52 protein-coding genes, 2 pseudogenes and 1 riboswitch (2 of these 55 running past the window's edge) are annotated in these 57671 nt (G+C 32.9%); of the genes and pseudogenes, 38 read left to right on the plus strand and 16 right to left on the minus strand.

Annotation, left to right across the window (positions count from 1 at the left end):
- The 3 genes and pseudogenes from P7F85_RS06800 to P7F85_RS06810 all read left to right on the plus strand — a co-directional run.
- Nucleotides 1-7752 carry the 3' portion of a DUF1542 domain-containing protein gene (locus P7F85_RS06800; protein WP_447158531.1) on the plus strand. It extends 1131 nt beyond the left edge of the window, so 7752 of the gene's 8883 nt are visible here — the last part of the coding sequence; its start codon lies off the left edge, out of view; its stop codon occupies nt 7750-7752.
- Nucleotides 7753-7929: 177 nt separating this feature from the next.
- A pseudogene (locus P7F85_RS06805) lies at nt 7930-8025 on the plus strand (DUF1542 domain-containing protein); the annotation flags it as partial.
- Nucleotides 8008-9729 carry a DUF1542 domain-containing protein gene (locus P7F85_RS06810; RefSeq protein WP_447158579.1) on the plus strand — a complete coding sequence of 574 codons (1722 nt, stop codon included), beginning with the start codon at nt 8008-8010 and terminating at the stop codon, nt 9727-9729. The pseudogene P7F85_RS06805 and the gene P7F85_RS06810, both read left to right, overlap by 18 nt.
- Before the next feature lie 59 nt (nt 9730-9788).
- On the opposite strand, the gene P7F85_RS06815 is transcribed toward P7F85_RS06810, so the two are convergent.
- Nucleotides 9789-10187 carry a ribonuclease HI family protein gene (locus P7F85_RS06815; RefSeq protein WP_002466613.1) on the minus strand — a complete coding sequence of 133 codons (399 nt, stop codon included), beginning with the start codon at nt 10185-10187 and terminating at the stop codon, nt 9789-9791.
- A 159-nt stretch (nt 10188-10346) separates the two neighbouring features.
- On the minus strand, nt 10347-11051 hold the full coding sequence (locus P7F85_RS06820; RefSeq protein WP_002466626.1) for a queuosine precursor transporter: 705 nt from the start codon (nt 11049-11051) through the stop codon (nt 10347-10349).
- A gap of 318 nt (nt 11052-11369) precedes the next feature.
- Between P7F85_RS06820 and P7F85_RS06825 the strand changes: the two genes are divergently transcribed.
- From P7F85_RS06825 to P7F85_RS06930, 22 genes and pseudogenes are all read left to right on the plus strand, one after another.
- The gene (locus P7F85_RS06825) at nt 11370-11564 is read left to right on the plus strand and encodes a zinc-finger domain-containing protein (protein ID WP_015364999.1); all 195 of its coding nucleotides are present in this window, start codon (nt 11370-11372) and stop codon (nt 11562-11564) included.
- Nucleotides 11565-11576: 12 nt separating this feature from the next.
- Nucleotides 11577-11831 (plus strand): NifU N-terminal domain-containing protein, encoded by a 255-nt coding sequence (locus P7F85_RS06830; protein ID WP_002466633.1) that lies wholly within the window; start codon nt 11577-11579, stop codon nt 11829-11831.
- 30 nt (nt 11832-11861) lie between these two features.
- Complete coding sequence (locus P7F85_RS06835; RefSeq protein ID WP_046464383.1) at nt 11862-12977, plus strand: conserved virulence factor C family protein; 1116 nt, start codon at nt 11862-11864, stop codon at nt 12975-12977.
- A 25-nt stretch (nt 12978-13002) separates the two neighbouring features.
- A complete protein-coding gene (gene brxA, locus P7F85_RS06840; protein WP_002466614.1) occupies nt 13003-13446 on the plus strand; it encodes a bacilliredoxin BrxA in 444 nt (147 codons plus the stop codon).
- Nucleotides 13447-13698: 252 nt separating this feature from the next.
- Nucleotides 13699-14655 (plus strand): thymidylate synthase, encoded by a 957-nt coding sequence (locus tag P7F85_RS06845; RefSeq protein ID WP_002466618.1) that lies wholly within the window; start codon nt 13699-13701, stop codon nt 14653-14655.
- A gap of 168 nt (nt 14656-14823) precedes the next feature.
- Nucleotides 14824-15306, plus strand: a complete 483-nt coding sequence (locus tag P7F85_RS06850; protein ID WP_015365001.1) for a dihydrofolate reductase — start codon at nt 14824-14826, stop codon at nt 15304-15306.
- A gap of 12 nt (nt 15307-15318) precedes the next feature.
- Nucleotides 15319-16161 (plus strand): DegV family protein, encoded by an 843-nt coding sequence (locus P7F85_RS06855; protein WP_002466630.1) that lies wholly within the window; start codon nt 15319-15321, stop codon nt 16159-16161.
- Nucleotides 16162-16258: 97 nt separating this feature from the next.
- Nucleotides 16259-16786 (plus strand): peptide-methionine (S)-S-oxide reductase MsrA, encoded by a 528-nt coding sequence (msrA, locus tag P7F85_RS06860; RefSeq protein WP_002466625.1) that lies wholly within the window; start codon nt 16259-16261, stop codon nt 16784-16786.
- On the plus strand, nt 16779-17207 hold the full coding sequence (gene msrB / locus P7F85_RS06865; protein ID WP_002466623.1) for a peptide-methionine (R)-S-oxide reductase MsrB: 429 nt from the start codon (nt 16779-16781) through the stop codon (nt 17205-17207). Before msrA ends, msrB begins: the two co-directional genes overlap by 8 nt.
- A 12-nt stretch (nt 17208-17219) precedes the next feature.
- On the plus strand, nt 17220-17720 hold the full coding sequence (locus tag P7F85_RS06870) for a PTS sugar transporter subunit IIA (protein ID WP_002451176.1): 501 nt from the start codon (nt 17220-17222) through the stop codon (nt 17718-17720).
- Nucleotides 17720-17941: a YozE family protein gene (locus P7F85_RS06875; RefSeq protein ID WP_002451177.1), complete on the plus strand. Its 222-nt coding sequence runs from the start codon at nt 17720-17722 to the stop codon at nt 17939-17941. Before P7F85_RS06870 ends, P7F85_RS06875 begins: the two co-directional genes overlap by 1 nt.
- A gap of 423 nt (nt 17942-18364) precedes the next feature.
- Nucleotides 18365-19822, plus strand: a complete 1458-nt coding sequence (locus P7F85_RS06880) for a S41 family peptidase (protein ID WP_026088912.1) — start codon at nt 18365-18367, stop codon at nt 19820-19822.
- 81 nt (nt 19823-19903) lie between these two features.
- Nucleotides 19904-20407, plus strand: a complete 504-nt coding sequence (locus tag P7F85_RS06885; RefSeq protein WP_002466563.1) for a GNAT family N-acetyltransferase — start codon at nt 19904-19906, stop codon at nt 20405-20407.
- Nucleotides 20408-20424: 17 nt separating this feature from the next.
- Nucleotides 20425-21498 carry an undecaprenyldiphospho-muramoylpentapeptide beta-N-acetylglucosaminyltransferase gene (locus tag P7F85_RS06890; protein ID WP_002466564.1) on the plus strand — a complete coding sequence of 358 codons (1074 nt, stop codon included), beginning with the start codon at nt 20425-20427 and terminating at the stop codon, nt 21496-21498.
- A gap of 12 nt (nt 21499-21510) precedes the next feature.
- On the plus strand, nt 21511-22125 hold the full coding sequence (locus tag P7F85_RS06895; protein ID WP_002466562.1) for a phosphatase PAP2 family protein: 615 nt from the start codon (nt 21511-21513) through the stop codon (nt 22123-22125).
- A gap of 222 nt (nt 22126-22347) precedes the next feature.
- Nucleotides 22348-22484: pseudogene (locus P7F85_RS06900) on the plus strand (hypothetical protein); the annotation flags it as partial.
- 328 nt (nt 22485-22812) lie between these two features.
- On the plus strand, nt 22813-23472 hold the full coding sequence (locus tag P7F85_RS06905; RefSeq protein ID WP_002451182.1) for a response regulator transcription factor: 660 nt from the start codon (nt 22813-22815) through the stop codon (nt 23470-23472).
- Nucleotides 23469-24827: a HAMP domain-containing sensor histidine kinase gene (locus P7F85_RS06910; RefSeq protein WP_031463981.1), complete on the plus strand. Its 1359-nt coding sequence runs from the start codon at nt 23469-23471 to the stop codon at nt 24825-24827. The genes P7F85_RS06905 and P7F85_RS06910 overlap by 4 nt, the downstream gene beginning before the upstream one ends.
- Nucleotides 24828-25057: 230 nt before the next feature.
- Nucleotides 25058-27862, plus strand: coding sequence for a 2-oxoglutarate dehydrogenase E1 component (locus P7F85_RS06915; RefSeq protein ID WP_046464381.1), 2805 nt, complete (start codon nt 25058-25060; stop codon nt 27860-27862).
- Between the two features lie 17 nt (nt 27863-27879).
- Entirely contained in the window at nt 27880-29166 is a 1287-nt protein-coding gene (sucB, locus tag P7F85_RS06920; protein WP_002466839.1) for a dihydrolipoyllysine-residue succinyltransferase, read from the plus strand.
- Nucleotides 29167-29332: 166 nt separating this feature from the next.
- Nucleotides 29333-30172: an ABC transporter ATP-binding protein gene (locus P7F85_RS06925; RefSeq protein WP_002466851.1), complete on the plus strand. Its 840-nt coding sequence runs from the start codon at nt 29333-29335 to the stop codon at nt 30170-30172.
- Nucleotides 30172-30876 carry a hypothetical protein gene (locus P7F85_RS06930; protein ID WP_447158532.1) on the plus strand — a complete coding sequence of 235 codons (705 nt, stop codon included), beginning with the start codon at nt 30172-30174 and terminating at the stop codon, nt 30874-30876. The genes P7F85_RS06925 and P7F85_RS06930 overlap by 1 nt, the downstream gene beginning before the upstream one ends.
- A gap of 101 nt (nt 30877-30977) precedes the next feature.
- Here the strand turns inward: P7F85_RS06930 and P7F85_RS06935 are convergent, their stop codons facing one another.
- Nucleotides 30978-31148: a hypothetical protein gene (locus P7F85_RS06935; protein ID WP_002466835.1), complete on the minus strand. Its 171-nt coding sequence runs from the start codon at nt 31146-31148 to the stop codon at nt 30978-30980.
- Nucleotides 31149-31375: 227 nt separating this feature from the next.
- Here P7F85_RS06935 and P7F85_RS06940 point away from each other — a divergent pair, with 227 nt between their 5' ends.
- The 5 genes from P7F85_RS06940 to brnQ3 all read left to right on the plus strand — a co-directional run bounded on the left by P7F85_RS06940 (nt 31376) and on the right by brnQ3 (nt 36719).
- Nucleotides 31376-32185, plus strand: coding sequence for a lactoylglutathione lyase (locus P7F85_RS06940; RefSeq protein WP_046464380.1), 810 nt, complete (start codon nt 31376-31378; stop codon nt 32183-32185).
- A gap of 35 nt (nt 32186-32220) precedes the next feature.
- Entirely contained in the window at nt 32221-32424 is a 204-nt protein-coding gene (locus tag P7F85_RS06945) for a DUF6501 family protein (RefSeq protein WP_002466853.1), read from the plus strand.
- Between the two features lie 130 nt (nt 32425-32554).
- Nucleotides 32555-33346 (plus strand): ATP-binding protein, encoded by a 792-nt coding sequence (locus P7F85_RS06950; protein ID WP_002466844.1) that lies wholly within the window; start codon nt 32555-32557, stop codon nt 33344-33346.
- Between the two features lie 13 nt (nt 33347-33359).
- Entirely contained in the window at nt 33360-35249 is a 1890-nt protein-coding gene (locus tag P7F85_RS06955) for a vWA domain-containing protein (protein WP_002466850.1), read from the plus strand.
- 126 nt (nt 35250-35375) lie between these two features.
- Nucleotides 35376-36719, plus strand: coding sequence for a branched-chain amino acid-like transporter carrier protein BrnQ3 (gene brnQ3, locus P7F85_RS06960; RefSeq protein ID WP_031463979.1), 1344 nt, complete (start codon nt 35376-35378; stop codon nt 36717-36719).
- 40 nt (nt 36720-36759) lie between these two features.
- Here the strand turns inward: brnQ3 and P7F85_RS06965 are convergent, their stop codons facing one another.
- Genes P7F85_RS06965 through P7F85_RS06975 form a run of 3 tightly spaced genes read right to left on the minus strand, consistent with a single transcriptional unit; the run spans nt 36760 to nt 38841 of the window.
- On the minus strand, nt 36760-37902 hold the full coding sequence (locus P7F85_RS06965) for a toxic anion resistance protein (protein ID WP_002466832.1): 1143 nt from the start codon (nt 37900-37902) through the stop codon (nt 36760-36762).
- Between the two features lie 15 nt (nt 37903-37917).
- Nucleotides 37918-38544, minus strand: a complete 627-nt coding sequence (locus P7F85_RS06970) for a 5-bromo-4-chloroindolyl phosphate hydrolysis family protein (RefSeq protein ID WP_015365008.1) — start codon at nt 38542-38544, stop codon at nt 37918-37920.
- Between the two features lie 27 nt (nt 38545-38571).
- Nucleotides 38572-38841 carry an acylphosphatase gene (locus P7F85_RS06975; protein WP_002466833.1) on the minus strand — a complete coding sequence of 90 codons (270 nt, stop codon included), beginning with the start codon at nt 38839-38841 and terminating at the stop codon, nt 38572-38574.
- A gap of 157 nt (nt 38842-38998) precedes the next feature.
- Between P7F85_RS06975 and msaA the strand changes: the two genes are divergently transcribed.
- Together msaA and cspA are read left to right on the plus strand one after the other, a co-directional pair.
- Nucleotides 38999-39307: a regulatory protein MsaA gene (gene msaA / locus P7F85_RS06980; protein ID WP_002466858.1), complete on the plus strand. Its 309-nt coding sequence runs from the start codon at nt 38999-39001 to the stop codon at nt 39305-39307.
- A 186-nt stretch (nt 39308-39493) separates the two neighbouring features.
- Entirely contained in the window at nt 39494-39694 is a 201-nt protein-coding gene (gene cspA, locus P7F85_RS06985) for a cold shock protein CspA (protein ID WP_002433901.1), read from the plus strand.
- A 285-nt stretch (nt 39695-39979) separates the two neighbouring features.
- Here cspA and lysA read toward each other — a convergent pair whose 3' ends face one another.
- From lysA to P7F85_RS07030, 9 genes are all read right to left on the minus strand, one after another.
- Nucleotides 39980-41245 (minus strand): diaminopimelate decarboxylase, encoded by a 1266-nt coding sequence (lysA, locus tag P7F85_RS06990; RefSeq protein WP_002466857.1) that lies wholly within the window; start codon nt 41243-41245, stop codon nt 39980-39982.
- A 2-nt stretch (nt 41246-41247) separates the two neighbouring features.
- Nucleotides 41248-42324, minus strand: coding sequence for an alanine racemase (locus P7F85_RS06995; RefSeq protein WP_002466840.1), 1077 nt, complete (start codon nt 42322-42324; stop codon nt 41248-41250).
- Nucleotides 42325-42327: 3 nt separating this feature from the next.
- Nucleotides 42328-43479, minus strand: a complete 1152-nt coding sequence (locus tag P7F85_RS07000) for an amidohydrolase (protein WP_019235903.1) — start codon at nt 43477-43479, stop codon at nt 42328-42330.
- Nucleotides 43480-43661: 182 nt separating this feature from the next.
- Nucleotides 43662-44381 (minus strand): 2,3,4,5-tetrahydropyridine-2,6-dicarboxylate N-acetyltransferase, encoded by a 720-nt coding sequence (dapD, locus tag P7F85_RS07005; RefSeq protein WP_002466841.1) that lies wholly within the window; start codon nt 44379-44381, stop codon nt 43662-43664.
- Between the two features lie 23 nt (nt 44382-44404).
- Complete coding sequence (gene dapB, locus P7F85_RS07010; RefSeq protein ID WP_019235902.1) at nt 44405-45127, minus strand: 4-hydroxy-tetrahydrodipicolinate reductase; 723 nt, start codon at nt 45125-45127, stop codon at nt 44405-44407.
- Nucleotides 45127-46011, minus strand: coding sequence for a 4-hydroxy-tetrahydrodipicolinate synthase (dapA, locus tag P7F85_RS07015; RefSeq protein WP_002466856.1), 885 nt, complete (start codon nt 46009-46011; stop codon nt 45127-45129). Before dapA ends, dapB begins: the two co-directional genes overlap by 1 nt.
- A 1-nt stretch (nt 46012) precedes the next feature.
- Complete coding sequence (locus P7F85_RS07020) at nt 46013-47002, minus strand: aspartate-semialdehyde dehydrogenase (protein WP_002466842.1); 990 nt, start codon at nt 47000-47002, stop codon at nt 46013-46015.
- Between the two features lie 58 nt (nt 47003-47060).
- Nucleotides 47061-48266, minus strand: coding sequence for an aspartate kinase (locus P7F85_RS07025; protein ID WP_026088910.1), 1206 nt, complete (start codon nt 48264-48266; stop codon nt 47061-47063).
- A gap of 81 nt (nt 48267-48347) precedes the next feature.
- Nucleotides 48348-48524: riboswitch (Lysine riboswitch) on the minus strand.
- 259 nt (nt 48525-48783) lie between these two features.
- On the minus strand, nt 48784-50385 hold the full coding sequence (locus P7F85_RS07030; RefSeq protein WP_002466855.1) for an ABC-F family ATP-binding cassette domain-containing protein: 1602 nt from the start codon (nt 50383-50385) through the stop codon (nt 48784-48786).
- Nucleotides 50386-50530: 145 nt separating this feature from the next.
- On the opposite strand from P7F85_RS07030, the gene cvfB reads away from it, so the two are divergent.
- The 6 genes from cvfB (at nt 50531) to phoU (ending at nt 56415) form a co-directional block, all read left to right on the plus strand.
- The gene (gene cvfB / locus P7F85_RS07035; protein ID WP_002466837.1) at nt 50531-51439 is read left to right on the plus strand and encodes an RNA-binding virulence regulatory protein CvfB; all 909 of its coding nucleotides are present in this window, start codon (nt 50531-50533) and stop codon (nt 51437-51439) included.
- 340 nt (nt 51440-51779) lie between these two features.
- The gene (locus P7F85_RS07040) at nt 51780-52760 is read left to right on the plus strand and encodes a PstS family phosphate ABC transporter substrate-binding protein (protein WP_002466849.1); all 981 of its coding nucleotides are present in this window, start codon (nt 51780-51782) and stop codon (nt 52758-52760) included.
- A gap of 186 nt (nt 52761-52946) precedes the next feature.
- Complete coding sequence (gene pstC, locus P7F85_RS07045; protein WP_002451350.1) at nt 52947-53873, plus strand: phosphate ABC transporter permease subunit PstC; 927 nt, start codon at nt 52947-52949, stop codon at nt 53871-53873.
- Between the two features lies 1 nt (nt 53874).
- Nucleotides 53875-54804 (plus strand): phosphate ABC transporter permease PstA, encoded by a 930-nt coding sequence (gene pstA, locus P7F85_RS07050; RefSeq protein WP_002466845.1) that lies wholly within the window; start codon nt 53875-53877, stop codon nt 54802-54804.
- A gap of 84 nt (nt 54805-54888) precedes the next feature.
- Nucleotides 54889-55764: a phosphate ABC transporter ATP-binding protein PstB gene (pstB, locus tag P7F85_RS07055; RefSeq protein WP_015365014.1), complete on the plus strand. Its 876-nt coding sequence runs from the start codon at nt 54889-54891 to the stop codon at nt 55762-55764.
- Between the two features lie 3 nt (nt 55765-55767).
- On the plus strand, nt 55768-56415 hold the full coding sequence (phoU, locus tag P7F85_RS07060) for a phosphate signaling complex protein PhoU (RefSeq protein WP_002451347.1): 648 nt from the start codon (nt 55768-55770) through the stop codon (nt 56413-56415).
- Nucleotides 56416-56533: 118 nt separating this feature from the next.
- Here the strand turns inward: phoU and pepF are convergent, their stop codons facing one another.
- On the minus strand, nt 56534-57671 hold the 3' portion of the coding sequence (pepF, locus tag P7F85_RS07065) for an oligoendopeptidase F (RefSeq protein WP_447158533.1). The gene runs 674 nt beyond the window's last position; 1138 of the gene's 1812 nt are visible here — the last part of the coding sequence; the start codon falls outside the window, past its right edge; it ends in the stop codon at nt 56534-56536.

Here is a 57671-nt window from a genome sequence, read left to right on the forward strand (position 1 = left end):
GCTATGAATGATTTGAATCAGGCAATTAAAGATAAAGATGATATTAAATCTAATGTTAACTACACAGATGCTGATCCAGCGAAACAAGAAGCTTATAATAATGCTATTAGCAATGCTGAACACATTTTATCTAAGACAAACGGTAATAATGCGACACAAACAGAAGTGGCAGAAGCAATTCAAGCAGTTAAAAGAGCTAAAGACACCTTAAACGGCAATGACAATGTTCAAAATGCTAAAATTCAAGCGACTGATACAATCAACAATTCAAATGATTTAAATCATGCTCAAAAAGATGCGTTAAAACAACAAGTTGCTGATGCAACAACTGTCGCTGACGTTAATGCAATTAAACAAAACGCTCTAGATTTAAATCAAGCAATGACAGCTTTAAAACAAGGTATCGCTAATAAAGATCAAATATTAGCAGACGGTAACTACACAAATGCAAGTCCTGATAAACAACATGCATACAATGATGCAGTTAACCACGCACAACAATTAATAGATGGTGTGCCAAACGTTATTGTGTCACCAAGTGACATACAAAATGCATTAAATCACGTGAACCAAGCTAACAATGACTTGAATGGTAATGCTAACCTTATTAATGCTAAACAACAGGTAACACAAGCGCTTGATCAATTACCAAATTTAAATCAAGCACAACGTGATGAATTTAATAAGCAAATCAATCAAGCATTACAAGTACCTGATGTTAACGCGATTCAACAAGCTGCAGAAAAACTTAACGATGCAATGACAGCCTTGAAACAAGGCATCGCAAATAAAGACGATATCAAAGGTAGCGAAAATTATCATGATGCAGATCCGGATAGACAAACAGCATTTGATGATGCTATCAATCATGCAGATACATTATTAAATGAGCAAAACAATCCAACTATGGATCCAGACACAATCAAACAAGCATTAGCTAATGTTAATGAAGCTAATCATAATTTAAACGGCGACCAAAAACTTGCCACTGCTCAACAAGATGCTAAAACAACACTAGGTACATTAGATCATTTAAACCAAGCACAAATTGATGCATTAACTCAACAAATTGATCAAGCGCCAGATATTGCCGCAACGAACAAAATTAAACAAAATGCTGAAAGTTTAAATAATGCCATGAATCAATTAGATCAAGCATTACAAACTAAAGCAGATACGTTAGGTAGTATCAATTATTCAGATGCAGATCAACCTAAGAAAGATGCTTATAACGATGCAGTAACACTTGCAGAAAGTATCGTAGATCATAATAGTCAAAACAATGCATCTCAAGATGATATCGCACAAGCGTTAAAACAACTTAACGATGCTAAAGATGCATTAAATGGTAATTCAAACGTTGAAAATGCGAAACAGGAAGCGATTGAGCAAATTAATAACGCACAAGATTTAAATCCTGCACAAAAAGAAGCATTAAAACAACAAGTGAATTTAGCAAATACTGTAAATGATGTAAATCAAGTTAAAGCTACAACAAGTAATTTAGATCAAGCAATGTCCGCATTGAAACAAGGTATTGCAGACAAAGATCAAACAATAGCAGACGGTAATTACACAAATGCTAACCCAGATAAACAACAAGCATATAGTGAAGCAATCAATCATGCCGAACAAATTATCAATGGTACTCCGAATGCAATCGTAGATCCACAAGCTATTACTAACGCTTTACATCAAGTGGATCAAACGAAAGGCGATTTGAATGGTAATGATAATCTACACGATGCACAACAAAACGCATCTACTCTGATTGATGGTTTACCAAACTTAAATCCTGCACAAAAAGCAGCTTTAAAAGAACAAGTGAATCAAACAAGTCTTGTTCCAAGTGTTGATCAAATCAAACAATCTGCAAATGATTTAAACACTGCAATGGGTAACTTGAATCAGACATTACAAGCCAATGCTCAAGTACCTCAAACCATCGATTACACACAAGCAAACAATGATAAACAAACAGCATATGATAATGCTGTAGCTCAAGCACAACAAGTTGTTAATGGCAATCAAGTGGTACAATTATCACCAGACGCTGTGAAACAAATGACTGATGCTATTAATCATGCGAAAGATGATTTAAATGGTGATGAAAACCTAGCTCAAGCTAAACAAGATGCTAAAGCAAATCTCAATACATTACCTGATTTAAATCAACCGCAACATGATGCACTTACAAACCAAATTGAGCAAGCACAGACAATTGAAGCGGTAAATCAAGTAAAACAACAGGCACAAAATGTCAATGATGCAATGCACAACTTAAAACAGGGCATTGCAAATAAAGACGATATTTTATGTAGTGAAAATTATCACGACGCTGATACTGATAAACAAACTGCATATCAAGATGCAATCAGACAAGCTGAATCCATCATAAATCAAACTGTTGATCCAACTTTAAATCCAGATGATATTACACAAGCACTAACTCAAGTAAATCTGGCTAAAGATGACCTCAATGGTGATACCAAATTGACAACAGAAAAGCAAAATGCTACTAACGATGTCAATGGCATGACACATCTAAATGACGCACAAAAGCAAGCACTCACATCTCAAATCGAACACGCGCCAAATATAGATGCTGTTAACACAGCTAAACAAACTGCTGAAAGTTTGAATAATGCAATGGATCAATTAGAACAAGCGATTCATAATAAAAATCAAATATTAGCTGATGGTAATTATTTAAATGCTGATCAAGCTATCCAAGATGCATACAATCAAGCAGTAGGAAATGCAGAAAATGTATTAAATCCTCAACTTGGTACTAATGAAGATCAAAGTACAATTGAAGCAATGACTAATAAGGTAAATCAAGCGATCCAAAATTTAAATGGTAATTCAAACTTAGCCCAAGCTAAACAAGATGCTAATCAAGCATTAACGCAATTACCTCACTTAAATGACGCGCAACGACATGATTTGGAAACACAAATTGCAAATGCACCATTAGTTACTGATGTCGATTCAATAAAACAAAATGCACAAACATTAGATCAAGCAATGGAACATTTAAGAGATAGTGTTAAAGATAATCAACAAACACTTAATTCTGAAGATTATCATGATGCAACTGCTGATCGTCAAAATGACTATAACAATGCAGTGAATGATGCTAATCAAATCATAAATGCAACAACACCAGTTATGAATCCAACTGACATTAATGCAGCTGCTAACCTTGTTAATGCTAATAAAGTAGCTTTAGATGGCGATGAAAACCTAACTCACGCTAAACAACAAGCTACACAAACCATCGATCACTTAGATCACCTAAATCAAGCACAAATACAACAAGCACAAGAGGGTATTGCTCAAGCTACTGATATTGATGCCGTAACTCAACATGTTCGAGATGCTCAAGCGCTAGATAATGCAATGAATCAATTACAAAATGCTATTGCTAATCAAAATGACGTAAAACAACAAAGTCAGTTTGTTAACGCTGACCCAGATAAGCAATCTGCATATACTGATGCTGTTGCCCATGCTCAATCTATCATTGATCATCAACATGGACCAAATGCAAGTCAACCAGAAGTTGAACAAGCATTAACTCAAGTTCAACAAGCATTACAAAACTTAAATGGCGAACAAAGATTACAAGATTCTAAATTACATGCTCAACAAGCCATTGATGGACTAGCAGATTTAAATGATCCACAAAAATCTGCTTTAAAAGAACAAGTTAATCACGCACCACTCATTACGGATGTGCAACAAATTGAACAACAAGCAGATTCGCTTAACCAAGCTATGCATGGATTACGTCAAAGTATTGATGATAATGCAGAAGTTAAAGCAAGTAGTGCATATATTAATGAGGATCCTACAGAACAACAAAATTATGATCAAGCAGTCCAAAATGCGCAAGATTTGATTAATGAACAACAAGCCACATTAGATACAAATGTAATTAATCAAACAACTGAAAGTGTAAATAATAGTAAACAAGCACTTCAAGGTGTAACTAAACTACAAAATGAAAAAGATCTAGCTAAGGAACGCATTAATCAATTACCTCATCTTAATGATGCTCAAAAACATATGGAAGATGCTTTAATTGATAATGAAACAACACGTACAGCTGTTAAAAATGATGTAACTGAGGCACAACAACTTGATCAATATATGGATGCGTTACAACAAAGTATTGCCGATAAACAAACAACATTAGATAGCAGTCAATACATCAACGCAGATCCTAATAAAAAGCAAGATTATGACAACGCAATTCAAAATGCTGAAAGTATCATTGCTGGAATAACTAATCCAACAATCAATAAAGATAATGTAAATCAAGCTACTGAATCAGTGAATGCTACTAAACAAGCGTTAAATGGTGTTGAAAAACTAGCTGAAGATAAACAACATGCCGGTGAAACAATGAATCAATTTAATCAATTAACACCAGCACAACAACAAGCGCTTAATGATGCAATTACTGATGCTCAAACTAGAGATGAAGTTGCTCAAAAAGTAGCGCAAGCAGAAGCACTTAACAATGCAATGCAAGCATTAAAAGATAGCATTAAGGATCACCAACAAGTTGAAAATAGTAGTCAATTCACAAACGAAGATCCAAAACAAAAAGATGATTATTCTCAAGCGGTTCAACATGCATTAGATATTATCAATCAAGCTACAAATCCAACATTAGATCAAACACAAATTGAACAAGCAACACAAGCTGTTATCAATGCCAAAGATCAATTACATGGAGATCAAAAATTAGCTCAAGATAAACAACTAGCAAACGAAACGATCAATCATCTACAAAATCTAAATGCTGCACAACGTCAAGCACTACAAGAACAAATCAACCAAGTACCTACTCGTGACGAAGTTGCTCAAAAAGTAGCGCAAGCAGAAGCTTTAGATCAGTCAATGAAAGCATTGAGAGACGCGATTCAAGATCATCAACAAGTTGAAAATAGTAGTCCATTTATTAATGAAGATTCACCTGAACAAAATGCTTATACAAATGCAGTACAACAAGCGGAAGCATTAATTAATCAAGTAGATCATCCAACATTGGATAGAACACAAGTTCAACAACTTACAGAAGCTGTTACAAATGCGAAAGATCACTTACACGGTGCTGAAAAACTTCAAAATGATAAACAACACGCGATTACAGATTTAAATCAACTTAATGGCTTAAATGACGCTCAACGTAACACATTCGAAACTCAAATTAATCAAGCACCAACTCGTAATGAGGTCGCTGAAATTGTCGCTCGAGCAAATGCATTAAATCAAGCGATGAATACATTGAGAAATGTCATTCAAGACCAGCCACAAATTGAATCAAGTAGTCCATTTATTAATGAAGATTCACCTGAGCAAGAAGCATATAAACAAGCCGTTTCAAATGCCAAATCAATTGTCGATAAAACTACAGATCCTATCATGGATAAAGATCATGTAGACCAAGCAATACAAGAAGTAAATGACGCTATCGCAAATCTACACGGAAATCAAAAACTTGCTCAAGCACAACAACAAGCATTGACTGATTTAGATGGACTTAGCAATTTAAATCATGATCAGCTTGAATTTGCGAAAGATGCAGTTAACCAAGCAACAACAAGAAATGAAGTTGCTCAAATCGTCCAATCCGCAAATCAACTTGATCAAACAATGGGTAGACTTAAAGATGTAATGAATCAAGCAAATAGAGACAAATCAGATCCTAATTACACAGAGGCATCTACTGAAAAACAAGATGCATTCAATCAATCTTTAACAAATGCAACACATATTACAGATATACAAACAGGACCTAATGCAACTCAAATAGATGTTGAAAATGCAATCACATCTTTACAACAAGCAATAAATAATCTAGATGGAAATGCACGTGTAACTAATGCAAAGGTACAAACTATTCAAGATATTGAACAACAACCACATCTTAATGATGAGCAAAAATCAGCGATGAAAGATCAAGTTAAACAAGCAACTACATTAAAATCAATCGCTCAAATTGAAGATCAATCACATCAATTAGATCATTCGACTGATCAATTACAACAAGCGATTGATGAACACAATCATGTAACAAATACAGTTGATTTCACGCAAGCTGATCCTGACAAACAAGCTGCATATAATCAAGCAATAGCACAAGCACAACAACTTCTAACTCAAAATGCGACACAACAAGAAGTTGAACAAGCTATTACAGCGATTGAAAATGCTAAACATGATTTGAATGGTGATGAAAAAGTTGCAGAAGCGAAAGCAAATGCAACTCAGAATATTGATCAATTAACTGCTTTAAATGAAGCGCAACATCAAGCGATAAACAATCGCATTAACAATGCCAACGATTTAAATGATATTCAAAGCATCGTTAATGAGGCTAATAAGTTAAATCATGCAATGACTGAACTTCAACAAGCAGTTAACGATAATAATGAACCAACGAAACAAACAGGTAATTATTTAAATGCCGATACTCAACTTAAACATGATTTTGATGAAGCTATCACACAAGCACAACAAGCATTAGATCATCCAACTGGTTCTAATTTAACAACTGATCAAATTAATCAACTTAAAGATGCAATCACACATACAAAAGATGCATTAAATGGTAACCAAAGATTAAATGATTCCAAATCTGATGCATTAAACAAATTAGATCAATTAACACATCTGAATAATGCTCAAAAACAAATGGCAGAACAACAAATTAATTCTGCTAATACCTTAGGCGATGTGGCTAAAGCAGCTCAAAAAGCAACAACATTAGATAAATCTATGGATGCTTTAAATCAATATGTTCAACGAACAGAAGCGCCAGTCAAAGCAAGTTCGAATTATATCGATGCAGATGATGAGTTAAAAGCGAATTATAACGCTACTTTAGATCGTGCACATAATGTGTTGAACAAAGCTCAAGGTAATGCATTAACAAATGATGAAGTAGAATCTTTACAACAAGAGATAATCAATGCTGAAAATGCCCTTAATGGTGATCAAAACGTTTCTAAAGCTAAAGGTAAAGCTGATCAATTTATCGATAGTTTAGAAAACTTAAATCCAAATCAAAGAAACTTAGCACATCAATTAGTTGCTCAAGCTGATGATTTAGATACTCTTAATGACATCATCAATAATCAAATTGATTTAAATGATGCAATGAAAGTATTAAAAGATATTGTAAATAATGATGTGCCAAGTAGCGAAAATAGTATTAAATATCAAAATGCAGATGATAATGCTAAAGCGAACTTTACTCAAGCTAAAGATGATGCCATTAAATTATTAAAAGGTACTGATAATGAAGTTGGCGATACAAACGATATCCAAGGTGCAATCCAAACACTTAAAGAAGTAATCAACCATTTAAATGGCGATTCTAGATTACAAGATGCTAAAAACAAAGCAATCCAAATGATTAATAAAGCATTAGCAGATAAAATCAATGATATTGAAGCTACAAATGCGACTGATCAAGATAAGATAGATGCTAAAAATAAAGCCGAAGCGCTTGCGAATCAAACAATCAATAATATTAATAAAGCAACAACTAATCAAGCAGTCGATAATGTTGAAAATAACGGCAGTCAAGCAATTGCTCAAATTCATGCTAACGAAATACCAAAAGCTCAAAACGATGCTAAACAAGATATTAATCAACATAGTCAAGCATTAATAGATGCAATTGATCATAATTCAAATCTATCTGATGCAGAAAAAGACGCTTTAAAAGCGTAAATTCGTCAATTACAACAACAAGCAAACACTGATATTTCGAATGCTACAACTAAAGAGCAAATTCAAAATGCCAAAGATCAATTCAACAATGCTTTAGACAAACTAAAAGATTTAATTCAGTCTAAAGTTGATGCAAAACAAGCGATTAAAGATATTGCTAATGCAAAACGTGATGACATTAACAACAACCCAAATCTTACAGATGCGCAAAAAGCAAAAGCATTAAAAGAAATCGATGATTTTGAAAATCAAGCATTGAACAATATCGAAAATGCTAAAACAAAAGACGAAATTTCAAATGCATTAACTAATGGAATTAATCAAATTCAAAATGCGCCTATTTGGGAAGTAGACCAACAACCAGTCACAAACGAATTACCTAAAGCCTCAGCTCAACAGGTACTCGTTAATGGAGAAATTGTTGTCCAACGTGACGAAGTCATAACTGACGAAGACGTGCTTCAACATATCAACTTAAGTGAACAAATAAAAGCAAAAGTATTAGAAATACCAAATACATCAAGCGTATCTAATAATTTAGAAGCACGTGTTGAAATAACTTTAACTGATGGATCAAAAGTGATTGTTCACGTACCAGTTAAAGTGATTGAACAAACATTAACAGTAGCCAAACAACAAGCAATAAAAGATATTGAAGATGCAACCCGAAATAAAATTGACGATATTAATAACAACACTACTTTAACGCAAGAACAAAAAGATGCTGCGATTACTGAGGTAGATAAATTAAAACAACAAGCAATTGACAATATCAATAAATCTACTAAACAAGATGACGTTGATCAGGCTAAACAAAAGGGACAAGATCAAATTAATCAATTTGACCCTAATGCATTTACTATTGATCAAGCAAAAGATAATGCACAAAAAGCGATAGAAGACGCAATCAATCAAAAAATAGATGAAATTAACGCTAGAAAAGATCTATCAGATAAAGAAAAACAAGTTGCAGTCGAACAACTTAATAAGTTAAAAGACAATGCGATCAAGGCGATAAACGACGCAACAACTTTAACTGAAATTAATAAGCAAAAAGCTCAATATCAAGCAACAATTAATCAATTCAAACCTGTTGCTAACGACTTAGCGAAGCATAAAAACAATGCCATTTCATCTATTAAACAAATTGCTAACCAAAAATCTAAAAGTATCCTAAATAGTCCGTTTGGAACACGTAGTCAAAAACAAGATGCATTAAATAGAATCTATGGCATTTTAAACGATACAATTAGAAATATTTACAATGCTCAATCACAACAAGTTGTTAATCAAGTATTAAATGATGGCATCGCACGTATTCTTTCTGTAGAAATAACAGGATGGAATTCAAACATTCCGCCTCAATCAACATTGACTCATCCATCCGTGTACGATTTATCTAGAGCGCTTAATACTAACCAATTTAAAACATTTAATAGTTCTAGCGAAAATGCAATGGAAAGTCTAAAAGATCTTATAACTAATGAACATGCGAAGAAAGATAGCGAGGAACCAAATGACAACTTTAAACACCATAAAAATTCAAATGGTTTTGTAGATTTATTAAAAAATACACTTGGATTTGTAGGTATTTCAGGTTTATTAGCAGGATTCTGGTTCATTTTAGCGAAACGTCGTAAAAAAGATGAGGAAGATGAAACAGAAGATTATTCTTCACATCAACATAAGAAGAACAAACACTTAATCGATGATGTCGACCACACACCATTGTTAGTTGCTAAAAAGAAAAAGAACAATGACGAAGAAAACAATAAGAAAGCAACTGAATTATCTCAAAAGAAACAATCATTAAAAGATGATGATTCACACGTTGCACCACTGATTGCTAAAAAGAAAAAAGAAAGCAAAGATACAACACCAAAACCAAAAGGAACAGCGACAACCAAAAATAAAAAAGTCGTCGCTTCTAAAAGAAAGAAAAAGAAATCTAAAAAGTCTTCTAAACGTAAAAAGTAATCGTTCCTCAAAATAAAGGAGCACCGATTGAAATCACTTCAATCGGTGCTCCTTTTATATTACTCGGCTTTTAATATTTTATATAATGCTTGTTGTGCATGTTGATTAGCTTCTTTATTTTGTTCTCTAGGTACCCATTTTACAAACAACAAATCAAAGTCTTGCTCTAAAATTTCTAGTTGTTCAAAGTAAGGTTTGAATTTAGCATTTTTTACATATCCTGCTTCTACACTATCTGCAATTAACTTTGAATCCGTGTATAGAAGGGCATTATTTACTTTTAATTCTCTTGCATGTTCTAACGCATGAATACAAGCTGCCCATTCAGCACTATGGTTATCCATTTCTCCTAAATCGTGGGTAAACACATGATGTTGATCTTCTTCTTTAATTACAACAGCACATGTACTCCTACCTGGATTCCCTTTAGTTGCAGCATCAAAATTAATCTTCGCCATGTTTACACCTACTTCATTTATATGTTTTGAACTAATCTAATCATTATTAATTTAATCATAATCATAGGTACAAATTCATCAAATTTTAATTATCATTAATAAAAAATCGCTTTACCTAATTAGTACATTAAGCAAAGCGAAGCGTATTTAATAATTGATTTAAAAGCCTTCATCTAATTTAGTAATTTTACCTTTACGGTAGAACGATTTGGCAATGTATCCAAATGGCACATTGAAAATCGTAGACACAAGTTTTAAAACATATGTCGTGATAAAGATTTCAAAAACTGCCATGCCAGGTAAACTACCTATAAATGCAATAGATACAAATAATGCTGTATCAATGATAGAGCTAATAATGGTACTTCCATAAGCTCTAATGATAAATGTTTTATCTGAACTAAATAGCTTTTTAATTAATGAAAATATAAATACATCCACGTGTTGGCCTATGATATAAGCAACTATTGAACCTAATGCAATTCTAGGCACAACATCAAAAATGGCATGAAAAGCATTTTGCGCAGTATCTTCAGGGGCCGGAATAAAATGTAATGACATTTGCATTATAATAATCATAACTAAAGTTGAAGAGAAACCTAACCAAACTGCACGTTTCGCTACTTTTCTTCCATAAATATCATTTAAAATATCCGTAGCTAAATAAATAGAAGCAAACATCACATTACCTAAAGTAGCTGAAATACCGAATATTTCTACCGTTTTGATCACTTGAATATTTGCGATAATCGTTCCAATCGCTACCCATGCTAGTAATCCTTGTTTACCAAACATACGATACATCGCTACCATTAATATAAACGTCACTAAAAAGGTAGCAACGCCAAACAATTCATTATACATATCATTTTCCTCCTAAATTTTGTTAATGCGGGTGTTTAGAAACCGCTAAAATAACTTAACCATTTTACTCTAAAATAGTATTTTATGCAATGCGATATCCATTTCCACGAAATGTTATATTCATTAAAAAGTGAAATATAAGAAAGACAAATTGATTGTTGTTCAATCATGGTTAATAAATGCTATAATATCGACATGTGAATTAATGAGTCAAAGACAGTAGATTAGATGAACTTGACATATAAGACATGTCATATACGCTACGTTAATGTCCCGAACTCTTTATTTGCGACATAAAAAATTCTATAGCTAAAGGGAGTGGAGAGTATCCTTACTTATTCCGAACAACAAGCTATAAATCAAATTGATCAATTATTGACTACGTATTGTCATCAATGTCCATTAAAGTCGCATATAAGAAAGACTGAGAACAAGACACAGGCACATCATTTTTGTATCAATGAATGTTCAATTGGTAAACAAATTAAGCAAATAGGAAATGAACTTCAATAGGAGGTAATTGTTATGGAAATTGTTTCAATCTCAGAAACACCAAATCACAATACTATGAAAATCACTTTAAGTGAATCACGAGAAGATATGAAATCTAATACTTATACATCAGCAGAAGAAGGGCAACCTGAATTCATTAACGCATTATTTGATATCGAAGGTGTAAAATCAATATTTTATGTTATGGATTTCATCTCAGTTGATAAAGAGGATCAGGCAGATTGGCAAACGCTAATCCCTCAAATCGAAGATAAGTTCAATCAATAAGTAAATCTGATTGCATGGAGGACAGAGACTATGGAAATTTTACGTGTAGAACCTACACCGAGTCCTAATACGATGAAAATCGTCTTAACAGAAAAAAGACAAGATAATCAATCGAATACTTATACAACAATTAATGATCAGCAACCACAATTTATTAATGATTTATTAGAACTTGATGGCGTGAAGTCCATTTTCTATGTTATGGATTTCTTAGCAATCGATAAACAACCTAAAGCCGATTGGGAAGAAGTCTTACCTTTAATTACATCTACCTTAAATAAGGAAGATCAAACACAACAAGAATCACAACCAGATGAACACTTTGGAGAAGTTAAAGCTGAGGTATTAATGTTTAAGGGGATACCTTATCAAATCAAACTATCCACCGGACATGATGAAAAACGTAAACAATTACCAGAATTTTATGTAGATAGTATGCTTAAAGCTCAAAAAGATAGCGATAACATAGTATTATTAAGAAAATGGGAAGACTTTGGCATTCGATATGGGGATATTGAAGACGTTATGAATGACGTATATGAAGAAACATTAGCACTATATCCCGAAGAACGAATTCAACAACTAATTAAAGAAGCATTAGAAACAGATATTGTTATTCCAGAAAGTCACTACCAACATGTATCGCTTGAAACTTATCAGCAAGCTTCAGACTGGAAAGAAAAATTAAGAATGTTGAAATCATTCCCAACACCGACATTTGATGATATTCCTTTATTAGACGCTGCATTAAATGAAGAAAAAGTGCCACTACGTCGTGAAGCAATTGTGTTATTAGGCATGATTGAAGATCGTCAAATCCTACCCTATATTTATAAGGGATTACATGATAAAAGTCCTGCAGTACGACGTACAGCAGGCGATTGTCTAAGCGATTTAGGATTTAAAGAGGCACTACCCGAAATGGAAAAAGCACTTGATGATCCACAGAAAATCGTTCGCTGGAGAGCAGCAATGTTTATATTTGATGAAGGAAACGAACAACAATTAGATAGTCTAAAAGCGCATGCCGATGATTCAGCATATGAAGTTAAATTACAAATTGAAATGGCTATTTCTAGAATAGAGAAGGGCGATGAAGCCCTCGGCTCTGTTTGGAAACAAATTGCGAATAGAAATAAATCCTAATCAATGAATAAAGGAGTATATCAATATGAATGCATATGAACAATATATGAAAGAACTCGCTCAACAAATGCGTTCTGAACTTACAGATCACCAATTTGAAAGTTTAGAAACAAGTGAAGCAGTAGAATCCTACATGAAACAAGTCAGTGACAATGACACAACTTTCGTCGTTATCAATTCTACTTGTGGTTGTGCTGCCGGATTAGCAAGACCAGCTGCTGTTGCTGTTGCAGAACAAAACGAAGCGAAACCAACAAATAAAGTTACAGTATTTGCTGGCCAAGATAAAGAAGCAACTGCAACAATGCGTGAATATATTCAACAAGTACCATCTAGTCCATCATTCGCTTTATTTAAAGGGCAAAATCTAGTCCATTTTATGCCAAGAGAGCATATCGAAGGTAGAGACATCAATGACATTGCGATGGACTTAAAAGACGCTTTTGATGATCATTGTGAAGTCAAATAATCAATGAGTATCACATATTATTGAAAACATTAGGGTAGTAAGAGTAGTACAGTTTTCTCAAGACACTTAGAGATGCGAGACTGTGCCACTCTTTTTGTATGTTTTTTTGACTAAATAAATTAAATTTTACATATATCTGGCTTACTACTTTTTTCAACGATTAATTCTCAGTATAATAAAATTAATGTTAATTGTTGGTAAATATGCCAAAGATACATCAATACAGACTATTAAGAAAGGATGTCATCAATTATGCTCAATTCATTTGATGCAGCTTACCACGGCCTCTGTGAAGAAATTCTAAATATAGGAAACCAAAGAGATGATCGCACTCATACAGGAACCATTTCTAAATTCGGACATCAACTTAGATTTGATTTATCTAAGGGATTTCCATTATTAACTACTAAAAAAGTATCTTTTAAACTCGTAGCAACAGAATTACTTTGGTTTATTAAAGGGGATACAAATATTAAATATCTTCTTCAATATAATAATAATATTTGGAATGAATGGGCTTTTGAAAATTATATCAACTCAGAAGACTATCATGGACCAGATATGACCAATTTCGGTCATCGTTCACTTCAAGATAGTGAATTTAATGAATTATATAAAGCTGAAATGAAAAAATTCAAAGAAAATATTTTAAATGATGATGCATTTGCGCAAAAATACGGTGATTTAGGAAATGTATATGGTAAACAATGGAGAGATTGGGAAGATAAAGACGGCAATCATTTTGACCAACTTAAAACTGTCATTGAGCAAATCAAGCAACATCCTAATTCTAGACGTCATATTGTATCGGCTTGGAATCCTACTGAGATAGATACTATGGCATTGCCACCATGTCATACGATGTTCCAGTTCTACGTACAAGATGGTAAATTAAGTTGCCAATTATATCAACGTAGTGCTGATATCTTTTTAGGCGTACCATTTAATATTGCCAGTTATGCATTACTTACTCATCTCATTGCTAAAGAATGCGGACTTGAAGTTGGTGAGTTTGTTCATACTTTTGGAGATGCACATATTTACTCTAATCACATGGATGCAGTTGAAACACAATTATCCCGAGATAGTTTCAATCCACCACAAATTAAGATTAACACTGACAAATCCATATTCGATATTGAATACGAAGATATTGAACTCATTAATTACGAATCACATCCAGCTATTAAAGCACCTATCGCTGTATAGTATATAAGAAATTTTTTGTAGCTTAGTATAATTATGAGAAATTTTTCAATTTTTATCATAAAATTTTCAATATGAACTAGGTTATTGTAACGAATTGTATTCAATTTATGTTACATTAAATTTATGAAACTGATATATTAACGCCCACATACCAAGGAGGAGAACGAAATGACATTATCTATTTTAGTCGCACATGATCAACAAAGAGTTATAGGTTACCAAAATCAATTACCATGGCATTTACCTAACGACCTTAAACATGTTAAAGAATTAACAACAGGTCATACGTTAGTAATGGGACGAAAAACTTACGAATCCATTGGTAAACCATTACCAAATAGACGAAATGTGGTTTTGACTAAAAATATGTCTTTTCATCCTGATGGTGTGGATGTCATTCATTCTTTCGAAGAGATTCAACAATTAGAAGGCCACGTATTTATTTTTGGTGGTCAAACATTATTTGAAGAAATGATAGATAAAGTAGACGATATGTTTATTACTGTGGTAGATGGAAAATTTCAAGGTGATACATTCTTTCCTCCTTACACTTTTGAAGAATGGGAAGTTGAGTCATCAGTTGAAGGCAAACTAGATGAAAAAAGTACAATTCCACATACATTTTTACATTTAAAAAGGAAAAAGTCATAGGAGGAGTTATTTATGGTTAAGCAAGTTATCGTTACGGATTCTACATCAGATTTACCTCAAAGCTATTTAAAGGAAAATTCAATCAATGTTATACCTTTGAACGTTACAATTGACGGTAAATCATATATTGACCAAATTGAGATTACTTCTGAAGAATATATTGAATATATGGAACAAGATGCTGATGTTAAGACAAGTCAACCTGCTACTGGTGAATTTATTAACCTATACGAAGAACTTGCAGGTGATGATGTGGAAATTATCAGTATTCATATGTCATCTGGCTTAAGTGGTACATATAACACGGCATATCAAGCAAGTGAAATGGTAGATGCGAATGTGACAGTCATAGATTCTAAATCAATTTCCAACGGTTTGGCATATCAAATTAAACATATCGTTGAATTGATAGAACAAGGTACATCTACAACTGACATCGTAAAAAGCGTTAAAGAATTGCAAGAAAACACGAAACTATTTGTTGTCATTGGACAATTAAACCAACTTATTAAAGGTGGCCGTGTAAGTAAGACTAAAGGACTTATTGGTAATATCATGAAAATCAAACCAATAGGTACATTAAATGATGGCAAATTAGAGTTAGTACATAACGCTAGGACTCAAAATACTAGTATCAATTATCTAAAAAAAGAAATTTCAGAATTCATAGAAAATCATAAAATTAAATCAGTAGGTATTACTCATGCAAGTGCATTAGATTTTGTTGATAAAATTAAAAATACCTTTACTGAGGCATTCAATTGTCAAGATTATGATATTAACATCACAACACCTGTTGTCACTACGCATACTGGAAAAGGTGCAATTGGATTGGTTGTCGTTCGAGAAAAATAATAATCGCTTTCAATGTCTTCTAGCCTTTGAGCGTTTATCTTTATTTCTATCTAATAATATCGTAAATTATTAACAAGAATAGGAAGGAGGCAATCAAATGGCTTATGCAACATTAGCTGGCGGTTGTTTTTGGTGTATGGTTAAACCATTCACATCATATCCTGGCATTGAATCAGTAGTCTCTGGATATAGTGGTGGTCATGTAGAAAACCCTACTTACGAACAAGTATGTACTAATCAAACTGGACATGTAGAAGCTGTCCAAATTACTTATAATCCAGAAATAACTTCATTTGAAAATATATTAGATGTTTATTTCAAGACATTTGATCCAACAGATGATGGCGGTCAATTTTTCGATCGAGGTGAAAGTTATCAACCTGTCATCTTTTACCATGACGAAGAACAGCGTAAAGCTGCCATCTTAAAGAAACAACAAATTGATGAACAAGGTATTTTTAAGAAACCGGTTATTACACCAATCAAACCATATAAAAATTTCTATCCTGCAGAAGATTATCATCAAGATTACTATAAAAAGAATCCTATGCATTATGAACAATACCAACGTGGTTCAGGCAGAAAAGCATTTATAGAAACACATTGGGGGACTCAACATGATTAAAAAGAATAAAGACGAACTTAATGATATGGAATATCTAGTTACCCAAGAAAATGGTACCGAGCCACCATTTCAAAATGAATATTGGAATCATTTTGAAAAAGGTATTTATGTAGACAAACTTTCAGGTAAACCATTATTTACGTCTGAAGAAAAATTTGAATCTGATTGTGGATGGCCAAGTTTTTCAAAAGCTATTGATAATGACGAAATCATTGAATTAGTAGATAAAACGTTTGGTATGATTAGAACAGAAGTACGTTCTGAAGATGCCAACAGTCATTTAGGCCATGTGTTTAATGATGGTCCGAAAGATAAGGGTGGATTAAGATATTGCATCAACTCAGCAGCAATTCAATTTATTCCTTATGATAAATTAGAAGAATTAGGTTACGGTGACTTAATACAACACTTTGAGAAATAGGAGTGAAACACTATGTTTAAAAAATTATTTGGTAAAGGTAAAGAAGTAGATAAGAATATTCAAATTTATGCGCCACTATCTGGAGAATATGTAAAAATCGAGGATATCCCAGATCCAGTTTTCGCTCAAAAAATGATGGGAGAAGGTTTTGGTATTAATCCAACTGAAGGTACTGTAGTATCTCCAATTGAAGGTAATGTAGATAATGTATTCCCTACAAAACATGCAATTGGATTAAAAGCAGAGAATGGTCTTGAATTATTAGTGCATATCGGTTTAGATACTGTTCAACTTGATGGAGAAGGCTTTGAAGTACTTGTAGACAGTGGAGACACAGTTAAAGTTGGAGACCCAATCATCAAATTTGATGTTGAATATATTAGAAACAATGCAAAATCAGTTATTTCTCCAGTTATTATTACAAACTCTGATCAAACAGCATCTATTCACTTTGAAGACGTTAACGCAGTTGTTAAAGGTGAAACAAAAGTTATTGATGTGACAATGAACTAATGAAGAATTATTCATTTTATCAATTTGCTATGACAGTTAGAGGTAGAAAAGATGATAAAGGGCGCTTAGCTGAACAAATTTTTGAAGATTTAGCCTTTCCGCGTCATGAGAATGATTTTAATACTCTTTCTGACTATATTGAAACACATGGAGATTTCACATTATCTATGTCCGTTTTTGATGATTTATACGAAGAATATACTGAATGGTTAAAATTTTAGCATTTACATTTAAAGAGGTCGGGACGTAAGCGTTTAAGATTTGAATTGCTTAAAACGATAAAATAATGATAGTACAATACTTATTAAATCGTGAGCGCAATTCTTTCAATACTGCTTTTTAGATACCGTTACATTGGTATCAAAAGCATTAAACCTTAATGTCTCAACCTCTTTTCTTTTATTCTGCTATATTGCAGCTAATATACAAATATAGCCTGTGCTATAACCGTTGATATTTCAGTTGATTTTCCAAATTAATCCATACATACTATAAGTATCTTTTTTTAAATCAAATCGCTAGTTAAATAAAAAGCAACATACTAAAATAATAATGTATTATCAATGTTTCAATTGAATACATCAATTTGAATGGTCACCAAAGATTAAGGGAGTGATTATGTGACGAATGATAAAGACGAACAAATCGAACAAGATCAACAAGATGTAAAACAGCAGAAAAAGAAAGATAAAGCTAAAAAGAAAATTCATCTTAAATTATGGCATTTGATTACACTCATTATTGCTATTATTTTAATTACTGCCGCTATTACTGTAGCAGCTACATTGTTAATTAGTCACCAAATGAGTGGATTGAATAAAGAACAACGTGCTAATTTACATAAAATTGAATATGTATATAAAACATTAAATAAAGATTACTATAAAAGTGAAAAATCCGATAAACTTTCTCAAGCAGCAATAGATGGGATGGTCAAAGAATTAAAAGATCCTTATTCAGAGTACATGACAAAAGAACAAACCCAATCATTCAATGAAGGTGTGTCTGGTGATTTTGTAGGTATCGGAGCAGAAATGCAAAAGAAAAATGATCAAATCAGTATTACAAGTCCAATGAAAGGTTCTCCTGCAGAAAAAGCAGGCATCAAACCAAAAGACGTGGTTACTGAAGTTAATCATAAATCAATCAAAAATAAACCACTTGATGAAGTTGTAAAAATGGTACGTGGTAAAAAAGGTACCAAAGTGACATTAACGATTAAACGTGGCTCAGTTGAAAAAGATATTGCCATTAAACGTGATACAATCCATGTTAAAAGCGTTGAATACGAGAAGAAAGACAATGTTGGTGTCATTACAATCAACAAATTCCAAAACAACACATCAGGTGAATTGAAAAATGCGATTAAGAAAGCTCATAAACAAGGTATTCGTAACGTCGTATTAGATTTACGAAATAACCCTGGAGGATTATTAGACGAAGCAGTTAAAATGGCTAATATATTCATTGATAAAGACAAAACAGTTGTCCAACTTCAAAAAGGTGACGACAAACAACAGCTTAAAACTGAAAACGATCCTCTAAAAGAAGCAAAAGATATGAAAGTGTCGATCTTAATCAATGAAGGTTCAGCAAGTGCATCAGAAGTATTTACTGGCGCCCTCAAAGATTATCATAAAGCAAAAGTATACGGTTCTAAGTCATTTGGTAAAGGAATTGTACAAACAACTCGTGAATTCAATGACGGTTCATTATTAAAATATACTGAAATGAAATGGTTAACGCCTGATGGTCATTATATTCACGGTAAAGGTATTAAACCTGATGTTGAAATTGCTACACCTAAGTATCAATCATTAAGCGTTATTCCTAATGATAAAACGTATAAGTTAGGAGATAACAATAAACATGTCAAAACAATGAAAATTGGTTTAACAGCGCTTGGTTTCAAAGTAGATAATGAATCTAAATCATTTGATACAAGTTTAGAGTCAGCAATTAAAGCATTCCAAAAAGACAATGATTTAACTATTAATGGTGAATTTGATAAGGAAACAAATGATAAGTTTACTCAAAAATTAGTAGAAAAATCTAATAAAAATGATACCGTTTTAGATCAACTACTTAAGAAGTTAAAATAAGTTTAAAATGATTTAAAAGCGTGAATTTAAAGATAAGAGCATTTAACTAACAAACATAAATACAAAGAGGTGTTTTAGATTATGATTAGATTAGCAACGAAAAAAGATCTTTCTAATATTGAAAAATTAGTAGAAGAAGCAAAAGAAATAATGGAGAAATTCAACAATAATCAGTGGGATGATAAATACCCTGTAACTGAACATTTTGAAGAAGATATCGAATCTGAAACACTTTATGTATTAGATGTAGATAATGAAATTTATGGCTTTATTGTCATCGACCAAAATCAGTCAGAATGGTATGATGAACTAGAATGGCCAATCGATCGTAAAGGTGCATACGTAATCCACCGCTTAGCTGGTTCACAATCTTATAAAGGTGCAGCAACCGAGTTATTCCAATTTGCTGTTGATTTGACAGAAGATCATGGTGTACATGTTATTTTGACAGACACGTTTGCGCTTAATAAACCAGCACAAGGATTATTTGAAAAGTTTGGATTTACAAAAGTAGGCGAAGCTGAAATTGATTACCATCCATTCGATCGTGGTGCACCATTTTACGCATATTATAAAAACATATAAGAATAGAGGTTATATTTATGACTAAAATTGCATTTACCGGAGGCGGAACGGTTGGACACGTTTCAGTCAATTTAAGTCTAATCCCTACTGCAATAGACAAAGGGCATGAAGCGTTTTATATTGGTTCTAAAAATGGTATCGAAAGAGAAATGATAGAATCACAATTACCTAATATTGCATACTATCCTATTTCAAGCGGTAAATTACGTCGCTATCTATCATTAGAAAATGCGAAAGATGTATTTAAAGTTTTAAAAGGTGTGCTAGATGCACGTAAAATCTTGAAAAAACAAAAGCCAGATTTACTATTCTCAAAGGGTGGGTTTGTATCTGTACCTGTTGTTATTGCTGCACGTTCTTTAAAAATTCCTACCATCATTCACGAATCTGATTTAACACCTGGCTTAGCAAATAAAATTGCATTAAAATTCGCTAAGAAAATCTATACAACATTTGAAGACACATTAAACTATTTACCAAAAGATAAAGCAGACTTTGTAGGTGCGACAGTACGTGAAGATTTAAAACAGGGAGATCAACAACGTGGCTATCAATTAACTGAATTTAAACCAGATAAAAAGGTCTTACTTGTTATGGGTGGTAGCTTAGGCAGTAAAAAATTAAATGATGCTATTCGTGAAAACCTAGAAGCATTATTACACCAATACCAAGTCATACATTTAACAGGTAAAGGTTTAGTAGATGATTCAATTAAAAAAGAGGGTTACGTTCAGTTTGAATTTGTTAAAGATGATTTAACAGATTTACTTGCGATTACTGATACAGTTGTGAGTCGTGCAGGTTCAAATGCTATTTATGAATTCCTGACGTTACGAATTCCAATGCTATTAATTCCACTTGGACTTGATCAATCTCGTGGAGATCAAATTGATAACGCAAAAAACTTTGAGTCTAAAGGTTATGGTAAAGCCATTCCTGAAGAAGAATTAACGCAAGTAAGATTATTAGAAGAGTTGAATCACATTGAAACAAACCGTGATGATATCGTTAAACAAATGCAAACATATAAAGAAAGTTATACTAAAGAAGATTTATTCGATAAAATAATCAAAGATGCTTTAGATAATTAGGGGGACAATGTAATGAGTCGATTAAAACGAATTTCATTACTTATCATTTTTACTTTGATATTTGGAATCATAGCATTCTTCCATGAATCACGCTTAGGTAAATGGATAGATAATGAAGTTTACGAGTTCATTTATGCATCAGAAAGTTTTATTACAACTTCAATCATGCTTGGCGCTACCAAACTAGGTGAAGTATGGGCTATGGTTTGTTTATCATTAATGCTTATTGCATATTTAATGTTAAAACGACTTAGAATTGAAACATTATTTTTTGTTATTGTGATGAGCTTATCAAGCATATTAAACCCCGTTTTAAAAAATATCTTTGATAGAGAACGACCAACATTATTACGTTTAATTGATATTACTGGTTTCAGTTTCCCTAGCGGTCATGCAATGGGATCAACTTCTTATTTTGGTAGTATCATTTATATCTTGAACAGAACTGATTCTGGTCTATCTAAAGGCATTTTAATTGGGTTAGCAGCGTCACTCATTTTGATGGTATCAATATCCCGTGTATATTTAGGGGTACATTATCCAACTGATATTATTGCAGGTATCATTGGTGGTTCATTTAGTATTGTATTATCAACACTAATTTTAAATAATAAATTGGCAGAATAATATTAGATTATAAAGCACCACATTTCCATAATTTGAAATGTGGTGCTTTCATTTATCATCAATTGATTTTACTAATTTATAAAACTAGAGCCCTCTAATTCTTTTAAATTGTTTACTGAACTAAAAAAGCAGTAAACCTCAAGTGTCTAAAGGTCTACTGCTTTATTAAAACGTTTTTCAACGTTAGTCTTTTACGGGCATATAAAAGGGGATTATATGAAAATGACCAATCCTTAAGAACGAAATATATGTGGGGGGGGAAAGTTCTTTTTGGTATTGATAATCATTTTCAACTATTATTATACATGAATGAGAATCATTGTCAATTAGAAATAACGAAAAATGATGAACTATTTATAAATTATTAACCATCATCAATTTTTGACATTACGAATACTTGAAATAATAATAAAATACTTCTCAATACCTACCATTTAACGATTGAAAATATGATAAAATTTAGTTAAGAAGACAATTAATGGGTTATACACAAAGAGACAAACACATATGAATAAAGTCATCTAATTAATCATTGAGATTTAGATTCATAATTTTATGAAAGCAATGACTTGCTTTCAAAATCAGATGTCTACATTTACATCAATGAACATAAAAAGATATATAAATCATTCATATGTTAAATGTATTTATTTAACATTGTGTATAACCATATTAAGAGGTGCAAAGATGACAAACATTTTAATTGTAGAAGATGAAAAGAACTTAGCTCGATTTATTGAACTTGAACTAACTCACGAGAATTATCAAGTCGATATTGAAAATGATGGTGCTACTGGTCTAGATAAAGCACTGAATAAAACTTATGATCTCATTATTTTAGATCTAATGTTACCCAATATAAATGGATTAGAAATATGTCGTCAAATTCGTCAACAACAAACAACACCGATTATCATCATTACCGCTAAAAGTGATACTTATGATAAAGTTGCAGGTTTAGATTATGGTGCTGATGATTACATTGTTAAACCATTTGATATTGAAGAATTACTTGCTCGTATTAGAGCTATACTTCGTCGTCAACCTAAAAAAGATACGATTAATATTAATGGCATTATTATAGATAAAGAAGCTTTTGAGGTTACAGTAGATGGCACTCAATTAGATTTAACTAAAACTGAATATGACTTATTCTATGTGTTAGCAGAGAACAAAAATCATGTATTACAACGTGAACAAATATTGAACCATGTATGGGGATATAATACTGAGGTTGAAACGAATGTCGTAGATGTCTATATCCGATATTTAAGAAATAAACTCAAACCGTTTGGTAAGGATAAAGTAATTGAAACAGTACGTGGCGTAGGGTACGTGATTCGATGATGAAACAACGAAAACTCAAATATAAATGGATGTTAATCACAACATTTATAACTTTTATCACAATCGTTTTATTCTGTTTGGTTATCATCTTCTTTTTAAAAGATGCTTTGCATGATAGTGAGCTAGACGAAGCTGAACGTAGTTCTGACGATATTATCAATTTATTCCACGCCAAACCATTAGATGAAATATCGGCCTTGGATTTAAATGCTTCTTTAGAAAACTTTCAAGAAGTAACTATTTTTAATACTAAAGGAAAAAAATTACTACAAACAACAAATGAAAATTTACCTTCTGTACCTTCTAATATCGGCCTTTCACATCCTGAAAGAGTCAAAATTATCAAATACAAAGGCGTTGATTATCTAGCAATCACAGAACGTATCCATACTAAAAATTTTAATGGATATAGCGTATTAATACATTCATTAGAAAATTATGAACATCTTGTACAATCTTTATATATTGTAGCCATTGCATTCGGTTTAATCGCTACAATCATCACAGCTATAGTAAGTTATATTGTCTCGTCACAAATCACTAAACCCATCGTAACTATGTCTAACAAAATGAATCAAATTCGGCGAGATGGTTTCCAAAATAAGTTAGAGTTAACGACTAACTATGAAGAAACTGATAATCTCATCGCTACATTCAATGAGATGATGTTCCATATCGAAGAAACATTTAATCAACAACGGCAATTTGTCGAAGATGCATCCCATGAATTAAGAACACCATTACAAATTATTCAAGGTCATTTGAATTTAATTCAACGATGGGGTAAAAAAGATCCAGCCGTGTTAGAAGAATCACTTAATATTTCTTTAGAAGAAATGAATAGAATTACTAAATTAGTTGAAGAATTATTATTATTAACTAAAGACAATGTTAAAAGTGGCCAACTAGAAAAAGAACTCGTAGATATCAATTCTGAAATATTATCTAGAGTCAAATCACTCAAACAATTGCATCCGGATTATACGTTTGATGTTGAACTAGATGAAAAACCTTTAAAACTTAAAATGAACCGTCATCAGTTTGAACAACTCATTTTAATATTTATAGATAATGCAATGAAATATGATACTGAAAATAAATTAATTCAGATCAAGACTCAACTTAAAAACAAACAAATTAGTATAGAAATTACTGACCATGGTTTAGGTATTCCAAAGCAAGACTTGGAATTTATATTTGACCGTTTTTATCGTGTAGATAAATCTCGCGCTCGTAGCCAAGGTGGTAATGGTTTAGGTCTATCAATTGCTGATAAAATCGTTCAATTAAACGGGGGATTTATTCATGTAGAAAGTGAAGTTGATCAATATACAACATTTAAAATCATATTTTAATAACCCCAACCAGAATTAAATTTCTATCTCAATCACGCTATTTTGTATACCTAATTAAGCTTTTAGTTTACATCTTTAAAGTCAACATTTTAATATAATTAAATTAATGCAGAACCAAATTTTTCTTGGTTCTGTTTTTTTACAATAATAGGTAAATCCACTTTAACAAAATTTGAAATAATGCTATTATTGTCTTGTAAGCGTTTCAACATTTTTGTGGAGGGTGTAATATGACAAAGGACAAGAGAGAAGTTACAGAGGCACCTGTAAACTTCGGCGCAAATCTAGGGTTAATGCTAGATTTATACGATGATTACCTACAAGATCCATCATCTGTACCCGAAGATTTACAAGTCCTATTTAGTACAATTCAAACAGGGGAAGCTCATATCGAAGCTAAACCAGCCGCTAATGAGGGTGGTTCACAATCTGGTGACAGTACAATTAAACGTGTCATGAGATTAATCGATAACATTAGACAATACGGACATTTAAAAGCAAATATATATCCAGTCAATCCTCCAGAGCGTAAAAATATACCTAAATTAGAAATAGAAGATTTCGATTTAGATCAAGCTACTTTGGAAAATATCTCAGCTGGAATCGTATCAGAACATTTTACTGATATTTACGATAATGCATATGAAGCTATTGTTCGTATGGAAAAAAGATATAAAGGTCCTATTGCGTTCGAATATACGCATATTAATAACAATAAAGAACGTGTATGGTTAAAACGTCGTATCGAAACACCATATAAAGCAACATTAAATAATAAACAAAAAACTGAATTATTTAATAAATTGGCTCATGTCGAAGGTTTCGAGAAATATTTACACAAAAACTTCGTTGGTGCAAAACGATTCTCTATTGAGGGCGTCGATGCTTTAGTACCAATGCTACAACACACGATTACACTAGCTGGTGAAGCTGGTATTAAAAATATTCAAATTGGTATGGCACACCGTGGTCGTTTAAATGTACTGACTCACGTATTAGAGAAACCATATGAAATGATGATTTCAGAGTTCATGCATACTGATCCTATGAAGTTCTTGCCAGAAGATGGTAGCTTAGAATTAACTGCTGGTTGGACTGGTGATGTGAAGTATCACTTAGGTGGCGTGAAAACTACAGATTCATACGGTATTGAACAACGAATCGCTTTAGCAAACAACCCAAGTCACTTGGAAATTGTAGCGCCCGTTGTTGAAGGTCGTACTCGTGCTGCTCAAGATAATACGCAACAAGCAGGCGCACCACAAACTGACTTCCATAAAGCTATGCCAATCATTATTCATGGTGATGCTGCTTATCCTGGTCAAGGTATTAACTTTGAAACAATGAACTTAGGTGATTTAAAAGGCTACTCAACAGGTGGTTCTTTACACATCATCACAAACAACCGAATTGGTTTCACAACTGAACCAATAGATGGCCGTTCTACAACATACTCAACAGATGTGGCTAAAGGTTATGATGTTCCAATTTTACATGTTAATGCTGACGACGTTGAAGCAACAATTGAAGCTATTGATATCGCAATGGAATTCCGTAAAGAGTTCCATAAAGATGTTGTCATCGACTTAGTAGGTTATAGACGTTATGGTCATAACGAAATGGATGAACCGTCAATTACAAATCCATTACCATACCACAATATCCGTAAGCATGATTCAGTAGAACTTGTTTATGGTAAAAAATTAGTGGACGAAGGCATTATTAGTGAAGATGAAATGAATCAAGTCATTGATAGTGTTCAAAAAGAAATGCGTGCAGCACATGATAAAATTGACAAATCAGATAAAATGGACAATCCAGATATGGAAAAACCAGAATCCTTACAACAACCACTTAAGAGTGATGATAAAGAGTTCACATTTGATCACTTAAAAGAAATCAATGACGCGATGTTAACATATCCTGAAGGATTCAATGTGTTGAAAAAATTAAATAAAGTACTTGAAAAACGTAAAGAACCATTTGAAAAAGAAGATGGTTTAGTAGATTGGGCACAAGCGGAACAACTTGCTTTTGCAACGATTTTACAAGATGGTACTTCTATTCGTTTAACTGGTCAAGACAGTGAACGTGGTACATTCAGTCATCGTCATGCAGTACTACACGATGAAGAAAATGGTGATACATTCACACCATTACATCATGTACCTGATCAAAAAGCATCATTCGATATTCATAATTCACCATTATCAGAAGCAGCTGTTGTTGGTTTTGAATATGGTTACAATGTCGAAAATAAAGGTAGCTTCAACATTTGGGAAGCACAATATGGGGACTTCTCAAATATGGCTCAAATGATGTTTGATAACTTCTTATCAAGTGCGCGAGCAAAATGGGGCGAACGTTCAGGTTTAACATTATTCTTACCTCATTCATTTGAAGGTCAAGGTCCAGAACATTCATCAGCACGCCTTGAAAGATTCTTACAACTTGCAGCAGAAAACAATAGCACTGTAGTTAACTTATCAAGTGCAAGTAACTACTTCCACTTACTACGTGCGCAAGCAGCAAGCTTAGATTCTCAAGAAATGAGACCTTTAATTGTTATGTCACCGAAAAGTTTATTACGTAACAAAACAGTTGCTAAACCAATTAATGAGTTTACGACTGGTGGTTTCAAACCGATCATTGCTGAAGATTATGAAGCTAATAAAGTTAAAAAAGTAATATTAGCTTCAGGTAAAGTATTTATCGACTTAAAAGAATATTTAGCTAAAAATCCTGACGAATCTGTATTACTTGTAGCAGTTGAAAGATTATATCCATTCCCTGAAGAGGAAATCCAAGAAATTTTCGATCAACTACCAAATCTTGAATCAGTATCATGGGTACAAGAAGAACCTAAAAACCAAGGTGCATGGTTATTCGTTTATCCTTACCTAAGATCATTAGTTGGTGATAAATACGATTTAAGTTACCATGGAAGAATCCAAAGGGCAGCACCAGCTGAAGGTGATGGAGAAATCCATAAACTTGTTCAAAATAATATTATTGAAAGTAGCATTACTAAATAAATAGGGGGAAATTCAAAATGCCAGAGGTTAAAGTTCCAGAATTAGCAGAATCAATTACAGAAGGTACCATTGCAGAGTGGTTAAAAAATGTTGGGGATAGCGTAGATAAAGGTGAAGCTATTCTTGAATTAGAAACAGATAAAGTAAACGTAGAAGTTGTGTCAGAAGAAGCAGGTGTCTTATCAGAACAACTTGCTAACGAAGGCGATACAGTTGAAGTAGGTCAAGCTATCGCAGTTGTTGGTGAAGGTAGTGGTAATGCATCAAGTGGTTCATCAGATAATCAAACTCCACAAAGTAATGATGAAACTAATAAAGACGATCAACAATCTAAAGAGACTTCTCAACCATCAAACGATAATCAATCATCTGATCAATCACAAGATGATTCAGCTAATAACCAACGTGTGAAAGCAACACCTTCAGCACGCCGTCATGCTCGCGCTAACGGTGTTGACTTAAGTGAAGTTGCTGGAAAATCTAATGACGTTGTTAGAAAAGAAGATGTAAACAACAGTCAAAACCAAGCTCAACAATCATCTCAAAATGATAACAAACCTTCTGGTAATGAAGCTAAAAAATCTAGTGACAAACCATCTAAACCAGTTATTCGTGAAAAAATGTCACGCAGAAAGAAAACTGCTGCTAAAAAATTATTAGAAGTATCTAATAACACAGCAATGTTAACAACTTTCAATGAAGTTGATATGACAAATGTTATGGATTTACGTAAACGTAAAAAAGAACAATTCATCAAAGACCATGATGGTACTAAATTAGGTTTCATGTCATTCTTCACAAAAGCTGCAGTAGCTGCACTTAAAAAATATCCAGAAGTTAACGCTGAAATTGATGGCGAAGACATGATTACTAAACAATACTATGATATCGGTATCGCTGTATCTACTGATGACGGTTTATTAGTACCATTCGTAAGAGATTGCGATAAGAAAAACTTTGCTGAAATCGAACAAGAAATCGCTAATCTAGCTGTCAAAGCTCGCGACAAAAAATTAGGCTTAGATGACATGGTTAACGGTTCATTCACAATTACAAATGGTGGTATCTTCGGTTCAATGATGAGTACACCAATTATCAATGGTAGTCAAGCTGCTATCTTAGGTATGCACTCAATCATTACTCGTCCAATTGCAATTGACAAAGATACTATCGAAAACCGTCCAATGATGTACATCGCATTAAGCTATGATCACAGAATTATTGATGGTAAAGAAGCAGTAGGATTCTTAAAAACAATCAAAGACTTAATTGAAAATCCTGAAGATTTATTATTAGAATCTTAATTCAAAAGACTAAATTTGAATATAACTAAAGAACCAACGGTGAAATGAATCACCGTTGGTTCTTTATGTATTAATTAATACTTAGGTAGTATATGATTTTACGAAAATGAATGATACGCTTACTTTAAAGATTAAGCTAACAATCATTTTAAATGGGGGTGCATTGATGACAACTGAGGCAATTGTTGCAAATCACATATCAAAATCAATCAATCATAAAGAAATTATAAATGATCTATCGATAACCATTCCAAAGCATAGTATGACTCATATACAAGGGCATAATGGTTCAGGCAAAACAATCACATTACAATTACTTGCACAGCTTATCAGTCCTAGCAAAGGCAATATTAAAGTTAACGGCCGTATCAGTTATGCACCTGATTATCTTCCAAATGATTTAAATTTAACTGTAAGAGAATATCTATCATTTATTCGACATCTCAATCATTTACATATCAATGATCAATATTTAAATAATATGATTTCAAATATGCATCTTGAACCATTTCTCTCACATAGATTAAAAAATTGTTCAAAAGGAACACAACAAAAGGTAAATCTTATTCAATGTCTAGCATCAAAAGCAGATATATACTTATTAGATGAACCATTTAATGGACTTGATGAGTCATCTTTAGCTTATTTACTGTCACAACTTAAGTTATTAAAAAATAAAGCAACGATCATATTAACTGCTCATGATTCGCTTATTTATCATCACATCATCACTCATACATTTGATCTCGAAAGCCAAGAATTAAAAGAAATAACAACTACGATGTCAAAATACAAAATAATTAGTTTTAACATAGATAATATAGAAAATAAAGAAGATTTAATCTACCACTTCAAAATGAAACATGACACTACTATTTTAAAAAATACTAATAATACTAATTACATTAAATTAAAAGTACCTGCAAAAGAGACCAATGTCGTTTTAAAAAAGTTAATTCATAAGAACGTAACTATTGATTCCGTTATTAACGAGGAGGGTGATTAATGCGTTTTACAGCTTATCAATTCAAAAAATTAATAAGATCATACACATTTATACCTCCCTATATCGTTTATATGATTTGGATAGCTATGCTTTATGTTTATAGTGGGCAATCTATTTTATCAAGCTATGCATCATCAACTATTGTGTTATTAGCTGTATCAGCATGGTTAACGATTAATATATATCAATTAGAAAATAATAAAGAACGACAGTTATTATTTATACAATTTAACTCTAAACTCAAATATCTGACACATAAGTTATATTTTAGCATTATGACATTACTACCTTTAATCATTTTTTCAATACTTTATCCAATTCTATTCAATCGATTTTCAGAAAAAATGTCTATCATACATTTGACTCTGGCATTATATTTACATGTTATTGTTGTCATTTTTGGTGTGTTAATCGGTACCTTTATTTGTATTCAAAATGTCATGTCGAGAAAGTACAGTTGGCTATTATTGATTCTAATCATTCTATTATCTATAATGCGACACACCATCATTCTAAGCGTACCAGCTACAAAATATATATTATGGCTCATACCACCAGTAGGTGACTTCATTCAAATATACCAGTATTCTCTAAACCAACTGATCACATTCCATTTTTTATTCATTAGTTTATGGATTGCTATTTATATCTTCATTTTCACTTTAGGATTGTATTATTTATTTTTTAAAACAGAATATTTGTAAAATCTAGCATGAATAATCAGAAAAAAGCCAGTAAACGGGTCTTTAAAAACTCATTTACTGGCTTTATCCATGTTAAATATCTAAAACTATAAAATAATATTTTAGTATAAGACGATAATCTCTATAATTGCTAAAATAATACATACAATAAATGCAATTAAGAAATATTTAAAACTTGGCTTTTGCTTATTTTGCAAATTCGTAAAAACTTGTATGCCTGAATAGACAGCTATTAAAACAGTAATTGCAAATATAATCCACATCGTAGACATGTGTATGCCTCCTTATCTAATCTCTATACTTATATTTTAATACACTTTTGCAACAATACCAAAATGTATTTTAGCTTAATTTTGAAAAATGAATTACATTCAAACTAAAAACAATTTATAATTCTACTATTTTAAACAGCAAATCATCACAATAGTTCATCATATAAATCATCGTGAAAATACGTTATAATAATATTGTAACGATAAATGATTAGGGGTGTCAGTATATGAGCGGACTTAGAAGTGTCACGTTAGGTACAAGTGACCTATCTAAAACTAAAGATTTATTTGAAAATATATTAGGTTTTAATTCATCTGAAAAAGGTGAACATGCTTTAAGATTTGGTGATGCTAATTTAAGCCCAGGTACGCGCATACATTTTGTGGAAGTACCTAATAACAATTATCAAAACTTACATATCGATAGCGTTGGTTTAAAAACACCATCCGATTCTGGTCTAGATGAATATCAATCTATTTTCACAAATCATCAAATATCTTATAGCTCAATTACTGAACTCAATGGTAATAAGCATTTTAACTTCAAGGATCATAATCAACAATTATTTGATATCTATTCAAACGAACATAATACAGGCGTTCCATTAGGCATGCCATCATTTGAAAGTACTGTCAATCCGCTACATCAAATTCAAGGTTTAGGCCCTGTGATTCTTAAGGTAAATGAATTGCCAATCACAGCATCTATCCTTACAAATGTATTTGGATTAAATATATTTGCAGAATATCATCCCTCTGAAGAATCAACACAAGCTATCCAAGTATTTAAAATTGGAGAAGGTGGCCTTGGTGGTGAACTGCATCTATATGAAGCAGAGACAGAAATCAATAATGAAGATGTAGGTATGGTTGAACAAATAGAATTTTCCACTCAAAATAAGTCGGAATTTGAAAACGCTAAGCAAACATTAGATGATATAGGTATACCATATCAAACATTAGAACAAGATGATTCTGATTCACTGCGAATAACTGAAAACAGTGGTATTTCATTCATTTATACACTAGAAAAATAAAATTATTAAAATAATCATAGAGGTAGGGAAATAAAATGTTACACGAAACATGGAAAGAACGTACACCAATTAAAAAAGTAGAAGTGACAAATACAGATGCGAAGAAGTTCACTGTATCTGATATGCTTACTGTTGGTGAACAATATGATGTCATTAATGAAACTGAAGAATATTATCAAATCATCGATAATTCAGGTTTAGTTGGTGGCTATTACAAAACATACTTTAAAGAAGTTTAAAATCGTTTCAATCAGTTTAGACTGTCAAACAAGTATATAAAGACAATAGTCAACAAGACTAAGACAATTGGAAATCCAAACCCACATGTCTTAGTCTTTTTCATATAGATAAAAAAGGAGCATATGATTTATGGTACAAGCACAATATAAAAATGCTGACGTTTCAGTTTTTAATGATGCGAAAGCATTATTTGATTTAAATAAGAATATTTTATTAAAAGGACCAACAGGTTCTGGGAAAACTAAACTCGCAGAAACATTAAGTGAAGTTGTAAATACACCAATGTATCAAGTTAACTGTTCAGTTGATTTAGATGCAGAAAGTCTATTAGGATTTAAAACAATCAAAACGAATGAACAAGGGCATCAAGAAATCGTTTTTATTGATGGACCTGTTATTAAAGCCATGAAAGAAGGACATATCTTATATATTGATGAAATCAATATGGCTAAGCCGGAAACATTACCTATCTTAAATGGTGTGTTAGATTACCGTCGACGTATAACTAATCCCTTTACAGGTGAAGTTATTCAAGCAAAGCCTGGCTTTAACGTGATTGCCGCTATCAATGAAGGCTATGTAGGTACGCTACCTATGAACGAGGCACTTAAAAACCGATTTGTTGTGATACAAGTGGATTATATCGATGGAGATATTTTAAGTCACGTTATTAAAGAACAAAGTCGTTTACAAGATGATGCAACTATCCAAAAAATCATTAAATTCAACGAAGATTTACGTACAATGACCAAACAAGGTCAAATTTCTGAAGAAGCAGCAAGTATACGTGCACTGATTGATTTAAGTGACTTAGCAACTGTAATGCCTATCGAACGTGCGATTAAACGTACAATTATAGATAAACTTGAGGATGAACGAGAACAACAAGCCATCATAAATGCAATTGAACTTAACTTTTAGAGAGGGATAAATCATGAGCGACCGTTTCATTAAATTTAACGACGAACAGTTAGATGCTAAACAAGTGATGATGTTACAAGACTTAGCTCGTTTACTTTTAAAAAACGAGCAAACACAAGTTAAAATTCAAAAATTCCCTTTTTACAATCCATTTAGTAATACTCTTATTACAAGTTGGTTTTGGTCCCACCGTCCAAAAGAAGTTGAAGCTGCTGGCCTCAAAACAGATGTTATGTTAGCGGCCTATGGTTATCGAATGATGGATGTAGGTATCGTTAATGAGGTGTTACACAATAACGAGTTTAAACATCCTAAATTTTTCCAACAACTATTTAAATTATTAGAAGATATACGTATATTTAATGAAATTAAAATACAACGTCCAAGCACTACAAAGTATATAGATTTACGTTTAAATACCAGACTTACATTTACTGAATCACAAATTAATGTTTATAAAACGAAAACACTATACACAGATTTATTATTTTTATATTTAGAACATGCTTTTATTAATCAAAACTTCTATGATGTTCCATCCATACATCCAAAATTTGATGACGTCTTAGTCAATATGTATCAATATTTGCCTAACTTCTTTCAAAATCAAAATTCTGAAGACAATATGTTTTTAGCTGAACGTATATTATATCAAGTAGATGATTTATTAAAAGAAGATATGTTAAATGAATATTATTATATCCCCAAAAATCTATATAAAGACATTCAACAAGACCTGTTTGAAGACTTAAAGCGAACAGATGCTGCTAATACAGATGGTAAAGATCAGTCACAAGAGGAAAATGATGCTGTGACAGCCGAAGCAGAAACCAAAGCTGCTGATAGTTCTTCTGAAGGTGGCGCTTATCTCGAAATGGAACTACATGAGGGTGAAAACAGTGAAGTAATGGCTGACAATGATACAGCTAGAGAAGGGGACTCATCTGATGACATGACCGATATGATGACTAAAAAAGGTAAGGGGTCTCAAAACACGCTTGATCGCGAAGAAGGAGGCTTTATTGGTCAAAATAGTGCTTTCGCATTAGATGGCATTAATCAAAATGTTGATATTAAATGGAAAGTCCCTGACATTTTACCTGAATACATCCAGGCTTATGAAGATGTTAAAAATGATGTGCAATTTGAAATTAAAGATTTAATCCAAATTATTAAAAAGACAATCGAACGTGAACATCAAGATGAAAGACATAATCTAACTAAAGGCAGATTACAGAAAAATTTAATTAATTGGTTTATAGATGATCAATATAAATTGTTCTATAAAAAACAAGATTTAAGCCAATCATTTGATGCAACATTCACATTATTAATCGATGCTTCAGCTAGTATGCATGATAAAATGGACGAAACGATTAAAGGTGTCGTACTCTTCCACGAGACGTTAAAAGAATTAAACGTAAAACATGAAATATTGGCCTTTAACGAAGATGCCTTTGATTCAGATGATACGAAGCAACCTAATATTATAGATGAAATCATTCATTACGACTATTCAACATTGAAGAAAGATGGCCCTCGAATAATGGCCCTCGAACCACAAGACGATAACCGTGATGGGGTTGCCATTCGAATCGCGAGCGATAGATTAATTCGTCGCAGTCATCATCAACGATTTCTCATTGTCTTTTCTGATGGAGAGCCTTCTGCATATAATTATAGTCAAGATGGCATCATAGATACGTACGAAGCTGTTGAAAATGCGCGTAAATTTGGTATTGAAGTCTTCAATGTATTCTTGAGTCAGGATCCAATTACTGAAGATATAGAGCAGACGATTCATAATATTTATGGTCAATATTCAATATTTGTTGAAGGTGTTGAACATTTACCAAGTTTACTATCACCATTATTGAAAAAACTATTGCTTAAATCTTTTTAAAAATATGTCTATTTGATAAATTTAAATTAACTAAGTTTTTAAATTTTCTGAAATTATATAGACTTATGAATTATATCTATGCTAGAATGTTTAATGTTGCATATTTAAGGACAAAGGAGCAGCATTATGAACAAGAATACATGGATTGTAGGGTTCACACTTTTTGCTATGTTCTTTGGTGCAGGTAATTTAATCTTCCCAACGAACTTAGGTTTAGATAGTGGACACTTTTTCTGGCCTGCGATTCTCGCATTTGCACTAACTGGTATTGGACTGCCATTACTTGGTGTTGTCGTTGGTGCACTTGATAAACAAGGTTATATTGGTGCATTTAATAAAATATCACCAGTTTTTTCGATAATATTTTTAATAGTGATTTATTTAACTATTGGACCTTTATTTGCTATACCTCGTACAGCATCAACATCATTTGAAATGACTGTCACACCGATAGCGCATAACAATGGCAATCTGGCTTTATTTATATTTACACTTATATACTTTATTATCGTATTATATTTATGCATTAACCCAAATAAAATGGTCGATCGTATCGGCTCCTTACTTACGCCACTATTACTGATCACTATTTTAGCAATGATTGTTAAAGGGTTTATTGATTTTAGTGACCATTCATCAAGTCATGGTAATACAGAACTTTTCAACAGTAATATAGGTAGTTTTTCTCAAGGATTTACACAAGGTTACTTAACAATGGATGCGATTGCTGCGATTGCATTTTCAATGATTGTAGTGAATGCGATTAAAGCAACAGGTGTCAATCATGCTGATAAGATATTTAAGCAAACCTTAATGGCAGGTTTAATCGCAGCTGTCGCATTAATCTTTATCTATATTTCGTTAGGATTTATCGGAAATCATATTGATATTTCTGATGCAAAGTTAAAATCACTTGCTGCTAAAGACCAAAACGTAGGTACATTTTTATTAACGACAATGGCATCTACTGGTTTCGGAACTTTCGGTAAGTATTTATTAGGTATTATAGTAGCTTTAGCTTGTCTAACAACAGCATGTGGTTTAATAGTTGCTGTAAGTGAGTATTTCCATAGAATCATACCTAAAATTTCATATAAAGCATTTGTAATTTTCTTTACTATTATTAGTTTTATCATTGCAAATCAAGGTCTGAATGCTGTCATTACAATGTCGCAACCTGTGCTTAGCGTCATCTATCCTGTGGCAATCACAGTAGTGTTACTCATCTTGATAGCTAGATTCATTCCAACAAAACCTATTACACAGCAAATCACTGTTATTGTAGTTGCAATTGTATCTATCTTGAGTGTGATTCATACACAAGGATGGTTAAAATTGAGCTTTATGGACCATCTATGGCTTAAAGATTATTCATTAGAATGGTTCCCAATTGCTGTAATGACTACTATTATTGCATATATTATTAGTATTTTTATCAAACAACAACCTATCGTTTATCAAAAAGAATAGATATTAAAAAAGCTTCCCTAAAATTAAATAGGGAAGCTTTTTAAGGTTCTTTTCGCATTGATAATAAATGTTGTTTCAAATCATTTTCAAGACCTGACAATTCTTTTTCTGCAGCTTGTCGTTTTTGACGACCTTCATGTTGAATTTGTAATGTTTGTTCAATAGTATCAATAATATCACTTTGTGTTTGTTTCAATGTTTCAATATCGACAACACCGCGTTCGTTCTCAGTTGCCGTTTCAATCGCATTTTGTTTCAACATCGATGCGTTTTGAGTTAATAAATCATTCGTTGTATCAGTGACTGCACGTTGCGCTGAAACTGCATTCCGTTGACGCATCAATGTCAGTGCAATAGCCATTTGATTTTTCCATAATGGAATACTTGTTAGTATTGAGCTCTGAATTTTTTCAGCTAATGCCTGATTTACATTTTGAATCATTCGTATTTGTGGTGCAGTTTGAATGGCAATTTGTCTTGAAAGTTGTAAATCATAGATTCTTTTTTCTAAGCGATCCACAAATTGCTCCATATCTGCGACTGCTTGAATATCCATCTGATTGCCTGATGTTTCAGCTTTCTTTTGTAACTCTGGAATAGTATGTTGTTGAATATCTAGCTTTTTTCGTTGTGCTGCTGCAATATAAAGCGTCACATCATCAAAATATCGCTTATTTTGATCATACAAGCCATCTAATAAATCTATATCCTTCGTTAAGTTACCTTTATGCTTTTCCAATTGAATGGTGATTCGATCAATCTGTGAACTCACTGATTGCATTCTAGAGAAAATCTCATTAATTGAAGATTTCGTTCTTCTAAAAAGACGTTTTAGTCTAGATTGTTTACTAGGGTCTAAGTCATTAGGGTTCACAGATTTTAATTTACTCATCAATTGGTTTAATGAATCACCAACAGGACCCATATCTTTTGACTGTACATCGTCCAACATTTGATGTGAAAACTGCGACATATTTTGTTGTAAGTTTGTACCAAAAGATAATAGACCATCGTGATCAAGTGGCTTAATTTGTTCACTAATCTCATTAATCCTTTTTTGATCAGCTTCAGTAAATTGATGTTCAAAATCTTCTACAATCGTATTAGGTTGCTCAGATTGATGATTGATATATTGATCAAGAGGGTGTGATGGGGTACGTTCTTGTTCATTTGCCATGTCCATTTACGCTCCTTATCTTTATAATTTTTTTCGACGCTGTTGTTCTATTTTATTTAATTCCATTTCAACATCTAATCGTTCATAATCGTCTTCATTCAGTTGTTTTAAATCCGCTACTAATGTTCGTTTTACTTCATCTAATGTAATTCTTGTTTGTTCTAATTTCTGCTTTTCTTCGGGAGACTTTCTAGGCATTTTAGTTAATCTCGTATATGAATCTACTAAATTCAAGGCATTATCAATATGCGAATAAAAGAATCCTTCTACTTTAAAAAACATACCTGGACGTTGTCTCACACTCATATAAATCGAGCGAGAGATTCTATAGATATCGTTGACCTGTCTGAAATCTTTAATAGAACGAATATTGATAAATGATTTTAAAATCAAACGTATTTTGGATTGTGCTTGGTTTAATTGACTTCTAACATATCTATATTCTCTTCTAGTTAAACCTATTTCATTTAGATATTTACGCGAAGTCAAACGTTGAGTAGGGAAGTACGATAAGACAAATCCACCCAAACCAATGACCCCGTCAACGATAAATGACAGATCAAATCCAAAGATACTAACCATCCAAGCAATTATCGCTACCGGTATACCTACCATCGCCCCCAAAACTCTTGAAATATTATATCTCAACTGCCATCTTCCTTTTTTTGTATTTATTTAAATTGTTTTGAATTCAGTTAATGTTTCGTCTATATCTAAATCTTCTACTTGATAGTTAGTTACATGTGAGGCAGGAGAAGCACCTGCAATAACGCTATTGATAAATGCTTCTAAATTTTCTTTTTCTCCTTGAGCATATATATCAACATAGTCTTCAACATTTTGCACTGTACCTACAACGTGATGTTGATTGCCTAATCTTTGAGTGTAAAATCTAAAACCGACACCTTGTACTGTGCCAAATACTTGTATATGTTTACGTTCCATTATTATCACCTCATATCACTATTATAAGGATAAAGACGTAAAAAAACTAATAATTGCTATATCGTCTATCAGTCAAAAGTATGAGTCTTCTAACTTGATTTTGATATACAACCAGTTAAAATTATCAGTATAGAATTTTAAGAAGAAGGGGATACATATGTGGACGGTTGCAAAAATTAGAGCTGACTATGAAGGTTGGTGGTTGTTTGAAGATTGGCCAGAAAAGATTGTGAAACAATCTGAGTTTTCTACATATGAAGACATGTTAGATGCTTACTGTAAATTAATCAAAGATTGCAACGATTATTACGATAACTGTGTGATGGGAAAATATAACATGTACGCATTTTACAATAATTGTGATTTGAATTTTTGTGAAGATTGTGATGAGGATTTGCAAATATTTTATAGTTTTATTGTTTTAAAAAATAATGAAGTTTATTATAATCTTCCAAAAATAGTTTAAATGATAATTTCCTATAATTGTATTGCAATTTTGCATTATATAAATTATAATATCAAGTAAGCAATAGTTTTATTCCATATTGCAAAAAATATTTGCTATTATCGTTATGAGTAATTAGGTCATGTATTTTTTGTAATATGCGAATAACGCATATTGAATGAATTTTAGTCTTGGAGGTTTCAGATTATGAAACAAGGTACAGTTAAATGGTTTAACGCTGAAAAAGGATTCGGCTTCATCGAAGTTGAAGGAGAAAACGACGTATTCGTACATTTCTCAGCAATTAACCAAGATGGTTACAAATCATTAGAAGAAGGTCAATCAGTTGAATTTGAAGTAGTTGAAGGCGACCGCGGACCACAAGCTGCGAACGTTGTAAAACTATAATAAATAGATTGTAATTAATTGACTTTATTAACTAACACCTTACCAAGATGTAAGGTGTTTTTTTGTTGTTCATTCAATATGCTTTGTGAATATAAGGGATACTTATTTGATCGTCATAAAAAACGTTACTTTCACTTTCTGGTGTTAAGTAACGTTTTTTATGTTTAACTTCTCGAAAATCATTTAGCCATCATATCTCTCAATATCTAGAAAAAGGCTATAGCAACTAGTTTCAACAAACTAATTGTTATAGCCTTATGAAATGCCGATTAAAGTTAACTATAATTATTTAGTATCATTAATAATGAGTTGTCTTAATGATTGACGTTTAATCACTTCACGTGCTTTTCCATCTTTAATAAAGAATACTGATGGTTTTTGCATTTGATTATAATTAGATGCCATAGAATAATGATATGCACCTGTTGATAATATCGCTAAATAGTCGCCACGTTGTACAGAACTTGGTAATTTTGCATTCTTAATGATAATATCACCAGATTCACATAATTTACCCGCAATAGTTACTGTATCATTCGCTTCTTCGTGTCGATTTACTAATAAAGCTTGATACTTAGCATCATATAGTGCTGTTCTAATATGATCACTCATACCACCATCGATAGATACGTATTTATTAATTTCCGGTATCTCTTTAATCGTACCTACTTCGTACAATGTGATTCCAGCTTCGCCAACAATAGAACGACCTGGTTCAATACCTATTTCAGGTGTTTCCATATTTAACTGATTCGCTTCATTTTTGATTGCATCAGTGATTTCAGCAATGCCGCTTTCAATAGGGAAGCTAACATCTCCCTCAACATATTTAATGCCAAAGCCACCACCAAGATTAAGTAAATCAACTTGAATTTGTTGATCATTTAACCAATTCATAACTATTTTTGCAGTTTCAATAAATGCTTCTGTACCTTCAATTTGAGATCCAATATGAATATGTACACCTTTTAAGTTAAGATGTTTAGCTTGTTTGATTTTATCAACTGCTTCATTGGCTAAGCCATAACGTATCGACAATCCAAATTTACTATCCTCTTGTCCAGTTTGGATAAATTCATGTGTATGTGCTTCTACACCTGGATTAACTCTTAATACTACTTGTACCGTTTCACTAGCATATCGATCGATTAAATCGATTTCTTCTAAAGAATCTATGACAAAATATCCGATATGATTGTCTAAGGCATATCTAATTTCATGCTTCGTTTTATTGTTACCATGGAAGTGTATACGACTTGGGTCAAAGCCAGCTTCTAATGCAGTATACAATTCTCCTTCAGATACAACATCGAGTTGTAAGTCTTCTTCTTGGACTAATTTAACCATTTGTATACATGTAAATGCTTTAGAGGCATATGAAATATTATATTTTAATCCACTTTGTTGAAATGCTTTATGATAACGACGCATTTGATTTCGAATTTGTTCTTCATCATAAACAATGGTTGGGGTACCAAAGCTTTGTGCAACTGTTTTAAGACTTGTACCTCCCATTGTTAATTCGCCGTATTCGTTATATTCTACTGTCATCTTTATCTATACTCCTTTATAAGAGAATCGTGATTCATAGCGCTCAGTTGTTCTGAATTTGCTCCCACACCCTTAAAGGTATATTCATCAATGCGCATACTTTCATTATATAATACAACTTGATCTTGTGCATGTACGTGTTCATCAACTTCTACAAACATATGGCTCATCATTAATGCTCGAATAGGGTAGCGCTTGCCATTAATTAGTGCTTCATGTTGCGCTCTTGTTCTTAATATACCGTCACCATAACCAACATCTACTACAGCAAGCTTAGTATTATCGTGTTGTGTTTCAAAAGCCCAACTATAGCCACAATAGTCACCATTTTGAACTTCTCTAATTTGAATGACGTTAGCCTTTACAGTCAATGCTTGTTGGATGGTTGATTCATCCAAATCACTATAGGGTCGTGAACCATATAAAGCGATACCCACTCTAGCATGTGTATGGTGGGGAAGAACGACTTGTCCTTCTCGATAATAACTTGCACTATTTTGAGAATGTATATAGTCGAATTGATACCCTTCATTTAATAATGTATGTAAAACATTCAACCATGCTGAACGTTCTTCATCATATTCAGGCACACCAAATTCATCAGCATAACCAAAATGTGTCCATAAGCCAGAAATAATCATGCGTTCAGAATTTTTATTCTGTTGATGATCTTGTAACACCTGTTGAATCTCTTCCAATGTTTTAAAACCAGAACGATGTAGTAAATTTTCAAACTCTAAGTGTACATGAATATCTCGTAAATCTGCTTTATGCTCATAATAATAATTTAAAGAAGGTAAGGTCATATGAATATGATAATCACGAACCGTATCAAAATCATATACCGCATTCATTAGAAATACAGTTGCGTCTGGTGCTAATTCACGCACTCGAACTGCTTCTTTAAGTGACGTCGTACTAAATGTATTGATACCTGCACGTAAAAATTGTTTAACCGCAAATTCTAAACCATAGTGGTAGGCGTTATTTTTAACAACAGCCATAATGGGTTGTTGATTTTTCACTTTCTTAGCATTGCTATAAAATGCTTCTGTATCGACTGACCAAATTGCTGTCAATGCTTACACCTCTTTATAATTTAATAATAATTGTTCATAATAATTAGCTACATCTATTAATACCTTTTCATCAAAATTCAGATGAGACGTATGTAATCCTGTCACATAACCTTTTTCTTTATTTCGAGTGCCAACGAATACAAAATAAGCAGGTGCTAATAATTGACCATAAAAACTAAAGTCTTCGCCGAATAAGAAAGGTGTAGGTTTGTCGATGACTTCTAGATTAGCATTGTTAAGTGCTTGTTCAACAGGTTCACGTAATTTCGGACTATTCATTGTAGGTGGATAGCCTTCCTCAAATTTCACTTCACATGTCACATTAAATAACAAAGAGACACTTTCAGCAATTTTTTGCATTTGATTTTTTACAATAGTTAAATCATCGACGTCATATGTACGGATTGTTCCTTCTAAATAGCCATTACTTGGTACTGTATTGATAGCTTCACCAGCTTCAAAATGACCCATATGTACAATATTTCGTTTTAATCCATTCAAATGAAATTGTTGTATTTGTCCCACTTGTGTTAAGACATGTTGTAATGCTTCTCCACATGAATGACCTTGTTCTTTATCAGCAACATGACTAGATAGTCCTGTTAAATAGAATCGGTACTCTGTCGCACTTGCAGTAATTTCTTCGTCTCTAATGACAACTGTGCCTTCGTCAGAAAAAGGATTAACGTGAATTCCAAATACAGCTTCAATAGGGTAATTTTCAAAAGCTTTGGCTTTTATAAGACGATGCGCGCCACCACCTGTTTCTTCTGCAGGTTGAAATATAAATACAATATTGTGAGGAAGCGTACCTTTATCTGCCATTGCTTTACATCGTTTTACAAATAGCATCAATGCCGTCGTATGACCATCATGACCACATGCATGCATCACGTTATCATTTTGACTACGAAAATCTACATCATTTTCTTCAAAAATAGGTAATGCATCTATATCTGCTCTATAAGCGATAGTATGCTGACTATTACCTTCAAGATATGCAATTGCACCTGTTTCCAATGGACGTTCAAATGGAACATCTAATTCTGTTAAGAAATCCGTGATGTACTGTGTAGTTTCATATTCATGTAAACTTAATTCAGGATGTTGATGTAAATGTCGACGGTGTGTTGTTACAAATTCTAATTCATTCATCATTATCATTCCTTTCATTGTAATAATCCCAAAATATACTTTTAAGTATCATGATAATAAAAAGTCGAAACAATGAGGAGGGGCGATGTAATCATTTGAACGTTAGAGCGTTAAGCATACTCACGTTCAAGTTCAAAACATAGGCCACTCCTTTGTTTCAACTGACTTGTAATTATTATAAATTAATCATTTAATTTGCGTAATGCTGATACAATTTCACGTTTAGAATCTTCTACTTCATATGTTTGTTTGATCACTTTAGCAGGTGTTCCAGCAACAACTGCGCCTGCAGGTACATCTTGTGTCACAATAGCGCCAGCTGCCACAATTGCACCTTCGCCAACTCGAACACCTTCTAAAATAACTGCATTGGCGCCAATTAACACATTATCTTCAATGACAACAGGTGACGCACTAGGTGGCTCGATGACACCAGCTAATACTGATCCAGCACCAACATGTACATTTTTACCAGTCGTAGCACGACCGCCTAAAGTCGCATTCATATCTACCATCGTTCCTTCGCCAACAACTGCGCCAATATTAATTGTTGCACCCATCATTACAACTGCGCCATCTTCGATGATAGCTTGTTCACGAATGAAAGCACCTGGTTCGATACGTGCATTCGTATTTGTTAAATCTTTTAAAGGAATTGCTGAGTTGCGTCGGTCCATTTCAATTTCTACATCTTCAAATTTATTTTGATATGTCTCATAAAATGGTTTCCAGTCATCTGCTTCACAAAAGATAACTTTAGAATGTTCTGATCCAAACACTTTGAATGATTCAGGGAAGTTGACCCCATCAAATGTACCATTGACATAAACTTTTAAAGGTGTTGATTTTTTTGCATCACTAATATATTGAATAATTTCTTGTGCTGATAAATGTTGTACCATAATTTTGCTCCTTTAGTTATATTTTATAAATTATCAAACGTATAAAAACCGTTTTCCTTGTTGATTAACTTTTCAGCTGCACCAATTGCACCATTCGCGAAGATATCTTTAGATTGTGCTTTATGTGAAATCGTAATTGTTTCATCTGTGCCAGCAAATAATACATCATGTTCACCAACAATCGTACCACCACGAACGGTATGAATACCAATTTCATCAGGTGAACGCTTCTCAGTTTTATCATGACGATCATAAACTGGCGTTGTTTTATCACGTAAACCTTCTATAACATCATATAACTTCACTAATGTACCACTAGGTGCATCCACTTTCTTATTATGATGTGCTTCTGTCAGTTCAATATCAAAATCTTGTAGTAGGGGAACTGCCGCTTCTAAAATCTTAGTAAGCGCATGTACACCATAACTCATATTCGCACTGAAAAATACTGGCATCTTTTTACCTAATGATTCTAATTTTTGAGTGATTTTCTCTTTTTCACCAGTAGTCGCAACGACTAATGGCAATTCAAATGATTCATCTAATAGGGGTAATAATAAATTAGGATTAGAAAAATCAATTGCTACATCTGCTTCTTTAGCATCGGCTATATGATGATATTGTTGGTAGGGTGTTGACTCACTATGAGTCGGTTCAATAACACCGACAATTTCATGGCCTTTTTCTTCAGCTAATCTTGCAACACGCTGGTTCATAGCGCCATAGCCAATTAATAAGATTTTCATTATTTTTCACCTGCTTTAAATGTTTCGTAAGCTTGCTCTAATGTTTGACGATCATTTTCCTCAAGTGGTACAAGAGGTAAACGTAATTCATAGCTTCCAAATCCTTCATAAGCAGTTAATGTTTTAATTGGAATAGGATTAACATCAACTGATAACGCGTCTAATAAACGGCCAATCGGTTCAAATGCTTTTGCCATTGTGTCCCCATCTTGTTTAGCATCATATAAGTGTTGAAATTCTTTTGGAATGACGTTAGCAATTACTGAAATCACGCCATTGCCACCACGTTTATAAAAATCAACAACATTATCGTCATTACCACTATAAATGGCAAATTCATCTTGATTTACACGTTTTTTAACCTCTTCAAAATAATCAAAATCATTTGTCGCATCTTTAAGCGCTACAATGTATTTATTTTGACTTAACGTTTCAACTGTTTCTGGTTCAATCGTCATATTCGTACGTGAAGGTACATTATATAAGACCACAGGTAATTCAACTGCATTCGCAATTGTTTCGAAGTGTTGAACTAAACCACGTTGATTTGTTTTATTGTAATAAGGTGTGATAAGCATCACTGCATCTGCACCAAGTTGACGTGCGCGTACAGACGCTTGAATAGATTTTTCAGTATTGTTTGTACCTGTACCTGCAATCACAGGTACCTGTTTGTTAACTAAATTAACAACTGTTTCTAAAACATGTTCTTTCTCTTCATCGTTTAGCGTAGGGCTTTCAGCTGTAGTTCCATTTACAATAATCGCTTGTGCATTATTTTCTAATAAGAATGTAACGTGTCGTCTTAATGCATCATAATCTACTTCATTATTTACAAATGGCGTTGTTAATGCTACGCCTACACCTTCAAACATGTGTGTCATATTAAAGAACTCCTTTCAATTTTAAAACTTGTTCTAAAACTTGAACGGCATTCAATGCTGCACCTTTAAGTAGGTTATCTGATGTACACCATACGTGGAATGTATTATCTAAAGTGTCATCACGGCGAATACGACCAACAAACACATCGTCTTTACCTGTTGAGTGAATTGCTAAAGGATATTCATTTTTAGCTGGATTATCAACAAGAACAACACGATCATCCTTATCAAATAATTCTTGAATTGCCTCAACAGTCGTATCTTGATTTAAAGTAACATCCATTTCAACACTATGACTATCTTGAACTGGTACACGTACACAAGTTGCAGTCACTTTTAAATCTTTATCATTTAAAATTTTACGCGTTTCATCTATCATTTTTTGTTCTTCTTTTGTATAACCATTTTCAAGGAATACATCAATATGTGGTAATACGTTATTATAAATTGGATGAGGGTAGGCTTCAGGTGCTTTACCATTTGCACCTTCAGATAAATCTCTCTTACCCTTAACACCAGATCCTGAAACCGCTTGATATGTCGTATAAGCTACTCTTGATAAACCAAAAGCATCTTGTAATACTTTTAATGGTACGACAGACTGAATTGTAGAACAATTTGGATTAGCAATGATTCCTCTTGTAAAGTGTGGTTCGTTTACTTCAGGTACAACTAAATCAACATCTTCAGTCATACGCCATTGACTAGAATTATCAATGACAATAGCGCCCGCTTGTTCAAATAGTGGGGCGAAATGTTCACTTGTACCGCCACCAGCACTCATAAGTACATAATCAAAGTGTTCACTTGCTGCTTCATCTGTTAGTTCTTGTACTGTATATGTTTTCCCTTTAAATTCGATCTTTTGACCAGCTGAACGAGCTGAAGAAAATAGAACCAATTCATTGAAAGGGATTTCTTTACGGTCTAAAGTTTCTAACATTTTTGTTCCAACTAATCCTGTTGCACCAACTACTGCTAATTTTGTCATGTCTAAGTCACTCCGTTTTAAATATTATTAATATTGTGAAAAATTAAGTTAAAATCAATTATATATCAAATGCACCGTACAATTCTTCGACGGCTTTTTCACCATTTTCAGCATCAATGACATAAGAAATACTGATTTCAGAAGTGGTTGTTTGGTAAAAAGGTATCTTCGCATTGATTAAAGTAATAAATGCCTTAGATGCTACGCCTGACATATCTCTCATACCGGATCCGATTAATGAAATTTTGACATATGCTTCATTAATTTTATAATCCAAAGCTTCAAAATCAACGGCTAATTGTTCTAAAATAGCTGAGATTTGATGTGCATCTGTATCTTTAATACTGAAGGATAGTTGTAGTCCTTCGTGGTTGACAATTTGTGAAATCATATCCACATTAACTGAACCCATTTCTAGCTCTGTGAATAGTTGTGTTAATAATTGATTATCTGGTAGGGGATAGGTGATCGTTACATGCATCATGTGTTGATCTAATGCAACCCCAGTAACTGCTTTTTTCTCTAATAAATCACTTCTAGACATAATCCATGTTCCTTTCACATTTGATAACGTTCTTCCTAAATATAATGGTATATCATAATTTTTAGCCAACTCTACGCTACGTGTCTCAAGTACGCCAGCACCTAATGCGCTCATTTCCATCATTTCCTCATATGATACATACTCTAAACGTTTGGCATAACTCAGTACTCTTGGGTCTGTAGCATATACACCATCAACATCTGTGTAGATTTCACAAGGAATCTGATTACTCGTCGCTAAAGCTACTGCTGTTGTATCTGAACCACCACGTCCTAGTGTGGTTAATTCATGATCCTCATTGATGCCTTGGAATCCAGCTATAACAAGTACATCGTGGGTATCAAAAGCTGTTTCAAAGGTTGATGGGTCAATTTCAGCAATTTTACTTTTTAAATGATGACCAATGGTTTTGATACCTGCTTGATATCCTGTCATTGCTTTAGCGCTAATACCAATATCATTAAGTACCATTGATAAATATGAAACGGTTTGTTGCTCACCTGTAGTTAACAGTAGGGCGAGTTCTTGCTCTTTTGGTGTTGATGTTAAAGTGGACACATTCTCCATTAATTGATCCGTGGTTTTGCCCATTGCACTAACTACCACAATGAGTTGTTCACCTTGTTCAACACGATTTTTTAGCATACCTGCTATATTTTTAATTTTAGTAAAATCACTGACGGAAGAACCGCCAAATTTCAAAACACTTCTATTCAATATTTGTCCTCCTCAGTTAGTAGGGAGACACATCCATTCAATAAAAAAGAACAAGTCTGGAATGCGACTTGTTCTACATTTATGTACAAGTGATGCACTCCATTATTATGAAATAATGACAAACTCTTAGCTCTTAACCAAAAAGTCCAACAAATGATACCTGCTATTATCATTCGTTTCGGCATTGCCCCCTTTCAATATTAGCTGTTAGCAGACAGTTGCCTAATATTTACTCATGTTTAATGCGCCTCATCAAAATCTTATTCAATTGATATGTTTTTATTATACATATACCACATGTGACTGTAAACCGATAATTGCGATTTTTTGAAATAAACAGAAAATTTCAAAGTGATACTTAGCATTTTAATGGTTAGTATCTCTCGTGCACTCGGATGGTAAGACGAGTGTAGTCATTAATATAAATAACTAATGTAGTAGGGGAACGTTCATTATATCTGTATATAAAAAGCGTATAAATACATCATCAAAATGTATTCATACGCTCAATCGAAGTCATCTATTTTAATACTCCTGTTTCTTTTAAGTATTCTTCATATGGAATTTCTTTAGAAACAGCACCAGATTGATTTAAATCAATCACACGGTTAGCAATTGTATTGATAAATTCAAAGTCATATGATGTAAAGATCAATGAACCTTTAAATGATTTCAAACCATCATTGACTGCGGTGATACTTTCTAAGTCTAAGTGGTTGGTTGGCTCATCTAGTAGTAACACGTTAGCACTTGATAGCATCATTTTACTTAACATACAGCGAACTTTTTCGCCACCTGATAACACGCTTGCTTTTTTCTTAACTTCTTCGCCACTAAACAACATACGTCCTAAGAAGCCGCGTAAGAATGTTTCAGTTTGCTCATCTTCTGGCGCATATTGACGTAACCAGTCCACAAGATTCATATCCACACCATCAAAGAATTCAGAATTATCTTTAGGGAAGTAACTTAATGAAGTTGTTACACCCCATTTATAAGATCCTTCATCTGGTTCCATTTCACCAGCTAAGATTTTAAGTAATGTTGTTTTTGCAATCTCACTATCACCAATTAAAATGGCTTTATCATTAGGATTCATTGTAAATGAAATGTTATCTAATACTTTTTCGCCATCAATAGTTTTAGAAAGGTTTTGTACAGTTAATAAATCATTACCAATTTCTCTTTCAGGTGTGAATTTTACATATGGATAACGTCTGGATGAAGGTTGGATATCATCTAATTCAATTTTTTCTAATTGTTTCTTACGACTTGTTGCCTGTTTAGATTTAGAAGCATTCGCTGAGAAACGAGCAACGAAATCTTGTAATTCTTTAATTTTTTCTTCTTTTTTCTTGTTTTGTTCTTGAGCCATTTTTTGAGCTAATTGACTTGATTGATACCAGAAATCATAGTTACCAACGTAAACTTTAATTTTACCGAAGTCTAAGTCAGCAATATGCGTACACACATTATTTAAGAAGTGACGGTCATGGGATACTACAATAACTGTATTTTCAAAGTTAATTAAAAAGTCTTCTAACCAACTAATAGCTGGAATATCCAAACCATTGGTAGGCTCATCTAGTAATAGTACGTCTGGATCGCCAAATAAACTTTGTGCTAACAATACTTTTACTTTTTGGTTATTTTCAAGTTCAGACATTTTCTTGTCTTGTAATGATGCATCGATACCTAATCCTGAAAGTAGGTTAGCTGCATCTGCTTCAGCATTCCATCCATTCATTTCAGCAAATTCGCCTTCAAGTTCAGCAGCACGAATACCATCTTCATCACTAAAGTCTGGTTTCATGTAGATTTCATCTTTTTCTTTCATTACTTCATATAAACGTTCATGACCTTTGATCACGACATCTAGAACACGTTCATCTTCATATGCGAAGTGATCCTGTTTTAAAATCGCTAATCTTTCATCTTTACCTAATGACACATGACCCGTTTGTGAATCCAACTCACCAGATAAAATTTTTAAGAAAGTAGATTTACCTGCACCATTTGCACCAATTAATCCATAGCAATTACCCTCAGTAAATTTAATATTTACATCTTCAAATAGCTTACGATCACCAAAACGTAAACTTACATCAGTTACTTGTAACATGCATTTGCTCCTTTTTTATATCGTTATTCTAACGGAAGAATTATATCATATTATAACGATAGTTTCGACCACCTATAACTTGTAATGATAGATTACAAGACTCATGTTATACTATAAAAGAATAAAAGACTCGAAGGAGAATATAATGGCACTAGAAAAAGATATCGTAGGTTCTATAGAATTTCTTGAAGTAACTGGCTTACAAGGATCAACATACATGTTAAAAGGACCCAATGGAGAACAAGTTAAACTCAATCAATCCGAAGTAAATGAAGAAGATGAATTACAAAAAGGTGAAGAATACAGTTTCTTCATTTATCCAAATCGATCAGGCGAATTATTTGCGACACAAAATATGCCTGATATTACAAAAGACAAATATGACTTTGCAAAGGTACTTAAAGTCGATCGAGATGGTGCACGTGTCGATGTTGGTCTTCCAAGAGAAGTATTAATACCATGGGAAGATCTACCAAAGGTTAAAACACTATGGCCAGAAGCAGGAGATCAATTACTTGTTACATTAAGAATTGATAGTCAGAACCAAATGTTCGCACGATTAGCAAGTGAAGGTATCGTTGATAACATGTACACACCAATTAACGATGATAGTAAACAAAATGAAATGTTAGAAGCTAGACCATATCGTGTATTAAGAGTGGGTAGTTTCTTATTAAGTACAGAAGGTTATAAAATTTTTGTTCATGAATCTGAACGTAAAGCAGAGCCAAGATTAGGTGAATTAGTAACCGTTCGTATCATTGGTCATAATGAGCGCGGTGAACTTAATGGTTCATTTTTACCTTTAGCTCATGAAAGGTTAGACGATGATGGTCAAGTCATATTTGATTTACTTGTGGAATATGATGGCGAATTACCTTTTTGGGATAAATCAAGTCCCGAAGCTATTAAAGAAGTATTTAATATGAGTAAAGGTTCATTTAAACGTGCCATTGGTCATCTATATAAACAAAAGATAATTAATATCGAAACGGGTAAAATTAGCTTAACGAAAAAAGGTTGGTCTCGTATGGAAGAACAACAAAATTCTTAATACAAAACGCATTTCTTCTATTAGTATAGTCGAATCATATCACCATAGCGCTTATTGAATGAAATATTTCAATAAGCGCTATTTTTGTAATACTTTATGTCCCCAAAACCATAATTCTTATATGTATTCATTTTAACAACTGAAAATTTACATTAATCTCCAAAATTCCATACTTTAAAAACCTTGCTATATCAATGTTCGAAGCACATTTACAATTCAATTATCATTCTTAACAAAACATTTACATTAGCTCTATTATTAATTAACAATAAACCTTTAGTATTAGAACTGTAAGAAATACATATAACATTTGGGTTATTTATATTAGGAGGATGTTTCAATGAAAAAGTGGCAATTAGTCGGTACGACTGTATTAGGAGCTTCAGTACTTTTAGGCGCTTGTGGTGGCGGTAACAACGGCGGTTCAGGCGAAGGTAAAGATGTAAGTGGAAAAGTAAAAGGTGACGGGTCATCAACAGTCGGTCCAATCATTGAAAAATTAAACGAAAAATTCGCTAAAGATTATCCTAACGCTACAGTATCATCTGGTACTTCAGGAACTGGTGGCGGATTCGAGAAATTCATTTCTGGTGAAACAGATTTCTCAAATGCTTCAAGACCAATTAAAGATGAAGAAAAGAAAAAATTAGAAGATAAAGGCATTAAATACAAAGAATACAAAATTGCACAAGATGGTGTAACAGTTACAGTAAACAAAGATAACGACTTTGTTAAATCATTATCTAAAGACCAACTTAAAGAAATTTACTCTGGCAAAGCTAAAACTTGGAAAGATGTTAACTCTAAATGGCCAGATAAGAAAATCAAAGCTTTCTCACCTGACCAATCACATGGTACATTCGACTTCTTTACTGAAGAAGTAATGGACAAAGGTGATATCAAAGCTGAGAAAAATGCTGATACAAACGTAATCGTTCAATCAGTTGAAAAGAATAAAGAAGGTATCGGTTACTTCGGTTATAACTTCTATCAACAAAATAAAGATAAGTTAAAAGAAGTTAAAATCAAAGACGATAAAGGTAAAGACACAGAACCAACTAAGAAAACAATTCAAGATAACTCTTATGCATTAAGTAGACCATTATTCATCTACGCTAAAGAGAAATCATTAAAAGAAAATAAAGCATTCCAAGAATTCATGAAATTTACACTTGAAGATAAAGGTAAATCAGCAGAGGATGCTGGGTATGTAGCACTTCCTAAGAAAGACTATAAAGAAGAACTTAAAGATTTGAAAAAATACATTAAGAAAAACAGCAAAGACTCTGATAAAAAATCTGATAAAAAAGAAGATAAATAATTAATAATAGAGTTTGGGAATACTAACGAAAATCAATGCAAAGTGGTTAATTCAATAACCACTTTGTCTGATTTTCTTTTCAGGTTATAAGTCATATTACAAATCATGAGTCTAGCTCATCTATAGCCTGAAATATTCCCACTCTTTTTTTATAATTGGGAGATTTAAGAAGAGAGAGGTTTTTAAATGGCTTCAAAAACAAATATTAGAGAAATGATTGCTAAGAACAATGCCAAAAAGGGTGGTACAAGCGATAAAATCGTACCTATTATTTTGGCTATCATTGCAGCGATTTCAATTTTAGTTACATTAGGGATTTTATTTACTTTACTTACAGAAACAATTACGTTCTTCACACGTGTACCAATTACAGAATTTTTATTCTCTACAGATTGGAACCCATTCTCTGCTAAACCATCTTATGGTATTTGGGCATTAATCATAGGGACTTTAAAAATCACAATCATTGCTGCATTATTCGCCGTGCCAATCGGTTTAGGTGCTGCTATTTACTTAAGTGAATATGCTACTGACAAAGTTAGACGTATTATCAAACCAATTTTAGAAATTTTAGCAGGTATTCCTACTATCGTATTTGGTTTCTTTGCCTTAACTTTTGTCACACCAATTTTAAGATCAGTATTTCCACAATTAGGTAGTTTCAACTCAATCAGTCCTGGATTAGTCGTAGGTGTTATGATTATTCCACTTATTACAAGTATGAGTGAAGACGCAATGGCATCCGTACCGAATAAGATTCGTGAAGGTGCATTAGGATTAGGTGCTACTAAATTAGAAGTTGCAATTAAAGTTGTGTTACCAGCAGCGGCTTCAGGTATTTTAGCTTCAATCGTATTAGCTGTTTCGAGAGCTATCGGTGAAACAATGATTGTATCTCTTGCAGCAGGTAGTACACCTACAGCTTCACTTAACTTAACTGGTTCTATTCAAACAATGACTGGTTATATCGTTCAGGTTGCTACGGGCGATGCTACTTTCGGATCAGACGTTTATTACAGTATCTATGCAGTAGGTTTCACGCTATTCATTTTCACATTAGCTATGAACTTACTATCACAATGGATTTCTAAACGTTTCAGAGAGGAGTATTAAAATGGCGACAACTACTAATACAGCAAATGGTAATAACAAAACATTAATCGATCAAAAGCAAGTCGATAAAAATATTTCAACTCGTATGACTAAAAATAAAGTGTTCAAAGGTATATTTTTAGCCTGTACATTAATCGGTTTAATCGTATTAGCAGCACTATTAATTGATACATTGATCAAAGGTGCTGGACATTTAACACCATCATTCTTCACTAACTTTTCATCTTCTACACCATCAATGGCAGGGGTTAAAGGTGCATTAGTCGGTACATTATGGTTAATGATTACTATTATTCCAATTTCAATCGTATTAGGTGTGGGCACAGCGATTTATCTTGAAGAGTATGCACGTAAAAATCCATTCACGAACTTTGTTAAGGTTTGTATTTCAAACTTAGCAGGTGTACCTTCAGTCGTATTCGGTTTATTAGGACTTACATTGTTCGTTCGTGGTATGGGCGTTGAATCTTTATCACTTGGTAAATCTATCCTTGCCGGCGCATTAACGATGTCTTTATTAATCTTACCGGTAATTATCGTGGCGGCACAAGAAGCGATTCGTGCTGTACCTAAATCTGTAAGAGAAGCATCTTATGGCTTAGGTGCTAACAAATGGCAAACGATTTATAAAGTCGTTTTACCTGCAGCTTTACCAGGTATTTTAACAGGATTCATCTTAGCGCTATCTCGTGCATTAGGTGAAACAGCACCATTAATCTTAATTGGTATTCCTACGATTCTATTACGTTTACCAAGCGGAATTATGGATCAATTCCAAGCATTACCAATTCAAATATATAACTGGGCAAAAATGCCTCAAGAAGAATTCCAAAATGTCGCATCAGCAGGCATTATCGTATTATTAGTAATCTTATTATTAATGAATGGACTAGCTATATTCTTCCGTAACAAATTCAGTAAGAAATTTTAAGCTGACGTCTTAAAAACAGGGAAACGTTATTTACGATTAAGTAGACATTAAATCAACTTAGTTAATTAGAAGGAGTTTTATATTATGGCTAATACAAAAGTCGAAGAAAACAAAAAATTAGATCAATTGAAAGACAACTCAAATCAAGGCGTATCTACAATAGTCACTACACAAGATAAACACGATCCGATTTCTGATAGTGAACGTAAGGTCGTTTACTCTACTCAAAATTTAGACTTGTGGTACGGTGATAATCATGCACTTCAAAATATCAATTTAGATATTCTTGAAAACAATGTAACTGCTATTATCGGACCATCAGGTTGCGGTAAGTCAACTTACATTAAAGCGTTAAATCGTATGGTTGAACTTGTACCTTCAGTAAAAACTGCAGGTAAGATTTTATATCGTGATCAAAATATCTATGATGCAAAATATTCTAAAGAAAAATTAAGAACGAATGTAGGTATGGTCTTCCAACAACCAAACCCATTCCCTAAATCTATATATGATAATATTACGTATGGACCAAAAACACACGGTATAAAAAATAAAAAGATTTTAGATGAAATTGTAGAAAAATCTTTACGTGGCGCAGCTATTTGGGATGAATTAAAAGATAGATTGCATATGAATGCGTATGGATTATCTGGTGGACAACAACAACGTGTATGTATCGCTAGATGTTTAGCAATTGAACCTGATGTAATTTTAATGGACGAACCAACATCAGCATTAGACCCTATTTCTACATTGAAAATCGAAGAACTTGTTCAAGAATTAAAAGAAAACTATTCTATCATCATGGTTACACATAATATGCAACAAGCTGCTCGTGTTTCTGATAAAACAGCTTTCTTCTTGAACGGCTATGTAAATGAATATGACGACACTGATAAAATTTTCTCAAATCCAGCTGATAAGCAAACTGAAGATTACATTTCAGGACGATTTGGTTGATATATGGCAGTGATTAGACAAAAATACGAAGGCCAACTAGAAGACTTAATTAAAGATTTACGTCGACTAGGTCTTCGTGTTTATTTTAATATTGAAAATGCATTAGTGTCGTTAAGTGATGATAAGAGAACTTTCGCTAGAGAGACGATTGAAAAAGATAAAGAAATCAATCGTTTAGACTATGAAATTAATGAAAAAGTCATCATGCTTATTACAAAGCAACAACCGATTGCAACAGACTTACGCATGATGATGGCAGCTTTAAAGATTTCTACTGACTTTGAACGTATGGGTGATAACGCCGCAAACATCGCTCATATTCGACTCAGAGTAAAAATTACGGATCATTATGTCTTAACAAGATTAAAGACTATGGGTAAATTAGCTATGTTAATGCTTGAAGATTTAAATACAGCTGTTAAAAATGAAGATATTACTTTAATTAAAGAAATTATTGAACGAGATCAAGATATCGATGATTTATATATCAACATTGTCAATACGACTTATTTAATTGATAACGATCCTTTTGTAGCAGGGCAAGCACACCTAGCTGCTAGGAATCTAGAACGTGTTGGAGATCATATTAGTAATATTGCGGAAAGTGTATATTACTTTCTCACAGGTGAACATTACGAAGCCGGTCGCTAAATTTCCTATTTAACCCAAATTTAAATGTAACGGACTCATATTCGTATTTGTTAGACCAAAAAGATATAAAAATCCCCTAAATGATAGCTCTTAGCTACATTTAGGGGATTTGTTTTACTTATGAATTAGCTTCAATTTCATCAGTGAGGGCAATGGCTTCATCGACCAATTCAGATATATATCGAATTGTGTCTTTCAATGGTGCTTCTGTTGTTATATCAACACCTGCTTGTTTTGCTAAAGCAACTGGTGATAAACTACCGCCTGATTTTAACGTATTTAACCAAGCATTAACAGCTGGTTGTCCTTCTTTTTTTATTTTTTGTGACATGACCGTTCCAATTGTTAAGCCCGCGGAATAAGTATAAGAATAGAGTCCCATATAATAATGTGGTTGTCTCATCCAAGTTAACTCCGTACCATCTGTCATTTCAACTGCATTACCAAAGAATTGTTGATAAACATTAAGCATAATATCATTTAACACTGGTGCTGTTAATGATTCTCCATTATCTACTTTCTGATATACTTCGCGTTGGTAAGCCGCTTCTAGCAAATGCGTCACCATATTATGATAATACGTACGAGAAAGTATAGAACCAATGACCCAACGTTTAAATCGTGGATCTTCGCTATGATTAAATAAATAATTTGCCATTAACATCTCGTTCATTGTTGATGGTGCTTCCACAAAATACATCGAAGCTTCAGATTCTAAGAAATTCTGATTTTGTTGTGCTAAAGTAAAATGCCCTGCATGTCCTAATTCATGTGCCAGGACAAATGTTTCGGCCATTTTCCCTGTCCATGAAATAAAGACATAAGAATGTGTGAAATAGGGACTAGCACAGAACGCACCAGTATCTTTCCCTTTATTTTGAGCGAAATCTATCCAACGATTTTGGTATGCTGACTCAATCATAGAATGATAATCTTCGCCAAGTACATCAAGTGCACCATAAATATAAGATTTAGATTCATCAATAGAGATATCCGGTTCATAACTAGGATCAATTGAAACCTTTAAATCTTCAAAACGCATTTTGTCCAATCCATGTACACGTTGAAGTAATTTAGCATATTTTTGCATGACAGGTGCTAAATCACTCATGATGACATCAATTTGTCTGTCAAACATATCACGAGTCACTTCTTGTTCTTGTAATAAATAATCAATAACTGAATCATATCCTCTTAAATCCGCTTCAATTTTTTCTTGTTGTACTTGCATATTATAAGTTGCAGCTGTTGTATGT

It is taken from the genome of Staphylococcus sp. aM (assembly GCF_052975125.1).

Bases quoted from the DNA above. Each gene is read 5' to 3' on its own strand.
- P7F85_RS06915 (WP_046464381.1), top strand. From the start codon at position 25,058: ATGACAAAGGACAAGAGAGAAGTTACAGAGGCACCTGTAAACTTCGGC.
- cvfB (WP_002466837.1), top strand. From the start codon at position 50,531: ATGGCACTAGAAAAAGATATCGTAGGTTCTATAGAATTTCTTGAAGTA.
- P7F85_RS06925 (WP_002466851.1), top strand. From the start codon at position 29,333: ATGACAACTGAGGCAATTGTTGCAAATCACATATCAAAATCAATCAAT.
- phoU (WP_002451347.1), top strand. From the start codon at position 55,768: ATGGCAGTGATTAGACAAAAATACGAAGGCCAACTAGAAGACTTAATT.
- P7F85_RS06955 (WP_002466850.1), top strand. From the start codon at position 33,360: ATGAGCGACCGTTTCATTAAATTTAACGACGAACAGTTAGATGCTAAA.
- P7F85_RS07000 (WP_019235903.1), bottom strand. From the start codon at position 43,479: ATGAATGAATTAGAATTTGTAACAACACACCGTCGACATTTACATCAA.
- P7F85_RS06930 (WP_447158532.1), top strand. From the start codon at position 30,172: ATGCGTTTTACAGCTTATCAATTCAAAAAATTAATAAGATCATACACA.
- sucB (WP_002466839.1), top strand. From the start codon at position 27,880: ATGCCAGAGGTTAAAGTTCCAGAATTAGCAGAATCAATTACAGAAGGT.
- pstA (WP_002466845.1), top strand. From the start codon at position 53,875: ATGGCGACAACTACTAATACAGCAAATGGTAATAACAAAACATTAATC.
- P7F85_RS06830 (WP_002466633.1), top strand. From the start codon at position 11,577: ATGGAAATTGTTTCAATCTCAGAAACACCAAATCACAATACTATGAAA.
- P7F85_RS06945 (WP_002466853.1), top strand. From the start codon at position 32,221: ATGTTACACGAAACATGGAAAGAACGTACACCAATTAAAAAAGTAGAA.
- dapD (WP_002466841.1), bottom strand. From the start codon at position 44,381: ATGGTACAACATTTATCAGCACAAGAAATTATTCAATATATTAGTGAT.
- P7F85_RS06940 (WP_046464380.1), top strand. From the start codon at position 31,376: ATGAGCGGACTTAGAAGTGTCACGTTAGGTACAAGTGACCTATCTAAA.
- P7F85_RS06975 (WP_002466833.1), bottom strand. From the start codon at position 38,841: ATGGAACGTAAACATATACAAGTATTTGGCACAGTACAAGGTGTCGGT.
- P7F85_RS06845 (WP_002466618.1), top strand. From the start codon at position 13,699: ATGCTCAATTCATTTGATGCAGCTTACCACGGCCTCTGTGAAGAAATT.
- P7F85_RS06875 (WP_002451177.1), top strand. From the start codon at position 17,720: ATGAAGAATTATTCATTTTATCAATTTGCTATGACAGTTAGAGGTAGA.
- pstB (WP_015365014.1), top strand. From the start codon at position 54,889: ATGGCTAATACAAAAGTCGAAGAAAACAAAAAATTAGATCAATTGAAA.
- brnQ3 (WP_031463979.1), top strand. From the start codon at position 35,376: ATGAACAAGAATACATGGATTGTAGGGTTCACACTTTTTGCTATGTTC.
- msrA (WP_002466625.1), top strand. From the start codon at position 16,259: ATGGCTTATGCAACATTAGCTGGCGGTTGTTTTTGGTGTATGGTTAAA.
- P7F85_RS06890 (WP_002466564.1), top strand. From the start codon at position 20,425: ATGACTAAAATTGCATTTACCGGAGGCGGAACGGTTGGACACGTTTCA.
- pstC (WP_002451350.1), top strand. From the start codon at position 52,947: ATGGCTTCAAAAACAAATATTAGAGAAATGATTGCTAAGAACAATGCC.
- msrB (WP_002466623.1), top strand. From the start codon at position 16,779: ATGATTAAAAAGAATAAAGACGAACTTAATGATATGGAATATCTAGTT.
- P7F85_RS06850 (WP_015365001.1), top strand. From the start codon at position 14,824: ATGACATTATCTATTTTAGTCGCACATGATCAACAAAGAGTTATAGGT.
- P7F85_RS06870 (WP_002451176.1), top strand. From the start codon at position 17,220: ATGTTTAAAAAATTATTTGGTAAAGGTAAAGAAGTAGATAAGAATATT.
- P7F85_RS07040 (WP_002466849.1), top strand. From the start codon at position 51,780: ATGAAAAAGTGGCAATTAGTCGGTACGACTGTATTAGGAGCTTCAGTA.
- dapB (WP_019235902.1), bottom strand. From the start codon at position 45,127: ATGAAAATCTTATTAATTGGCTATGGCGCTATGAACCAGCGTGTTGCA.
- dapA (WP_002466856.1), bottom strand. From the start codon at position 46,011: ATGACACACATGTTTGAAGGTGTAGGCGTAGCATTAACAACGCCATTT.
- P7F85_RS06855 (WP_002466630.1), top strand. From the start codon at position 15,319: ATGGTTAAGCAAGTTATCGTTACGGATTCTACATCAGATTTACCTCAA.
- msaA (WP_002466858.1), top strand. From the start codon at position 38,999: ATGTGGACGGTTGCAAAAATTAGAGCTGACTATGAAGGTTGGTGGTTG.
- P7F85_RS06910 (WP_031463981.1), top strand. From the start codon at position 23,469: ATGATGAAACAACGAAAACTCAAATATAAATGGATGTTAATCACAACA.
- P7F85_RS06835 (WP_046464383.1), top strand. From the start codon at position 11,862: ATGGAAATTTTACGTGTAGAACCTACACCGAGTCCTAATACGATGAAA.
- P7F85_RS06965 (WP_002466832.1), bottom strand. From the start codon at position 37,902: ATGGACATGGCAAATGAACAAGAACGTACCCCATCACACCCTCTTGAT.
- brxA (WP_002466614.1), top strand. From the start codon at position 13,003: ATGAATGCATATGAACAATATATGAAAGAACTCGCTCAACAAATGCGT.
- P7F85_RS06950 (WP_002466844.1), top strand. From the start codon at position 32,555: ATGGTACAAGCACAATATAAAAATGCTGACGTTTCAGTTTTTAATGAT.
- P7F85_RS06820 (WP_002466626.1), bottom strand. From the start codon at position 11,051: ATGTATAATGAATTGTTTGGCGTTGCTACCTTTTTAGTGACGTTTATA.
- P7F85_RS06815 (WP_002466613.1), bottom strand. From the start codon at position 10,187: ATGGCGAAGATTAATTTTGATGCTGCAACTAAAGGGAATCCAGGTAGG.
- cspA (WP_002433901.1), top strand. From the start codon at position 39,494: ATGAAACAAGGTACAGTTAAATGGTTTAACGCTGAAAAAGGATTCGGC.
- lysA (WP_002466857.1), bottom strand. From the start codon at position 41,245: ATGACAGTAGAATATAACGAATACGGCGAATTAACAATGGGAGGTACA.
- P7F85_RS07020 (WP_002466842.1), bottom strand. From the start codon at position 47,002: ATGACAAAATTAGCAGTAGTTGGTGCAACAGGATTAGTTGGAACAAAA.
- P7F85_RS07030 (WP_002466855.1), bottom strand. From the start codon at position 50,385: ATGTTACAAGTAACTGATGTAAGTTTACGTTTTGGTGATCGTAAGCTA.
- P7F85_RS06935 (WP_002466835.1), bottom strand. From the start codon at position 31,148: ATGTCTACGATGTGGATTATATTTGCAATTACTGTTTTAATAGCTGTC.
- P7F85_RS06885 (WP_002466563.1), top strand. From the start codon at position 19,904: ATGATTAGATTAGCAACGAAAAAAGATCTTTCTAATATTGAAAAATTA.
- P7F85_RS06895 (WP_002466562.1), top strand. From the start codon at position 21,511: ATGAGTCGATTAAAACGAATTTCATTACTTATCATTTTTACTTTGATA.
- P7F85_RS06905 (WP_002451182.1), top strand. From the start codon at position 22,813: ATGACAAACATTTTAATTGTAGAAGATGAAAAGAACTTAGCTCGATTT.